51 protein-coding genes, 4 tRNA genes and 1 pseudogene (1 of these 56 running past the window's edge) are annotated in these 57324 nt (G+C 68.4%); 29 read left to right on the top strand and 27 right to left on the bottom strand.

What is annotated here, in order from left to right; genetic code table 11:
* A protein-coding gene (locus tag OHA40_RS27280) for a bifunctional SulP family inorganic anion transporter/carbonic anhydrase (RefSeq protein ID WP_330229702.1) crosses the window boundary here: on the bottom strand, positions 1–2237 show its 5' portion. Its footprint begins 13 nt before the window's first position; 2237 of the gene's 2250 nt are visible here — the first part of the coding sequence; the start codon lies at positions 2235–2237; its stop codon lies beyond the left edge, outside the window.
* Between the two features lie 1322 nt (positions 2238–3559).
* On the opposite strand from OHA40_RS27280, the gene OHA40_RS27275 reads away from it, so the two are divergent.
* From OHA40_RS27275 to OHA40_RS27240, 8 genes are all read left to right on the top strand, one after another.
* On the top strand, positions 3560–3793 hold the full coding sequence (locus tag OHA40_RS27275) for a hypothetical protein (RefSeq protein WP_330229701.1): 234 nt from the start codon (positions 3560–3562) through the stop codon (positions 3791–3793).
* The gene (locus OHA40_RS27270) at positions 3790–4545 is read left to right on the top strand and encodes an ABC transporter ATP-binding protein (protein WP_330229700.1); all 756 of its coding nucleotides are present in this window, start codon (positions 3790–3792) and stop codon (positions 4543–4545) included. The genes OHA40_RS27275 and OHA40_RS27270 overlap by 4 nt, the downstream gene beginning before the upstream one ends.
* On the top strand, positions 4526–5260 hold the full coding sequence (locus tag OHA40_RS27265; protein WP_330229699.1) for an ABC transporter ATP-binding protein: 735 nt from the start codon (positions 4526–4528) through the stop codon (positions 5258–5260). Before OHA40_RS27270 ends, OHA40_RS27265 begins: the two co-directional genes overlap by 20 nt.
* Entirely contained in the window at positions 5257–6132 is an 876-nt protein-coding gene (locus OHA40_RS27260) for a branched-chain amino acid ABC transporter permease (protein WP_330229698.1), read from the top strand. Before OHA40_RS27265 ends, OHA40_RS27260 begins: the two co-directional genes overlap by 4 nt.
* Positions 6132–7199 carry a branched-chain amino acid ABC transporter permease gene (locus OHA40_RS27255; RefSeq protein ID WP_330229697.1) on the top strand — a complete coding sequence of 356 codons (1068 nt, stop codon included), beginning with the start codon at positions 6132–6134 and terminating at the stop codon, positions 7197–7199. The genes OHA40_RS27260 and OHA40_RS27255 overlap by 1 nt, the downstream gene beginning before the upstream one ends.
* Before the next feature lie 81 nt (positions 7200–7280).
* Positions 7281–8636: a glutamine synthetase family protein gene (locus OHA40_RS27250; protein ID WP_330229696.1), complete on the top strand. Its 1356-nt coding sequence runs from the start codon at positions 7281–7283 to the stop codon at positions 8634–8636.
* A gap of 43 nt (positions 8637–8679) precedes the next feature.
* Entirely contained in the window at positions 8680–9807 is a 1128-nt protein-coding gene (locus OHA40_RS27245) for an amidohydrolase family protein (RefSeq protein ID WP_330229695.1), read from the top strand.
* A 54-nt stretch (positions 9808–9861) separates the two neighbouring features.
* Positions 9862–11073: a M20 metallopeptidase family protein gene (locus tag OHA40_RS27240; RefSeq protein ID WP_330229694.1), complete on the top strand. Its 1212-nt coding sequence runs from the start codon at positions 9862–9864 to the stop codon at positions 11071–11073.
* A gap of 82 nt (positions 11074–11155) precedes the next feature.
* Here OHA40_RS27240 and OHA40_RS27235 read toward each other — a convergent pair.
* The 5 genes and pseudogenes from OHA40_RS27235 to OHA40_RS27215 form a co-directional block, all read right to left on the bottom strand.
* A pseudogene (locus tag OHA40_RS27235) lies at positions 11156–11272 on the bottom strand (helix-turn-helix domain-containing protein); the annotation flags it as partial.
* A gap of 361 nt (positions 11273–11633) precedes the next feature.
* Entirely contained in the window at positions 11634–12755 is a 1122-nt protein-coding gene (locus OHA40_RS27230; RefSeq protein WP_330229693.1) for a site-specific integrase, read from the bottom strand.
* On the bottom strand, positions 12755–12973 hold the full coding sequence (locus OHA40_RS27225; RefSeq protein ID WP_330229692.1) for a helix-turn-helix domain-containing protein: 219 nt from the start codon (positions 12971–12973) through the stop codon (positions 12755–12757). The genes OHA40_RS27230 and OHA40_RS27225 overlap by 1 nt, the downstream gene beginning before the upstream one ends.
* 13 nt (positions 12974–12986) lie before the next feature.
* Positions 12987–14696, bottom strand: a complete 1710-nt coding sequence (locus OHA40_RS27220) for a replication initiator (protein ID WP_330229691.1) — start codon at positions 14694–14696, stop codon at positions 12987–12989.
* Positions 14693–15061 (bottom strand): hypothetical protein, encoded by a 369-nt coding sequence (locus OHA40_RS27215; protein ID WP_330229690.1) that lies wholly within the window; start codon positions 15059–15061, stop codon positions 14693–14695. The genes OHA40_RS27220 and OHA40_RS27215 overlap by 4 nt, the downstream gene beginning before the upstream one ends.
* 428 nt (positions 15062–15489) lie before the next feature.
* Here OHA40_RS27215 and OHA40_RS27210 point away from each other — a divergent pair, with 428 nt between their 5' ends.
* Positions 15490–16227 (top strand): GntR family transcriptional regulator, encoded by a 738-nt coding sequence (locus OHA40_RS27210; RefSeq protein WP_330229689.1) that lies wholly within the window; start codon positions 15490–15492, stop codon positions 16225–16227.
* Between the two features lie 785 nt (positions 16228–17012).
* On the opposite strand, the gene OHA40_RS27205 is transcribed toward OHA40_RS27210, so the two are convergent.
* Positions 17013–17084: transfer RNA gene (locus OHA40_RS27205), tRNA-Val, on the bottom strand.
* A 430-nt stretch (positions 17085–17514) separates the two neighbouring features.
* Here OHA40_RS27205 and OHA40_RS27200 point away from each other — a divergent pair.
* The 4 genes from OHA40_RS27200 to OHA40_RS27185 all read left to right on the top strand — a co-directional run bounded on the left by OHA40_RS27200 (position 17515) and on the right by OHA40_RS27185 (position 19195).
* Positions 17515–17587: transfer RNA gene (locus OHA40_RS27200), tRNA-Gly, on the top strand.
* Between the two features lie 47 nt (positions 17588–17634).
* Positions 17635–17705 (top strand) — tRNA-Cys (locus tag OHA40_RS27195).
* 1 nt (position 17706) lies between these two features.
* Positions 17707–17781 (top strand) — tRNA-Val (locus OHA40_RS27190).
* A 190-nt stretch (positions 17782–17971) separates the two neighbouring features.
* Complete coding sequence (locus OHA40_RS27185; protein ID WP_330229688.1) at positions 17972–19195, top strand: sigma factor-like helix-turn-helix DNA-binding protein; 1224 nt, start codon at positions 17972–17974, stop codon at positions 19193–19195.
* On the opposite strand, the gene OHA40_RS27180 is transcribed toward OHA40_RS27185, so the two are convergent.
* The gene (locus OHA40_RS27180) at positions 19158–20102 is read right to left on the bottom strand and encodes a hypothetical protein (protein WP_330229687.1); all 945 of its coding nucleotides are present in this window, start codon (positions 20100–20102) and stop codon (positions 19158–19160) included. The two genes, OHA40_RS27185 and OHA40_RS27180, sit on opposite strands and share 38 nt — an antisense overlap.
* A 477-nt stretch (positions 20103–20579) precedes the next feature.
* On the opposite strand from OHA40_RS27180, the gene OHA40_RS27175 reads away from it, so the two are divergent.
* Positions 20580–21644, top strand: coding sequence for a hypothetical protein (locus OHA40_RS27175; protein ID WP_330229686.1), 1065 nt, complete (start codon positions 20580–20582; stop codon positions 21642–21644).
* On the opposite strand, the gene OHA40_RS27170 is transcribed toward OHA40_RS27175, so the two are convergent.
* The 3 genes from OHA40_RS27170 to OHA40_RS27160 all read right to left on the bottom strand — a co-directional run bounded on the left by OHA40_RS27170 (position 21611) and on the right by OHA40_RS27160 (position 25714).
* Positions 21611–22582: a LysR family transcriptional regulator gene (locus tag OHA40_RS27170; protein WP_330229685.1), complete on the bottom strand. Its 972-nt coding sequence runs from the start codon at positions 22580–22582 to the stop codon at positions 21611–21613. The two genes, OHA40_RS27175 and OHA40_RS27170, sit on opposite strands and share 34 nt — an antisense overlap.
* Before the next feature lie 278 nt (positions 22583–22860).
* Entirely contained in the window at positions 22861–24420 is a 1560-nt protein-coding gene (locus OHA40_RS27165; protein WP_330229684.1) for a flavin-containing monooxygenase, read from the bottom strand.
* Positions 24421–24478: 58 nt separating this feature from the next.
* Positions 24479–25714: a cytochrome P450 family protein gene (locus OHA40_RS27160; RefSeq protein ID WP_330229683.1), complete on the bottom strand. Its 1236-nt coding sequence runs from the start codon at positions 25712–25714 to the stop codon at positions 24479–24481.
* Positions 25715–25867: 153 nt separating this feature from the next.
* Between OHA40_RS27160 and OHA40_RS27155 the strand changes: the two genes are divergently transcribed.
* Complete coding sequence (locus OHA40_RS27155; protein ID WP_330229682.1) at positions 25868–26407, top strand: GNAT family N-acetyltransferase; 540 nt, start codon at positions 25868–25870, stop codon at positions 26405–26407.
* Between the two features lie 7 nt (positions 26408–26414).
* Here OHA40_RS27155 and OHA40_RS27150 read toward each other — a convergent pair whose 3' ends face one another.
* From OHA40_RS27150 to zapE, 3 genes are all read right to left on the bottom strand, one after another.
* Entirely contained in the window at positions 26415–27167 is a 753-nt protein-coding gene (locus tag OHA40_RS27150; RefSeq protein ID WP_330229681.1) for an alpha/beta fold hydrolase, read from the bottom strand.
* Positions 27168–27242: 75 nt separating this feature from the next.
* Positions 27243–28031, bottom strand: coding sequence for a tyrosine-protein phosphatase (locus OHA40_RS27145; RefSeq protein ID WP_330229680.1), 789 nt, complete (start codon positions 28029–28031; stop codon positions 27243–27245).
* Positions 28032–28090: 59 nt separating this feature from the next.
* Complete coding sequence (zapE, locus tag OHA40_RS27140) at positions 28091–29113, bottom strand: cell division protein ZapE (RefSeq protein ID WP_330229679.1); 1023 nt, start codon at positions 29111–29113, stop codon at positions 28091–28093.
* 35 nt (positions 29114–29148) lie between these two features.
* On the opposite strand from zapE, the gene OHA40_RS27135 reads away from it, so the two are divergent.
* The 4 genes from OHA40_RS27135 to msrB all read left to right on the top strand — a co-directional run bounded on the left by OHA40_RS27135 (position 29149) and on the right by msrB (position 33365).
* Positions 29149–29910, top strand: coding sequence for a pyrimidine reductase family protein (locus tag OHA40_RS27135; RefSeq protein WP_330229678.1), 762 nt, complete (start codon positions 29149–29151; stop codon positions 29908–29910).
* 31 nt (positions 29911–29941) lie between these two features.
* The gene (locus OHA40_RS27130; protein WP_330229677.1) at positions 29942–31498 is read left to right on the top strand and encodes an alpha/beta hydrolase; all 1557 of its coding nucleotides are present in this window, start codon (positions 29942–29944) and stop codon (positions 31496–31498) included.
* Positions 31499–31581: 83 nt separating this feature from the next.
* Positions 31582–32925, top strand: a complete 1344-nt coding sequence (locus OHA40_RS27125) for a glycosyltransferase family 87 protein (RefSeq protein WP_330229676.1) — start codon at positions 31582–31584, stop codon at positions 32923–32925.
* On the top strand, positions 32922–33365 hold the full coding sequence (gene msrB / locus OHA40_RS27120) for a peptide-methionine (R)-S-oxide reductase MsrB (protein ID WP_330229675.1): 444 nt from the start codon (positions 32922–32924) through the stop codon (positions 33363–33365). The genes OHA40_RS27125 and msrB overlap by 4 nt, the downstream gene beginning before the upstream one ends.
* A gap of 212 nt (positions 33366–33577) precedes the next feature.
* Here the strand turns inward: msrB and hemQ are convergent, their stop codons facing one another.
* The 3 genes from hemQ to hemE form a co-directional block, all read right to left on the bottom strand.
* On the bottom strand, positions 33578–34273 hold the full coding sequence (gene hemQ, locus OHA40_RS27115) for a hydrogen peroxide-dependent heme synthase (protein WP_330229674.1): 696 nt from the start codon (positions 34271–34273) through the stop codon (positions 33578–33580).
* A gap of 149 nt (positions 34274–34422) precedes the next feature.
* Positions 34423–35784: a protoporphyrinogen oxidase gene (locus OHA40_RS27110; RefSeq protein ID WP_330229673.1), complete on the bottom strand. Its 1362-nt coding sequence runs from the start codon at positions 35782–35784 to the stop codon at positions 34423–34425.
* Between the two features lie 382 nt (positions 35785–36166).
* Entirely contained in the window at positions 36167–37222 is a 1056-nt protein-coding gene (hemE, locus tag OHA40_RS27105; protein ID WP_442943824.1) for a uroporphyrinogen decarboxylase, read from the bottom strand.
* Positions 37223–37548: 326 nt separating this feature from the next.
* On the opposite strand from hemE, the gene OHA40_RS27100 reads away from it, so the two are divergent.
* Together OHA40_RS27100 and OHA40_RS27095 are read left to right on the top strand one after the other, a co-directional pair.
* Entirely contained in the window at positions 37549–38100 is a 552-nt protein-coding gene (locus tag OHA40_RS27100) for a DUF3000 domain-containing protein (protein WP_330234402.1), read from the top strand.
* A 137-nt stretch (positions 38101–38237) separates the two neighbouring features.
* Positions 38238–39575, top strand: a complete 1338-nt coding sequence (locus tag OHA40_RS27095) for a ribonuclease D (RefSeq protein WP_330229672.1) — start codon at positions 38238–38240, stop codon at positions 39573–39575.
* On the opposite strand, the gene dxs is transcribed toward OHA40_RS27095, so the two are convergent.
* On the bottom strand, positions 39516–41414 hold the full coding sequence (dxs, locus tag OHA40_RS27090; RefSeq protein ID WP_330229671.1) for a 1-deoxy-D-xylulose-5-phosphate synthase: 1899 nt from the start codon (positions 41412–41414) through the stop codon (positions 39516–39518). The two genes, OHA40_RS27095 and dxs, sit on opposite strands and share 60 nt — an antisense overlap.
* Positions 41415–41786: 372 nt before the next feature.
* Between dxs and OHA40_RS27085 the strand changes: the two genes are divergently transcribed.
* Positions 41787–42482 carry an SIMPL domain-containing protein gene (locus OHA40_RS27085; protein ID WP_330229670.1) on the top strand — a complete coding sequence of 232 codons (696 nt, stop codon included), beginning with the start codon at positions 41787–41789 and terminating at the stop codon, positions 42480–42482.
* On the opposite strand, the gene OHA40_RS27080 is transcribed toward OHA40_RS27085, so the two are convergent.
* On the bottom strand, positions 42458–43912 hold the full coding sequence (locus OHA40_RS27080; protein ID WP_330229669.1) for a class I SAM-dependent RNA methyltransferase: 1455 nt from the start codon (positions 43910–43912) through the stop codon (positions 42458–42460). The two genes, OHA40_RS27085 and OHA40_RS27080, sit on opposite strands and share 25 nt — an antisense overlap.
* A 19-nt stretch (positions 43913–43931) precedes the next feature.
* The gene (locus tag OHA40_RS27075; RefSeq protein ID WP_330229668.1) at positions 43932–45917 is read right to left on the bottom strand and encodes an APC family permease; all 1986 of its coding nucleotides are present in this window, start codon (positions 45915–45917) and stop codon (positions 43932–43934) included.
* A gap of 161 nt (positions 45918–46078) precedes the next feature.
* On the opposite strand from OHA40_RS27075, the gene OHA40_RS27070 reads away from it, so the two are divergent.
* Both OHA40_RS27070 and OHA40_RS27065 read left to right on the top strand, forming a co-directional pair.
* Positions 46079–46744, top strand: a complete 666-nt coding sequence (locus OHA40_RS27070) for a potassium channel family protein (RefSeq protein ID WP_330229667.1) — start codon at positions 46079–46081, stop codon at positions 46742–46744.
* Positions 46745–46746: 2 nt separating this feature from the next.
* Positions 46747–47418 carry a potassium channel family protein gene (locus tag OHA40_RS27065; RefSeq protein ID WP_330229666.1) on the top strand — a complete coding sequence of 224 codons (672 nt, stop codon included), beginning with the start codon at positions 46747–46749 and terminating at the stop codon, positions 47416–47418.
* 46 nt (positions 47419–47464) lie between these two features.
* Here OHA40_RS27065 and OHA40_RS27060 read toward each other — a convergent pair whose 3' ends face one another.
* From OHA40_RS27060 to OHA40_RS27050, 3 genes are all read right to left on the bottom strand, one after another.
* A complete protein-coding gene (locus OHA40_RS27060; protein ID WP_330229665.1) occupies positions 47465–48091 on the bottom strand; it encodes a sigma-70 family RNA polymerase sigma factor in 627 nt (208 codons plus the stop codon).
* A gap of 495 nt (positions 48092–48586) precedes the next feature.
* Positions 48587–49285, bottom strand: a complete 699-nt coding sequence (locus OHA40_RS27055; RefSeq protein WP_330229664.1) for a DUF3159 domain-containing protein — start codon at positions 49283–49285, stop codon at positions 48587–48589.
* A gap of 3 nt (positions 49286–49288) precedes the next feature.
* Positions 49289–49666: an OB-fold nucleic acid binding domain-containing protein gene (locus OHA40_RS27050; RefSeq protein WP_330229663.1), complete on the bottom strand. Its 378-nt coding sequence runs from the start codon at positions 49664–49666 to the stop codon at positions 49289–49291.
* A gap of 131 nt (positions 49667–49797) precedes the next feature.
* Here OHA40_RS27050 and OHA40_RS27045 point away from each other — a divergent pair, with 131 nt between their 5' ends.
* On the top strand, positions 49798–50493 hold the full coding sequence (locus OHA40_RS27045) for an alpha/beta hydrolase (protein ID WP_330229662.1): 696 nt from the start codon (positions 49798–49800) through the stop codon (positions 50491–50493).
* Between the two features lie 23 nt (positions 50494–50516).
* Here OHA40_RS27045 and OHA40_RS27040 read toward each other — a convergent pair whose 3' ends face one another.
* Both OHA40_RS27040 and dut read right to left on the bottom strand, forming a co-directional pair.
* Entirely contained in the window at positions 50517–51407 is an 891-nt protein-coding gene (locus OHA40_RS27040) for a DUF3710 domain-containing protein (RefSeq protein WP_330229661.1), read from the bottom strand.
* Positions 51408–51412: 5 nt separating this feature from the next.
* Positions 51413–51913: a dUTP diphosphatase gene (gene dut / locus OHA40_RS27035; RefSeq protein WP_330229660.1), complete on the bottom strand. Its 501-nt coding sequence runs from the start codon at positions 51911–51913 to the stop codon at positions 51413–51415.
* Positions 51914–51992: 79 nt separating this feature from the next.
* Here dut and OHA40_RS27030 point away from each other — a divergent pair, with 79 nt between their 5' ends.
* The gene (locus tag OHA40_RS27030) at positions 51993–52478 is read left to right on the top strand and encodes a DUF3093 domain-containing protein (RefSeq protein WP_330234401.1); all 486 of its coding nucleotides are present in this window, start codon (positions 51993–51995) and stop codon (positions 52476–52478) included.
* Between the two features lie 23 nt (positions 52479–52501).
* Here OHA40_RS27030 and OHA40_RS27025 read toward each other — a convergent pair whose 3' ends face one another.
* The gene (locus tag OHA40_RS27025) at positions 52502–52804 is read right to left on the bottom strand and encodes a DUF4193 domain-containing protein (protein ID WP_039799153.1); all 303 of its coding nucleotides are present in this window, start codon (positions 52802–52804) and stop codon (positions 52502–52504) included.
* A gap of 376 nt (positions 52805–53180) precedes the next feature.
* On the opposite strand from OHA40_RS27025, the gene cei reads away from it, so the two are divergent.
* On the top strand, positions 53181–53858 hold the full coding sequence (gene cei / locus OHA40_RS27020; RefSeq protein WP_330229659.1) for an envelope integrity protein Cei: 678 nt from the start codon (positions 53181–53183) through the stop codon (positions 53856–53858).
* Here the strand turns inward: cei and OHA40_RS27015 are convergent, their stop codons facing one another.
* Entirely contained in the window at positions 53859–54791 is a 933-nt protein-coding gene (locus OHA40_RS27015) for an inositol monophosphatase family protein (protein ID WP_442943823.1), read from the bottom strand. It lies immediately after the preceding gene.
* 170 nt (positions 54792–54961) lie between these two features.
* Between OHA40_RS27015 and ppgK the strand changes: the two genes are divergently transcribed.
* Together ppgK and OHA40_RS27005 are read left to right on the top strand one after the other, a co-directional pair.
* Entirely contained in the window at positions 54962–55720 is a 759-nt protein-coding gene (gene ppgK, locus OHA40_RS27010) for a polyphosphate--glucose phosphotransferase (protein WP_330229657.1), read from the top strand.
* A 195-nt stretch (positions 55721–55915) separates the two neighbouring features.
* A complete protein-coding gene (locus OHA40_RS27005; RefSeq protein WP_330229656.1) occupies positions 55916–57289 on the top strand; it encodes an RNA polymerase sigma factor in 1374 nt (457 codons plus the stop codon).
* The last annotated feature ends 35 nt before the right edge of the window (positions 57290–57324 follow it).

Genomic DNA, 57324 nt, shown 5'->3' with positions numbered 1-57324 from the left:
GCGGTGGGGTGGCGGTCCGCATCATCGATATGCGCGATCCCGTTCACGGTCACCTCGATGACCCGGGCACTGGCGATGTCGAAGAACAGACCCGACACCGTGACGCCGCGCTCGGCGACCGCCTTGCGCACCGCGGGATGACGCTGCAGCGTCTCCAGCTGCATCGCGACATTCACCATGCCGAGCTGGTCGACCGCACCGAATCCGGCCTCCTGCGCCGCGACCGCCACCGGATGACCCGCGCGGAACTGCTCCAGGCTCGACTGGGCATGCGTGAGCCAAGCGTCCACGCCGGGCACCTCGGCCCCGGAATGCAGCGCCCCCATGGCCCCGCATGAGGAGTGCCCGCACACGACGACCGATCGTACGTTCAGCTCCGCCAAGGCGAACAAGAGTGCCGCCTCGACCGAGGCGTCACCCTCGGCGGGCACCAGATTGCCCACGTTGCGGACGGTGAACAGGTCGCCGGGCCCGCTGTTGGTGATGATGTTCGGCACGATTCGCGAATCGGAGCAGGTCAGGAAGAACGAATCCGGGTCCTGCTTGTCGCGCAGCTCGTCCAGGTGCGGCCGGACGACGTGCGCGTGGCTGCGGTGATAGGCCGCGACGCCCGCCGCGACCGGGTTCTCATGCGCTTGGTCGCGGCTCCACGGGCCGAGGATGTCGTTCCAGACCGATCGGCCGAAACTCCGCGCGGGTGGCTTCGCCGTCGCATGGGCCATCCTGGAGCCGCCGATCTCCACGAAGTCGACGCTGCCGCCGTTGTTCACCTGCTGGCGCGCGAACTCCTCGATGGCTTCGAAGGCCGCGTGATCGAGGAAGTCGACCGTCATCTCCACCGTGACGTCGGCTCCCGCGGGGATCTTCGCGAACTGCGTCGAAAGCTTCGGCAGCGCGAGGAAGGTGGCCGAGCCGTCGATGGCGACCAACCAGCGCCGCGTGCCAGGGACTTGTTCGGCGCTGATCGCGACCCGGACCACCCGCCACAGCAGCAGGCCGAAGGCCAGGCCCAGACCGATCAGCACGCCCTCGAGCAGATTCAGGAACACCACGCCGAGGACGGTGACGGCGTACACCAGCAGATCACCGGTGCGCCGGGCCAGCTTGATGTGGGCCAGCTTGACCAGTTGGCTGCCGATCACGATGAGCAGACCGGCCAGCGCGGCCTTCGGGATCTGCTCCACTACGGAGACCAGGGCTACCGAGAACACCAGAATCCAGATGCCGTGCAGCACCGCGGAGGCCCGGCTGTGCGCGCCCGCCTGCACGTTCGTGGCGCTGCGCACGATCACTCCGGTCACCGGCAGGCCGCCCAGCAGGCCGGAGACCACGTTGGCCGAGCCCTGGCCGATCAGCTCGCGGTCGAAGTTGGTGCGCTTGCGCGTGTGCATCTTGTCCACGGCCACCGCGGACAGCAGACTCTCCACGCTCGCGATCAGCGCGATGGTGAGGATGGCGAGCACCAGGGCCGACCAGTCGCCGCTGGGCAGCGCGGGGAGGCCGATCGCGTCGAACAGCGAGCCGTGCAGCACGAGGCGCTCGGCGTCGGTCGGCAACGCCAGAGAGAGCAAGGTGCCCGCGAGGACCGCGACCAGCGGACCCGGAACCAGGCGGACTTTGGCGGGCATGTACTTCCAGCCGACCATGATCGCGATCACGACCGCGCCGATGAACGCGCCGCCGCCGTGTAGCGAGGCCAGCTGCCCGGGCAGCTCGATGATGTTCCGCCAGGCCGAGCTGTGCGACGAACCACCCAGCAGCACGTGGATCTGCTGCAGCGCGATGGTGATGCCGATACCGGCGAGCATCGCGTGCACCACCACCGGCGCCACCGCCAAGGCCGCCCTGGCAACGCGACTGAGCCCGAACAGGATCTGCAGCACACCGGCGGCGCAGACGATGAAACACGTTGTCCGCCAACCGAATTGGTTGATCGTCTCGGCTACCACCACGGTGAGGCCCGCGGCGGGGCCGCTCACCTGGAGGATCGAACCACCGAGTAGTCCGGCGAGGATGCCGCCGACCACGGCGGCGATCAGCCCCGCGGCGACCGGCGCCCCGGAGGCGAGGGCGATGCCGAGCGAAAGCGGCAGCGCGACAAGGAAAACCACGATCGAGGCGGGCAGATCGTGGCGCAGGATGTCTCTGACGCGGTCGGACAGAAGTCCGGGACCGGGGTCGGGGCCCGTCGCTGCGGGCGGTGACAGTGGTGGGGCCAAATCCTGATCGATAGCCATGACTCTCCTTCGCCGACTCGGCTGATTCGCCGAGGTCGGTTGACGATCAACATGTCCAGTTGGGCACAAGACCGCGAACCGGCATCTCGCGGTGAAGCAGTCCCGACACAGCGATGAGTCGAGATGTAAATGCGGACAAGTGTATTGGTAAAGACTTAGCAAAGGCTGAGAAAGTGAGCACATTGTGTGCCGCTCCCCACTGCCCGTTCGTTGTTATGACAGTGATCTACCGCACACCGGCCCCTCCACTCCGCTCCGGAGTCCGATAGTCGCTGCACCCCAGGCGATTCCGTAAAACCATGATCTCGATCACGCGCGCCACGGCGAGAACGAAAACCGACGCGGCACCGCGACGCGCACTCCCGAACTCCGCGAGCACACGTCCGGATGCGCGCGGGGCGCCTCCGGTGGGACCCGACGTTCGCCATGCCCAGGGCGATGCATCACACCGAACCGGGCGACGACCACTGGTTGTCGCGGAAGATGGACCGATCGTCGGCCCGCTGTTGCCGATGGTCGGGCACACCATGAGGCGCTGTGCGCGCGGATAGCGAAACAGGTTGCCTCCCAGCGGAAGCGGTGCGCACCTCGCGCCGACGACCACGATGAGGCTCGCTGACGACGCGCAGACCGGGACCGCGGAGCCTCCCGGCAGTCCGGCGACCACGTGACCGGCAAACCCCATGCAAGCCACCGCGACGCAACGCGAAAGAGGAAGGGCGACAAGGAAAATCGCGAGGCTGCAGATCCGGGACGATCGATCATATCTGCGTACGGCGACGTCCGTGTTACTGGATCGGTGTCGGTGGACATATTCTCTCCTTCGCCGGGTCCGAACCCGGTTCATCGGTCAAACATGTTCTTGGCATCGAAATCGAGCAGCGGGGGCGAAGTCGGGAGGCCCCTCGGTTCAGGAGACGCGACCCGTGACGCAGAGCTCGCACTGATAGTAAAGACTTCGCAAAGCATCCGGAAAGGTTTTCGGTCGATCTGATTGCAACCGCTATCAAACTGTGATCCAAGTCACAGTGGAGCAGAAAGAAGCGCCGACCGCAACTGTCGACTACCGGCCCCAGCGATGGCCCGTTCGCTACCGACCCGGAGACAGTGCTGGATCGAAATCATCGCAGTCGAGCAGCGCGCGCACTGCGTCGGCGAGCCAGTTGACCGGATGCAAGGCAGTCGCGTTCCGCGGCGCGAAGGTGCCGCAGCGGTGTACGACTTACTCCGCGTCCATAGTGGACTCGATCAGCGACAGACGCTGTATTCCTGGTTCACCGATCTTCTCCGCGACTGCGGCCACGACGCTTTCACTCAGCGCCATGGCAGCCCTGTCGGGTGCCGACGTGCGCCGCGCGTTGACCGATTCCCGGCCGGTGGACACCCCGGTCGGTGCGATCACCTACTTCTCCCGGACATGCCACAAAATCGTCGACTACCCGATGGCGATTGTGGAGGTGAGCGGCGGATCCATGCGGTCGGCCGGCACCAAGCGAGTCGACCGAGTTCCCGATATCGGCGACGGAAACTCCTGCGCGGCAGGAGCGGGCCAGTGACCGAGACCCGCCCGGGTGCACTGCGTCTGGACTGCGCGAGCATCCATTTCGATGGTGTCAAAGCTGTCGACGGTGTTTCGCTCACCGTCGCCAGCGGCGAGGTGGTCGGCCTGATCGGCCCGAACGGATCGGGCAAGACCACCACCTTGAACCTGCTCAGCGGCATGCTGAAACCCACGTCCGGCCGTATCTACCTGGACGAGCGCGATCTGACGCGAACAACCATGAGTAGACGCGCCCGGCTCGGCATTGTGCGCACCTATCAGAGCGGCCGCGTCTTCGCCCGGCTCAGCGTCGCTGAGAATATCGAGGCCGCCGCGCTCGGCGGCGGACTGCGCCGCGGTGCGGCCCGCGCCCTCCGCGACGAGATCATCGACGAGATGCGGCTCGACGATGTAGCACACCTGCCGGGTTCCGGCCTGACCGCCGGCCGCATCCGGACCACCGCCATCGCCCGAGCCCTGGCACTGCGGCCCGCATTCCTGCTGCTGGACGAACCGGCGGCGGGACAGAACGAATCCGAGGCCGTCGAACTCGTCGAGACCATCCGGCGGCTCGCGCGCGAGCGACGGATCGGCATCGTCCTGGTCGAGCACGATATGGCCGTGGTGACCGAAACGTGCGACCGCCTGCACGTCCTCGACAGCGGCCGAACCGTGGTGGAGGGCGACCCGCACACCGTGCGAAAGGACCCGAAAGTCATCGAGATCTACTTCGGGAAGAAGGTGCCGGATGTTGCTCGAAGCCAGTGATGTCTATGTGCAGTACAACTCCTCGGTCATGGCGGTGCAGGGCGCTTCGCTCACGGTGCGCCAGGGCGAACTCGTCTCCCTGATCGGCCATAACGGCGCGGGAAAATCCACGCTGGTCAAGGCCGTGATGGGACTGGTTCCCCTACATTCGGGCACCATCACCGTCGACGGGCAGCCGGTCTCGGACAAATCGTTATCCCCCGTCGCGGCCCGGATCTCCTACGTACCGGAGGACCGCGGTGTCTTCGCCAGCCTGACAGTCGGCGAGAACCTCCGGCTCGGCGGGGTGAGCCGCACGGACAAGCGCGGGCTCGCCGACGATATCGAACGCCAACTCGAGCGCTTCCCCATCCTGCGCAAGCACTGGAAACGCGGGGCGAGCCTGCTCTCCGGCGGCGAACAGCAGCAACTGGCCATCGCGCGAGCTCTCCTACTGCGGCCGCGGTTACTGCTGCTCGACGAGCCGACCCTGGGACTCGCGCCGATCGTGGTGGATCTGATCTTCGATGTCATCGCCGGACTCCGCGCGGAGGGCATGACGATTCTGCTGGTCGAGCAGAATGCGATGCGCGCCATCGAGATCTCCGATCGCGTCTATGTCCTGCAGGCCCCGGGCAAAGTGGTCGGTTCGGGTTCCGCCGCGGAACTGGGCGCAAATGCGGCCGTCATCAATTACCTGGGATTTTCCCCTGTCGAGGCAGGAAGCAGAGCATGATCGTCGAGTTCCTGATAGGCGCGGCCGGCCTCGGCGCGCTGTATGCCCTACTGACCATCGGGGTATCGCTGCTGTTCGGGATTCTGGGCCTGATGAACTTCGCCTACGGCGAGATCATCATGGCAGCCGGATTCGCGCTGTACCTGTTCCGCGACCAGCCCTGGCTGCTCGCCGCGGGGATGGCGATCCTGTTCGGATGCGCCGTCTCGGTGCTCAGCGAACGCCTGGCGTTCCACTCGCTGCGCAATGCCGATCCGGTGACGCTCATGATCGCCTCGTTCGCCGTCAGCCTGGCCTTGCAGAGCCTGGCCCGAATGTCGGTGCTGCCGAAGGCCCAGGGAGTTCCGCCGCAGAACTGGCTCACCCGCCAGCTGAGCGTGTTCGGCGTCGAGGTGAGCATCCTGAACCTGGTCATGCTCGTACTGTGCGGAGCCACGCTCACCGGCGTCGCGCTGCTGATCGGCCGGACAACACTGGGGATCCAGTTGCGTGCCGCGGCGGAGAACTTCCAGATGGCCGAGAACCTGGGGGTCAAGGGTAACCGGGCCGTCGCGGCAGCCTTCGGAATCGTCGGTGTGCTGGCCGGTATCGGTGCCGTCGTCCTGGTAGCTCGCCAGGGCGCGGTATCGGCTGAAATGGGCCTGCAACCGATGCTGATCGGCATCATCGGCGCTGTCCTGGGCGGTATGAGCAGCCTGCGTGGCGCGGCCCTGGGTGGTTTCCTGCTCGGCGCCACCACCTCCCTGCTGGAGACGGTGCTACCGAGCGACCTCATCACCTTCCGGGACGCCATCCTGTTCACCCTTTTGATCGGCGTCCTCGTCATCAGGCCGCAGGGCCTGCTCTCCGGATCGAAAGTGCGGGTGTCGTGATGTGGTTCAAGAGAGCCGGCGTGCTGCAGACCCCGATCCTGTTGTCCGGCATTGTCGCGATCGTCGCCCTCATCGGCGCATTCGGCAGCCCGACCGTCAGCAGGGTCGCCACCCTCGCGCTGATCGCGGTGATCTTCGTCTGCGGCCTGTCGACCTTTTCGGGCAACTCCGGGGTCATGTCGTTCGGGCATGTGGCGTTCATGGCGATCGGCGCCTATACCGCGGCGTACCTGACCATCCCGGTCAAACTGAAGGCGGCGCTGTTCCCCGATATGCCCGACGCCCTGTCGTTCCTCGTGCGGATCCACGCGCCACTACCGGTCGCGGTGTTCATCGGTGGGCTCATGGCGATCGTTTTCTCCGTGCTCACCGCACCGGTCGTGGCCCGGTTGAGCGGGCTGCAGTCCGGAATAGCCACGCTGGCACTGCTGCTGATCGTCTACAATGTGCTCGGGAGCTGGACCGCGGTGACCCGAGGCTCGTCGAGCATGGTGGGCATTCCGCAACGTACTACCGCGTGGAACGCGCTGGCCTTCGCCATCGCGGCGGTGGCGATCGCGTGGCTCTACCGGCGCTCTCGCAGTGGTCTGCAGTTGCAGGCCTCCCGCGAGGACTACTGGGCGGCGGTCGCCGCGGGCATCGAAGTCGGTCGCCACCGCGCCTATGCCTGGATGCTCGGGGCCGGACTCTGCGGTGCCGCGGGCGCGCTGTACGCGGGCCTGCTCACCTCGTTCAATATCAATGGGTTTTTCCTGTCGGCGACATTCGCCTTCGTGGTGATGATCGTCGCCGGCGGTTATCTGTCGCTGAGCGGCGCGGTCCTCGGAGCTGTGCTGATCAGTGCCCTGCAGGAAGTACTTCGCCGGTTCCAGGACGGCCAGTTCACCGGTGGTAGCCCGCTGCCCGCCGGTGTCGCGGACCTGGTCCTGGCGCTGATTCTGCTGATTATCCTGATAAAGGCACCGCAGGGTCTGATGGGTGTCCGAGAGCTGCGAATCCCGTCACCGCGGGCCGTAACTCTGCCGCGCCGCCCCTCGAAGCCGTCCCCAGCGCCCGCGACGCCCTAGCGTTTCCCAGCGCAGAAAATGAAATGCCTATTTCACGATTCGGTGATTGCTGCCCCGCATCGATTGCCAATGGAGGATCTGATGCCCGTCACATACCCCCTGCCGTTGCTCGACACCGCCGCACAGCGCGATCACGAGTCCCAGCTCGCGGCCAGCGGTACGACCCTCCTCGTCGGTTCCGTGGTCGACATGGGCGGCGTCGCCCGTGCCAAAGCCATCCCGGTAGCGCGCGCACTCTCGTTCCACCGCACCGGAATCGGCGCCTCCCCGTCGTGGAACGCATTCTGTGTCGACAACGCCATCGCGCTCACCGACAAGATCGGCGTGGTCGGCGATATGCGCCTGCGAGCCGATCTCACCGCGGCCAAACGAGTCGACGAGTCGATCACCTGGGCGCCGTGCGAAATGTTCGACCAGCACGGCAACCCCCTCGAGGGCTGCTCGCGCGGCCGGCTGCGCGAGCTGCAGGCGAGCGCGGAGGCACACGATATCGACGTGCTTGTCGGCATCGAACTGGAATTCGTGCTCACGCCCGAATCCGGCGAGATGGACCCGGCCGCCTGGCAGGGCTACGGGCTGCGCGCGCTGCTCGACAACGAAGACTTCGTCATCGATCTCGAGCGCTCCCTGCGTGCGGCGGGATTGGATGCCGAGCAGATCCACGCCGAATACGGCGTCGGCCAGTTCGAGATCTCGTTCCCACCTGCCGATCCCCTGACCGCGGCCGATAACGGGGTACTGGCCCGCCTCGTCCTGGGCCGGGTGGCGCGCAGGCACGGGCTGCGGGTCTCCTTTTCCCCGTTGCCCGCGCCTGCGGGGGCGGGCAACGGAGCCCACCTGCACATGTCGTTCACCCGCAAGGGGCAACCGCTGCTGTCGGGTGGCCCGCAGGTACACGGACTGCGTCCCGACGGCGCCGCGGCGCTCGGCGGCATCGTGCGCGGGCTGCCCGATCTCATGGCGATTTTCGCGGGATCGGTCCTGTCGAGCTACCGGCTGCAGCCCGGTTTGTGGTCGGGTGCGCACGCCTGCTGGGGACTGGAGAACCGGGAGGCCGCGGTCCGGCTGTGCGCCGCCACACCCGCCAATCCGCACGGAGCCAATATCGAGCTCAAATGCGTCGATACCTCCGCCAACCCCTATCTCGCGGTCGCCGGCATGCTCGGATTGGCGCTCGAGGGCATCCAGACGACAGCGGAGCTGCCCGTGGAGGTGCCCGACGACCCCGCGTTATTGCCCGCCGGAACAGTGGCCACGCTGTCGGACAGCCAGCCCGAGAAGCTGGATCGGTTCGAACACTCCAAACTCGCCCGCGCCATCCTCGGTGATTCGATCGTGGAGGCCACCGTCGCCGTCCGCCGGCACGAGACCGACGCACTGGGCGACCTCGATCTGCACGAGCTCACCGACCGCCTGCGGTTCAGCTGGTCGTTCTGAGGCCCGGACCGGCACAACACCGAACAGACAGAAAGCTCCCGCCATGGCCGACACGGCAGACCTTCCGCTCATCGACCACCACTGTCACGGTCTGATGCTGTCCGATCTGACCGATGACGAATTCCGCTCCCTGGCAACCGAATCCGAATGGCCGGCGCCCGACGGTATCGATGCGCTCGATTCCCCGTTCGGTCTCGCGGTCCGCGCGATCTGCGCGCCGTTGCTCGATATCGAACGCAACGCCCCCATCGATACCTATCTCGACCGGCGTCGCGCACTCGGTGTGGACGAGGTGAACCGGCGGCTCCTCGACGCGGCGGGAACAGCCCGCTACCTCGTCGATACCGGTTTCACCGCGTCCCCGGTCGCGGGGCCCGCGCAGATGCGGGCCATGACCGGCGCACCCGCCGATGAGATCCTGCGCCTGGAGCGGGTGGCCGAGGAGATAGCGCCCGGCACGACCGCGGAGAACTTCGCGGCCCGCTTCGGCGAAGCACTATACGCGCGGTCCCACGGAACAGTCGGACTGAAATCGATCATCGCCTACCGCTACGGATTCGATATCGCCGCGCAGCGCCCGTCGCAGACCGAGGTCCGCGCCGCCGCGGGCAACTGGCTGCGCCGCGGCGAACAGAGCCGAACCTACCGGCTCGACGACCCCGTCCTGCTGCAGCACGTCCTCTGGGAGGGTGTCGGGCTGGGACTGCCCATCCAGTTGCACGTCGGATACGGCGACGGCGATGTGCAGCTGTTCCGGGCCGATCCGTCGCGGCTGACGAAGTTCCTCACCGCCACCCGCACCTCGGGCGCACAGTTCATGCTGCTGCACTGCTATCCCTTCGTCCGCGAAGCGGCGATCCTCACGCAGGTGTTCCCGCACGTGTACTGCGATGTCGGCCTCGTCTCGCACTACCTGGGGCCGAGCAGCGGCGTCGCAATCCGCCAGGCCCTGGAGATGGCGCCCTTCGGCAAGGTTCTCTACTCCTCCGACGCCTACGGCCTCGCCGAGCACTACGCGGTCAGCGCCCTGCAGTGGCGCCGGGAACTCGGCAAGCTGCTCGACGAATGGGTCGCCGATCAGTGGCTGAGCCCGGCCGACGCCGAGCGTTACGCGGGCATGATCGCGGCCGGGAACGCCGCCCGGGTCTATTGCTTGCACACCGACGACTGATCGTCCGCGTTCGGGCTTCATCGACGCAACTCGAAGGATTGGTGCATACGAGTCATGCTGGACAAGTTTCGCGACCACGCAACCGCCGACGCGAGCTTCTCATGGGGACATGTCTTCGCCCGGCTCGCCGCCGAAATGCCTGCCGCGCAGGCACTTCGGACCGAGCTGCATCGCCACCCCGACCTGTCGGGCGCGGAAGCACGGACGCTGGATACCCTGCTGGCACATCTGCCGGAGGCCGCGGATCGCACCCGGCTGCCCGGACACGCCGGACTGATCAGGATCGGGCCACCCGGGCCCGCGGTCGCGATCCGCGCCGAGATGGACGCCCTGCCGATCGTGGAGAACACCGGTGTCGAATGGGCATCGACCAACGGCGCCATGCACGCCTGCGGACACGATGTCCACATGGCGGCGTTCGTCGCGGTCGCCCGGGCGATCGACTCGCTCCCCGAACCGCCGGTGCCGCTGGTCGGCCTGCTGCAACCCAGGGAGGAGACCTCGCCCTCGGGTGCACTGGAATTCGTGAACAGTACGGTTCTGCACGATCACCGGATCGCCGCGATTATCGGCGCCCATGTGCAGCCGGCCCTGAAATCCACCGCCGTCGCGTGCAGCTCCGGCGTCGTCAACGCGGCCTCGGACGAATTCTTCGTGACCATACACGGCTCGCCCGCGCACGGCGCCTACCCGCACAATTCCCGCGACCCGCTGCTGGCCGCCAGCAACTTCGTCGTGACCTGCCAGCAGATCGTGTCCCGCAACTCCGACCCGATAGACTCAGCGGTGGTCAGTATCGGGAGTATCCGTGCCGGAACAGCACCCAACGCCATCCCCGACGAGGCGACTGTCAGCGGGATGGTCCGCACCATGTCGGCCGGCCAGCGCACCATGATCCAGAAGCGGATCCGCGAGGTGGCCGACGGTATCGCGCTCGCGCACGGATGCACCGCCGAGGTCACGATCTACCCGGGCGAACCTCCGCTGCAGAACAATACGGCACTGGCCCGTGCCGCCGCCCGGATCCTGCAGGACACCGGAAACGAGATCACCGAGTTCCGTTCCTACGGCGCAGACGATTTCGCGTTCTACGCGGAGGTCGCGCCCAGCCTGATGATCTTCGTCGGAACTCCGGAATCCCGCGGTCACGGACTGCACGCCAGTGGTTACCTGCCCGACGACGGCGCGCTGTGGCGGGTCGCGTGCAGCATGCTGGCCGGATATCTCGCCGCGGCGCAGTCGCTGACGGATACCGAGACGGTTTGAGACCGAGCATCGCTGTGGCGGGCTGCCGCCGAGTCCATCGGCCGGATGGTCGAGCCCAACCGGGACCGTCACCCTCTCCCGGCCGCCGGATCACCGCCAGCTGCAGTTCCAGCAACAACCGGTCGGCGGCTTGTCTCACATCGATTCCGCAGACCTCCTCCACCCGCCGGATTCGGTAACGCAGCGTGTTGGGACGCACCCACGTGTCATCAATGCATCGCGCGCCCGCTCGGCGCTTGAAACCAGATCCGGCGCAGGCAGCCCTTGACCATGGATTTCGTCCGGCTACGGAACTGAACCATTGCTGTGAACAGCCTGGATGCAGCTTCGAGTACATCGCGCAGTAAAGCCAGCCGCTCGGCTCGCGGGTCCTTCGCTACTTGCGCCTGTGGTGCGAGCTTGAACTGTACGGAAAATCCCCTCAACCACAGGTTATGGCGAGGGGATTCTGTGGTCCCAGCTGGGATCGAACCAGCGACCTTCCGCGTGTGAGTCAGGCGCACCGTTGCAGGTCAGGACACTAGCACACGGCCCCGTGTCCCCCACGTGCCCCGAATCCCTCAGTGCCTCACGATGATCGTGCGCGGCAGCTCGACCGCGTTCCCCCTGGCCGCCAACTTGCTCAGCTCAGCGGCGACCTCCTTGTCCCGCCCGTCGACAGCATGCAGGTACCGCAACGCGGCAGCCGTCGAGGCATGCCCGAGCCGCTTCTTGAGATCAGCGAGCGTGGCCCCGGTCGCCGCGGCCAACGTCTGTCCGGTGTGCCTGAGGTCATGGAACGTCACCGCGACCCCAACACGGTCCCGAGCCCGGACGAATGCCTGGTAGATCGCGTTGCCGCGCATCCGCTGACCATCCTGACCAACGAACAGCCAGGTAGTCCCGGACCACTTCTTTAGGTGCTCGACGAGGAAGGGCCGCAGATGCGGCGGGATGGACACCGGCCGCTTGCCCGCGTCGGTCTTCGGGTCCTTGTCGAACGCTTCGCCGGACTCCAGCAGCTCGACTCGGTTGCGCCGGACCCAGACCTCATCGGCCACCAGGTCCAGGTCCACGACCGCCAGGCCGATGATCTCGCCGCGCCGGAGACCGCACCACGCTGCCAGCAGGACCGCCGCCCGATACCGCGGAGTGATCTTCTCCACCAGTTCGGCTACCTGGGCCGGAGTCGCGACGGTGCGTTCCTTCGCCCTGTCCGAACCAGCGCCCTTGATCGTGCAGGGGTTTGCCGAAATCGCGCCGTCCCGCTTGGCCTGGTTCATGACGGTGCGCAGGAACCGGTAGGACTGCGCGATGGAGGTCTTGCCGCCAGTGCCAGCGAGCGCCTTCGCGTGCCAGCTACGCACCACGGGAGGCGTGATCGCGATCAGCGGCTTGTCCAGGAGCTCTGTCATGTGCAGGCGCATGTTCCGCCTGCACGTCTCTTCCCACCGCGGACCGACGTCCGGATTGTCGCGCAGGTACGCGGAGGCGTAGTCCTCAAACAACTGGCGCCCGATTCGCTCATCGAGCCAGGCACCCCGGCTGATATCGGCCTCGACGTTGACCAACCACCGGTCGGCGTCGGTCTTGGTGCGGAACGTCTGTGGTGCGTTCTGCCGCTTGCCGTTCGGGCCGATGAACGAAGCCTGATACTTGCCGGAAGGCAGCTTGCGGACTTTGCCGAACCGCCGTCGTGCCATCAGGCCACCGCCTTGCCGCCGCTCCAGCGGACCTCGATCGGTTCGACCTTGCCCGCCTGCGCGTACGCCTCCAGGTCTGACACCTTGAACCGCACATGACCGCCGACCTTGTAGAACACCACCCGCCGTTCCGCGACCAACCGACGAATGAACCTGACGCCGGTACCGAGGTACGCCGCGGCGCCCTCCACGTCCACGTATCTGGACTCGATTGCCATCTCAGACCCTCCCCTACGCCGCCGTGTTGTCGGCTGAATACTGTTGTGCTGCAATACTTTCCGTTTCACGTGGAACACGTTCCCCCGGTGGTTCGGCCAGCAGGGCACGGGTGTACTCCGCTTGCTGGGTGATCTTCTGAGCGACCATTTGCATGATCAGGTGCTCTCGTGGCGGCGCATTGGGGTCGCCCGGTTCGGCCGGGGTGATCTGAAGTCGGGAGATGACCTCGCGGGAGATACCGGCCTCAGCGAGGCGTTGCCGAACGAACTCCGCACGATCGGCTTTGTGGTCGGCCAGGTCCTTGCCGGTCCACTTCCGCGACACCAGCACCCGACGCCCGCGCATCCCGAGCGTGTCCCGCCGATGCGCCTTGCCCTTGCACAACCCGGGCACGGTCTTGGCGTTGGCGCCCTTGGGGACGACGCCGTAGCGGAACCACAGCCCGCACGTCGGTGAGCACGGTGTCATGGCCAGTTCGGCGTGCAACCGGTCGTAGTGGTCGGCCGCGCGCTGGGACTGCGGTTCGATCACGTCTCCGATGGACTTGGTGAGGTACTTGGTCAGGTAGCCGATATGCCGACTGGCTTCCTCCGTGCCCCCGAGGATGCCCTTCACATCCACTTGCTGGCCGAATCGCACCACGTGCGCCGGTTCCAGCTCATCCACCGAGTCCATGTGGTCGAGGACCTCGCGCCAGGTCGGGACCGGTTCGTGGGTGTCGGGGTCGACGAAGGCGTTGTGTTCGGTGAAGTCCCAGTAGGGCATCCGGCCGCCGCTGTAGACCTCCTGGTCGAAGTGCGGCCACCACACTTGGTGGTAGGTCGCCGCCGCCAACTGGCGGATCAGTTCCTTCGGGTCGGTACCGCGGATGCCGATGTGGATGTGCGGGGCCCCGCGTTTCTGCGGCTCCACGGTGGCGAAGTACTGCACGTCACGGCCGGACGCGCGCCGGTAGTTCTGCATGAACCGGTCGAACAACGCCGAGAAGTGGATGATGTCCCGGGCGGCCTGCCGGTAGTCGTAGGTGTCCGGGTTCACCGGTGCCCCGTCCGGACCGACACGGCCGTAGGACGGCAGGGTGAGTGTGACGAACAGCGAGGGCCGGTACTTGCCCGCGTACTGGCGTCCGATGGTGGTCTTGGCGACCTTCTTGCGCGGCAGATCAGGCTGTTCCTGCCGCCGCCGGGTCGACCGCTTCCGCGCCTTCTTCGGCTCCGGGTCCAGTGCGGGCAGCTTGCCGCGGATACCCGTCTCCCGGAGTTCCGCATCCAGGTCGGCCACGACTTCCCGGATACCGTCCATGGCGTCGGTGTCACCGTCCTCGCGCGCCAGGTCGTACTCCTGCATCAGCCGCGCCCGCGCGGTCAGCAACTCGGTTTGCTGCTCGGTCGGTGGGTTCTTCTCCGTCACTGGTTCCTCCTGCATGTGCCAGCCCTCATAAGCTTGTTGCTGACGCAGCCGCAACGCCCGCTCCGCGCACGCCGGACACACGCACGCGAGAGTCGATTTGCACGGCGCGCCAATGTATTTCGACCCGTGCGTGTCCAAGTCGGTGGCCAGCATCACCAACGGGCGACGGCACACCTTGTGCTGCTCGGCCAGCCCGTAGGCCAACTCCACGACGTTCAACCGGGCACGCCGATCAGCTGCCGTCTCACGGGCCGCAGCCCCATCACCATCCGTGACAGGGCTGGGCAATTCCGTGACGTTCGCCGCCGTCATGCCACCTCCACCGCGTCGAGGTAGACGACGTTGCCCAGGTCAATCGGCGGCAGCGCACTCGTGTCGGTGGTCAACAGCACCCACTCCACCGGGTCCAGGCGCAACACCAGCTCCGCCAAATCGGTGGCCTGCCACAGAGTCGCGTCGTGCTCCTCGCTGTAGGCCAGGGTCAGCAGCTCACACTCACGCCACCGCGCGCACATCTCCCTGAACGCCCGCGAGCCCACCGGCCCCAGCCCCGCCGTCTCCTCGAACGCGATCGACATTCGGTTCGGCCGCGCCACCAGCCAGCCCAGCAACCAACGCTCCTGAACCGACAACGCCTCCGCACCCAACAGCAGCAACCGTGCGTACTCCTCGCTCATCACGCCACCACCGCAACCGGCTCCGGCCCCACCAGATCGACATCCAGCAACCCGCCCCAGCAGTAGCACCGCGCATGCGCCGTCTCTGGGTCGACATGCCCCCGCACATAACCTGTACCGCCACAGTCGGGGCACACCACCCATTCCGACCGTTCGTGCTGCTCCACACACCGCGCCGACACACAGTCCCGCGACAGGCAGTAGATACAGCAACCCGCGAAATTCAGTCGCGACGGACGCAACGCCACCCCGATTTCTGTCAGCCCATGAACCTGCATCTCGACCTCCCGTTGACCGCTATTGACCGCGTATTCGTATACTAGCACGCGAACTCACTCGCGTACTAGTACGCACTTGCCAAGGGGGCTGAATGCCCAGTTGATAGAATGGGTTCGCCAACTAGTACGCGATCACCAGGAGGTAATTCCATGTCGCCGACAGTGGACCGGTCCGCGCCCGCCTACATCCAGATTGCGGAGCATTTCCGAGCCCTGATCAAGAACGGCGAGCTGACCGAAGGATCAAAGCTGCCGTCCGTCCTCGAGATCGCCCAGGGATGGCAAGTCGCATCAGCAACGGCGGCCAAGGCCGTGTCCCAGCTCCGCGCCGAGGGCTACGTACAGAGCAACAACCAGGGAACCTTCGTCTCGATTGCCCACAAGCAAACGACAGGCCCCGACCGCTTGCAGATGTTCCGAGCAACCGGCAACGGATACCGCTCTGGTGAGACCGCCGAAATCATCAGCTCAAAACTGACCGAACCGAATCCCTCAGTCACCGAGGCGCTTTCGCTTCCCGCCAGTTCATCCGCGATCGCTCGTCGGCGCGTGTACCGCGACAATCGCGGCGTCGTGACCGTTTCCACGTCGTGGCTTCCAGGCGAATTCGCCGATGCCGCCCCGGAACTGCTTTCGACAGACCCGCTACCCAAGATGACATTCGGCCTGGTCGAGGAGCGCACCGGACGCCGAGCCGTACGCCGACGCGATGTGATCGCTCTCCAGCCAGCGCCCGCAGACATCGCCGAGTTGCTCGGTGTCGATACCGGCTCAGCTTGCCTCACAATGACGAACCTCTATTGGGACCAGGACGGCAACCCGACCGAATACGCGGTTGACTTCCTGGGCCGTGACCGCGAACTCAGCGCCGAATACCCGCTCGACTGACCCTCCTGCACCCCCCGAAGCGGCTGTGACTGCCCCGGTTCGTTCTCTTGGACGGCCAGGATGTGACAGCCGCTTTCGTTTGGCCATCGCGCCCTGTCTGCGAGTTGTTGCCGAATTTGGCTATATAGGATCAAGGGCGGCGCTGGCGCGCCGCCTACGCGGCGCACCGCGCCGCGACGCGCAACCGCCCGGCCTCCGCAAGCTGCGGCAGGCGGGCGCGTCGGTGCGTTGCCCCGCGTTTGGCGACGTGGCAGAACGTGCCCTATTCCTGTCTGGCCGCTTTCTCAACGTCCTCGCAGTGCTGGGCACGACCAGAGCCGTACCCGACTAACCTCCCGCAGCCGAGCACGATCCGCCCGGCATCCAGCCCGGTCAACCGGCTGTGGTCCCGTGGAATTCCGGACGAGTTCACGAGCAGGGCCACTTTTCCCGGTATCCAGGAACGATTCTGAGCGTCCTTCGGCCGCTTGGCCCTGCTGTGTGGTGGCCTGCATTGTGTTCACGCGCCCCTCCAGCGTCAAGAGCGCCTACGGCGTCACTCCGTGATGGCTGTCGCCACTCTTGACCCCGGAGCCTCTACGCGCGAAGGGCAGGCCGATATGGGGCAGGCGCAGCCAGCCCGCCCATGGGTGCAACCCACCACACAGCAGGGCCAACCCCCGTGCCCCCAGCATGCCTCAACGCCCGGATTACAGCGGGCAACCGGGGACAGTTTTGGCCACATGCGCCCGGGGGCTGTGAAACGGAAAATTCCCCCGACCAGGCGATATGTCGGGGGAATCGAGTGGTCCCAGCTGGGATCGAACCAGCGACCTTCCGCGTGTGAGGCGGACGCTCTCCCGCTGAGCTATGAGACCAGACCACTTCCGGCGGCGCGGGGATACCCTCCGGACGAGACGAAACATTAGCACGCGCCACCGGCGGTTCACCAAATCGCCACCCGGACAGGAGCGGTTCCTGCGCGCGGACGGACAGCCAGGGCCTTTGCCAGCGCTCCGCGCCGAAAAGACAATCCTGCCGATCGAGTTGCCGGGTTCCGGCGGCTCGGAGAGCGCCCGTTTCCCACACCTCGCGTCTTCGCGACGCACCTGAGAAGGGGGGACCGGACCGACGGCCGGACACCAGGAGCATCCATTCCCCCACCAACCACATGCGCCACGGCCGTCACAGCACGCAACGTTCTGGATTTCCCTCGTTCTACCAGCGGATTTGTACCTTTCACCAGGCGTCCGCTAATGTTCTGTCTCGCACCACGGAGGACGGAAACGAGCCACCGAGATGCAAAATGCGGATGTAGCGCAGCTGGTAGCGCATCACCTTGCCAAGGTGAGGGTCGCGGGTTCGAATCCCGTCATCCGCTCGAGAGGTAGGGCCAGGCACATTTTGATACGCCTTCCCCCTTTGCGCGGTGGAGTGGCCGAGTGGTGAGGCAACGGCCTGCAAAGCCGTGCACACGGGTTCGATTCCCGTCTCCACCTCGCGCGATTAGCTCAGCGGGAGAGCGCTTCCCTGACACGGAAGAGGTCACTGGTTCAATCCCAGTATCGCGCACCACCGTATCACCAGGTCAGCCCCGGTTTTCGCCGGGGTTTTCTTGTTTCGCGCACCCTATGTGCAATACGAATGTGTAGAACCCTTACAGCTCCGTTTTGGTTTTGCCGCCCGGCGGCGGTGCGGGTCCGCTGTCGGTCGGTGGCGCTACGCTGTGCCGCACAGTGCCGGAGCCGAGTCAGGGGGTTGTCGCGTGACGATCAGCGTAGAGGTCACGCCGGATGACGACGCTGATCCCGAACTGCTCGACCTGCGCGACGACATCTCCTTCGAACTCGAAGAGGTCAACGAGGTGCTCGCCGAGTTGATCGCGATGCAGGCCGATCGCAGGGCCAAGGACGGCGAACTGCTGACGGCTCGGCTCGGGATCGGCGGCGAGCGGCCCGAAACCCTGGCCCGCATCGGCGCCCGCCACGACCTGTCCCGCGACCGCGTACGGCAGCTGCACACCAGAGCGGTCGGCCAGATGATCCGGATGGCCCAGCAGTCCGGGCACCGCGCTGCCGCGGTGCTGGGAGCGCGCTATCCGCTCGACGCCCGCGACCGGCAGCTGGTACGCGCGCTGCTGGTGGAGACGTACGCGACCGACACCGACATCGCCGCCACCGAGCTGTCGTACGTGAAGCTGCGGCTGGCCGGGCACGCGGCCGAGGACGCGAAGCGGATCGCCGGATTCGTCACCCAGCGCATCGCGGCCTGGCAGAAGAAGACCAACCGGCGCCTGGCCAAGTTGCACGATGCGCAGCCACGCGCGACCAGTCAGCTGAATCCCTGGTTGGGGCAGGTCGATTGGCCCGGCCCCGGTTCCGCGGCCGCGATCCCCACCGCATCCGCGCGCACGGTGGACAGCGACGACGACGGACGTGGGCGCTACTACTTGGACAAGGTCGGCCGCGACGTGCCGTTCGACTCCGGCCTGGAGGCCAGGTTGCTGTGGATCCTCAACGCGAGCGACCTGGTCGAGACGTTCCAGGAACATCCGGCGGCCGTCACCTACGACCTCGATGGCGCCGAGCGATCGCACTATCCGAGCATCGCCGCCCGGCTGACCGACGGCCGGGTGATCCTCGTCGATGTCGAGCCGCTCGGCCACCTCGGATTCCACGTCAATCGGGTGAAGGCGGCCGCGAGCCGGGCGCACGCGCACGCCAACGGCTGGGGTTGGCTGGTCTGGACGGGCAGCCGCATCGGCGTCCCGGAGCTGCGCGCGCGGCCGGTCGCGGCGGCGCGCGAGCGGATGCTGCGCGACCTGGTCGAGCACAGCCCGGTGCACTGGGCCGCGCTGCACGAGGTGCGCGCCCAGACCGGCCTCGACCTGCTGGACTTCCTCGCGCTGGTGCTGCGGAACGAATGGCGGTGGGACCGAGCGCCCTTCCGGCTCAGCGCACCACCATCGCCGCCGCCAGGAAGGTGGTGATCAGCAGCATCGCGCAGATCGTGATCAGCTGCCAGCGCTCGATCGACTGCTCGAGCTTGGCGATGGTGTTGCGCAGAGCTTTGTCCAGCCGGTGATGGTCGGCGATCCTGCGCTGGGCGACGGCCAAGGCGTCGGCCTGATCCTGCGCCGCGATCTCCGCGCGTTCCAGTCGCGTGGTGAGCTTCACCACGTGCTTCTGCTTGTCCCGCAACGACTTCCGGGTCACCGCCAGCGCGGTGCGCTGATTGACCAGCTCTTGGCGCTGCCGGGCGATAACCGTGGCCTGCGTCTTCGTGTGGTGTTCCCAGTCGCTCACGGTGGCCCAGCCTCCTGTCCTCTCGTCCCGATGGCCCCAGACGAACTCGCCGCGCATCCAGCCCGCGATGAACTCACGCAACTCGACCGGCTCGCGCCGTGGCGCCGCCATCGCGTGTTCGGTGTCCAGCACGCCGGTGACCGCGCGGTAATCGCAGGCGGCAGGCGCGAAGTCCGCGATGCCCAGCGCGTGCAGATAGGGCACCCAGTACCCGGGCGGGCACACCCAGAGCACGTCGGTGCAGCCCGCGGCGCGCAGCCGTGCGGTGTGCTCCTGAGCGAGTCCGCGCTCCAACGGCCCGCTGCGGACCTCGATCGCGTAGACCCGATCGCCCTTGCGCCAGTAGACGTCCACAGGCAGTGTTCCGATGCGCCGGTCCACTTCGGCCTCGTCGGCTCCGTAGTCCAGCAGCCTGCCGCACAACCAGTACTTCAACCGCTGCATATCCCATTGGGCGGCGGAACAGTCCGGACACTCGCAGGCGTAGCCGTTCGACGACCCGCGCACCCGCCCGGAGCCGTCCCCGATACCCAACTCGGCGAGAAGCGCTCGGCGCCCGCAGGCGATCTCCGCCCGCTGCTTCGTTCTCACGCGACCACTCCCCTGCACAAACCACCGCAGGCCTGCCGACCCACGCCATAGATCAAGAGTGCGCCAGACTTGCTTACCTTGCCAGTCCCGTGTACCCCGCGCTCGGGTGCGCCACACGTGTGGCGGATCGACGGATCGGCGTTGGATTGTGCGGCACAAGGGTTTTCCGTATAGCCCGAGCCCGACCGGCCCACTCGGCGATCGATGAATTGATAGTTGCCGCCATCCCGCGACACGTCCGCCCCGGTCGGTGTGACGTGCTGCCGCAGTCCTCGCGATGGGGTGAGGGCGCTTCCGGACAAACCGGATCGGCGCGCACTCCGCGTGTGTGGACGTAATCCCGTGGGCATACGCTGCTTCGATCAGGTCAATGGATCGGAGCACCGCCGATTCTTCGCGAGCCGCGGATGTCCAACTGGGCGGATAGAATCGTCCGGCCGAGTGCGAGCTGGGCCGATACGGGGAAGTGGGTACTGCATGGAGCACGGTCAGCAGACCGGCGAGTCGATCGGCGCGATGTTGTCGAGCATCGCGTCGACTCTCCGAGAGGTCAGCGAGAAGCTGGACGCGGTGGCGGCCCGGATGGACGGCACGCACACCGCAGCGGACGAACAGACCGTCGAAAGTCGGTTGGCCAAGCTGGAGGCATGGGCTTTCCAAGCCGGACGGGATATTTCGGGCATCACCGGACGGGTGGAACGCTTGGAGTCCGGCGCCCCTTCACCGAATGACCGGCAGGAAGCGGCCGACCACTCGGCGGCACCGCTTCCCCGGGGAGCCGCGGGACGGCCCTACGCGCGCCAGCCGGAGCACGACACCACGGAACCGGCGCACGCTTCGCGCGAGGACGACTCCCGCGAACCCGCCGGTTTACGCAACGGCGCGCGACCGCAGGACACACCCCGCGAGCCGGTGCACGCGGCGCCCGAGCCGAATTCCACTGTGCAGCCGAATTCCACTGTGCAGCCGGGCTTCACCCCGCCCCGCGAACCCGCCATGACCACCCGGGAACCGAAGGCCGCCGCCGGGCAGAACTTCACCGCTCCCGCCGCGCGCGAACTCGCGTCACCCTTCACCACGCCGACACCCCGTGCACCCGCGTCGCCTTTCACCGCGGGGCCGACCCCGCGCGAGCAGAGCCCACAGCAGGAAACATTCACGGCGGCGAGCGAACCCGCCGCGTCGCAGGCTTCGTACTCGCCGCACGAGAACGGCGCGTACGAGAGCGTCGCGTCCGCCGGTACCGAACCGGGCGCGAACCACGTCCGCGGCGAGAACGGGGCCATTCCCCCCGGCACCGGGCTCACCGGCGCGCACCGGGCTACCGAGGAAGACCGCACACCGGTCGAGAACACCCACGTCGACAAGCTGCAAGCCATGCTCGACGAACTCAAGCGGACCGCGGCGGCTCCACTCGGCCGCTCCGACGTCTTCGGTCCGCCCCCGGGCGACGCGGCACCGAACGGATACCAGTCCGAGCGCACCGACGCGCAGCGCAGGCCGAACGACTACCGGCTGTCCAGCCCGCCCCCGGTTTCCTGATCGACGTCGCCGCGCCGGCGCTTCGGGGGACCGGCCGCGGCCGCCGAGCGCAGCAGGATCTCTTGGACCAGATCGCGCAGCCAACGATGACCCCGGTCGGCGGTGTTGCGCGGGTGCCATGCCAGCCCGATGGCGATCTCCGGCAGCGGCAGCGGGATCTCGAACGCGCCCAACCCGATCGCGGGCAGCGTGGCGGCGCTCAGCAAGGCGGGCGCCGAGCAGACCAGGTCGCCGCCACGCACCGCGAACAGTGCGCTGGTCAGTGTCGGCGCGGTAGCCACCACGCGCCGGGTACGGCCGTGCAGGGCGAGGCGGTCATCGATCGGGCCGTGCGCACGTCCATCGCGAGAAATGTTCAGATGCCGCGCCGCGGCGTAGGCGGCGACGGTGACGCGGTCGGTGACCAAGGGGTGGTCGGCGGTGGCCACCCCGATCACACGGTCGGCCAGCACCCTGCGCACCGTGGTCTCCGGGTCGGTGTGATCGATCACGCCGACCTCGAGATCGACACGACCGTCACGCAGCGCGGCAGTGCCCTCGAGCGTGTCGGGCACGAAGCGCAGCGTCACGCCGGGCGCCTGTGCCCGCGCCGCGGCCAGCAACGGCGCGGCGAGTTCGGTGACCACCAGGTCGCCTGCCTGTATCGCGAAGGTCCGCCGCAGCGCCGCTGGATCCAGGTCGTCGCGCGGGGTCAGCAACGCGCGTCCCTGCTCGACCAGAGTGCTGACTTCGTATCGCAATTCCAGCGCGCGTGGTGTCGGCACCAGAGTGCGGCCCGCCCGCACGAGCAACGGATCATCGAGCACCACGCGCAGCCGAGCCAGCGTCCGGCTCATCGCGGGCGGCGAGGTGTGTAGGCGCTGGGCGGCAAGCGTGACACTGCTGGTGTCCAGCAGCGCGTCGAGGGCGACGAGCAGGTTCATGTCCAGCGTTTCCACCCCTGGATTATCGCCAAGGCAACGGCCGATTCTCGGCATTGCGTGGCGGGGCAATCCATGGCGCGTCTCGCCCGCAACCGCGGCGTCCTGCTTGTCCTCGATGTCGAGGTTGCCCGGCCACGGACCGTGCGTCGCTACGGCTGCCGGGCCGTTCTTGCACCGCGTGCAGGAACAGTTACGAGATCATCCTCGCCGAGAACGACCGTCCGACGTCGGAGCCGGTTCATCGGTGCTGGAGGTTGTCCGGGCCCGACGGACACGGCTCGGCCCGACACGGTCTAGTGGCTTACCCGTCCGGTGTCGCCCTCGTACGGAAGCAGTTCCGCATCGATCGGGGCTGCCGGCGGCAGCGTGGGCCTGGCGCCGGGCTTTCGCCGGGTGGCGAGTCCGCGGTAGGACTCCGGCTTGATCCGGCGGAACCATTGCGCCGCGCGAGTACGCAGCGGCAAGCGGAACCTCAGGTCGGCGAGCATCTCATCGATGTTCTGGATGGAGAACGGGATGACCGCGGTTCCGTGCGCGTGATGGCCGCGCGTGCGTTCCTCCATCCAGCGCAGACGGGCGTCGATCTGCTCCTCGAGCGTTTCGGCGGGTGCCAGGTTCAGCCTGCCGGTGAGCAGCGCCGCGGTCCAGTGTGCGGTGACTTCGGCGCTGACGGTGCTGATCACCGACGAGTTGTAGCCGGCGAAGGTGAGATTCGGGACCTCCAACGGCAGGATCTGCCGGTGCAGGCGGAAGTTGCCGTGCTCGTCGGTCAACCTGCGCTGCACGTACGGTGTCAGGAACGGGACGCGCTGATGGAAACCGGTGGCGCATATGACGACGTCGGCCTGGAGCACCTGCCCCGTGGACAGTCGCACCGCGGACGTCGACTTGGGGCCCCCACCCATCTCGGTGATCGTCGTGTCGCGGTGCATCACGATGCGACCGTTCGCGACTTGCTCGGAGAAACCCTCGGTGGCGAGGCTGATGGTGCTCTCGGCGATCTCCTCGAATCGACCGCTGGGCACCAGACCGAGTTCGCGCAGGCGCAGGCGCTTGGTGGCCAGTTCCTGGATCAGATCGAAGTTGCTGATCCGCACCGATTCGCCCGGCCCATCCAGGAACCGGTCCGTCCAGCCGGGTCGAAGATAGTGGAAGTGCGCCTCGCCGAACCTGGTCAGCATCAGCCGTTCGTAGTCGATCACCCGGGGCAAGGTGCGCGGCATCTTCCAGAGCAACCGCCGGGCCACCACCGAGGTGGATGCGGCGACCTCGCTCACGGCGGTGGCGATGTCGCAGGCGGACTTGCCGTAGCCCACCACGACGACCGATTTGCCTCGCACCGATTCCAGGTCCAGGAACTCCGAAGAGTGGCACAGTCGCCCGCCCGCCGCGCGGAACCAGTCGGCGCCACGGTAGTCCGGCATCGCGGGTTCGCTGAACACGCCGTTCGCGATCACCAGGTGATCGCATGAACTCCGGTGCACACCACTTTCATCGCGAATTTCCAGCAACCATCCGCTGTCCACCGGATCGGCGGCGACGACCTCGGTCCGCAACCGCAGTTGCTCGGTCAGCCCGAAGTGCTCTGCGTAAGCGGCGAGGTACGCCTGCATCTGCTGGCCGTCGAGGACGCGCGGATAGTCCGCGGGCATCGGGAAGTCGGAGAAGTGATACGTGTCCTTGGAGTTCTGCGCCCGCAGCCCCGGGTACCGCCGGGTCGCGCTCCACACGCCACCGACATCGGGTGCGCGGTCGAAAACCTCGACCGGAAAACCCTCCTGTTTCAGCACTTTCGCGCAGGCAAGACCTGCGATACCCGCACCAACAATCCCGATGCGGTTTCCGCTTGTCATGCGCAGGAGACTACGTCGCCAGCGCCGCGCAGCAAAGTCGGCCGGCCGAAACGGCTCCTCAGCGTACTCCCGGCGCACTCGCCGGGACCACGGGAAGCTCGAGCAGACCGCGGATCAGAATGCTCTCCCGCCACCGCAGGTCCGCATCGCCGGTGGCCAGCCTCAGCAGCGGGTACCTGCGCACCAGCCTGGTCAGCGCGACGCGGGTCTCCAGCCTGGCCAGTCCCGCCCCGAGGCAGTAGTGGATGCCGTGACCGAAGGCCAGATGACCGTTCGCCGAGCGGTCCGGATCGAACGTCGCAGGTGCGGTGAAGTGCCGTTCGTCGCGGTTGGCCGAGGCGACCGCGACGAGCACCAACTCCCCTTCGGGGATCACGCTGCCGCCGAGCTGGACCGGTGCGGTGGTGTAGCGCAAGGTCACCACGTTGACCGGCCCGTTGTAGCGCAACATCTCCTCCACCAGCGGCGCGACGCCGGCCGGGTCGTCGTGCAGGGCGCGGTACCGGGCTGGATCGGTCAGCAGTTCGAGCACGGTGTTACCGATCAGGTTCACCGTGGTCTCATGGCCCGCGACCAGGATGAGGAACGCCATGGAGATCAGCTCGTCATGGCTCAGGCGATCTCCTTCGTCGCTGGCCAGCAGCAACTGCGAGATCAGATCCTCGCCCAGCCCCTCGGCGCGGCGGCGGGCGACCAGGCCGTCGAAGTAGTCGACGATGGCGTCGGTGGCGGTGCGCATCCCCTCCGGGGTGGACATCGGGGTGTCCACCACGGCCGCCGACCACCCCCGGAACCGTGCGCGGTCCTCGACGGGAACGCCGAGCAGTTCGCAGATCACCGTGACCGGCAGCGGAAACGCGTACTCCGCCAGCAAGTCCACCTGCCCGGCGGCGCCCGCGGTCCGATCGATGGAATCGAGCAAATCGTCCGCGATCGCCGCGATCCGAGGCGCGAGAGCCTCCATCCGCGCGGGCGCGAAGGCCGGGGTGACCAGCTTGCGCAGCCGCGAATGCCGCGGCGGGTCGGCGTTCAGCAGATGGTGGCTCAGGCGCTGGTTGGCCGCGGTGACGCCGCTCCTGCCCGCCGCCGCCTGCCGCGCGTGGGCGCCCGCTGGGGTATGCGGGTCCTTGCGCACGTCGGGATGGCGCAGCACGTCCTTGGCGGCGTCGTAGTCGACCACGAGCCAGGCGCGCACCCCGGTGCGCAACCGGATCTGGTGCACCGGGCCATCGGCACGCAACTGCTCGTAGAAGGCATACGGCGTGCGAAAGAAATCCGCTGGCAGCTCTCTCATCCGGTCGGTTCCCCTGCGTTCGCGAGTGTCGTTGCGGTCCTCCGATAGTGACACCTGCCACCGATCGCGGCCAGTCCCCGCGCGGCGGGCCATCCGTTCGATCGCCGTTGCCGATCGCCGCCGCACCCGCGGAATGTGTGCTCTGATGAAGGGATGAGCAACCCCCCAGTCATCGTCGACCGGGCCGGGCTGTGGGACGCCGAGGCCCTCAGTGATGTTGCGGCCGCGACCTTTCCGCTCGCGTGTCCCCCCGGTGCGACGCCCGATGACATCGAGATCTTCGTCACCGACGTGCTATCGGGCGAACGCTTCGGCGAGTACCTGAGCGATCCGGCGCGGATCGTGCTCAAGGCCCTCGCCGACGACGACATCGTGGGCTACGCGATGCTGGTGGCAGGCGATCCGGCCGATCCCGCGGTGGCCGCAGCGGTCGCCCTGCATCCGGTGGTCGAGATCAGCAAGATGTACGTACTACCGGGCCATCACGGCACCGGGGTGTCCACCGCCCTCATGCTGGCGGCCCTGGAGTGGGCGCGGACGGAGGGCTACCCCGGGGTATGGCTGGGCGTCAACCAGGAAAACGTCCGCGCTCAGCGCTTCTACGCCAAGCATGGTTTCAGCGGGGTCGGTGCCAGGACGTTCACGGTCGGCAACCAGGTGTACCAGGACTACGTGATGCGTCTGGTCCTGTAGGCCTCGCTCACCGCAGGAAGCCGACGAGCGCAGTGTGGAACACGGGGGCCAGCACCGCCATCAAGTGATCGCCGGGCACCACCGTGAGCGTGCCGTTCGGCAGGGCCTCGGCAAGTCGCTCGGGTTCGGCGGCGAACGGGTCGTGGTCGCCCGCCAGCACCAGCGCGGGCACGGTGACATCCGACAAGCTCTCGATCGGGCGGTCGTCCAGGCCGGTCGCCAGCGCGTGGATCGCGTCCAGATCGGCATGCACGGCGTCGGCGAGCACCCGGAACATCATCGCCGTCCGCGAGGCGCCCGCCCCATCGCCGCGCATCGCGGCCTGCAGGTCGGGCAGGTCGATCACGCGGCGGTCGACGCCGCCGCAGTCGAGCACGCCGGAGCCGATACCGCCGACCGCCAGGCGCCGGACCCGCTCGTCGGCCGCCGCGACCAGCAGCGAGATCACACCACCCATCGAATACCCGACCTGAATCACTTCGTCGAAGCCGAGCTCGTCGTAGAGCGCGCGCACGTCGCGCGCCATCCCGTGCCAGGAGTAACGCTCCGGCTCGTGGGGCTTGTCCGAACGACCGTGTCCGCGCGCGTCCAGGGACACCACGGTGTGTCCGGCGGACCGCAGTGCGCCGACCACGCCGGTGCTCATCCAGTTCGCATTGGTGTCCGCGACGACGCCGTGTTGCAGCACGACGGGGACGCCCTCCCCCTCCCACACCCGGTACTCGAGTTCCAGGCCGTCCCACGTCTCGAACTTCGTCATGCCGGGATCGTAGTGTGCAATACGGTCGCGAACAGCCGGAGCGGACGTTTGTCCGGGACGTGAAACGCGGAGCGCTCAGGCCAGCAGTTCGGCCTTCAGCGCGGCGATTTCCGCTTCGGTGATCTTCAGTCCCTCCCGGACATAGCCGTCGAAACTGCCGTAGGTCTGGTTCGCCTGGTCGAAGGCGGCGTCGAGCCAGGATCGCTGCACGCCATTGAGCGGATCGTCGCCGCGCGCGTTGCGGTACCGGTTCGACAGCAGATAGTCCTCGGTCACCGTGTCACGATCGACGCCGAGCAAGGTGAGCAGCACTGCCGCTGCCCAACCGGTGCGATCTTTGCCCGCGGTGCAGTGGAACAGCAGCGCCCCGTCGGTGTCGATGACGGCCCGCAGCACCGACGAGAACGCCTCGTTCGCGCCCGGCGCCGTGATGAACGCGCGGTAGAGCCCGTCGCCTCCGGTGACCGTGGTGGCGATGACCTCCGGCGGAGCTTGGCCGATGACATCCGCCCAGTTCGCCGTGGCGCCCGCCGGGACGCGGTCCGGGCCGAGCGCGCGCTCGAAGACCGTGCGCAGGTCGTAGACCGAGCGGACCCGGCGATCGGTCAGCGCGGCCAGATCCTCCGCGGTGGCGTTGTTCAGCTGCCCGGTCCGGTACACCAGGCCGGCGCGCACGGTCCGGCCGTCGGCCGTGCGGTATCCGCCGACATCGCGGGCGTTCTGCACGCCGTGCAGAGGCAGAGAGCGATCGACCGAGACCGCGGTGACCGCGGGCGGATCGGCGAGTGCGGTGCCGGTTACCGGCCCGAATGCGACCGCCAGGCCGGCCGCCATGGCGACCGGGGTACGAAAACGATGGGCCATTCGATTGCTCCAAGGGGCTATGCGCGGTGGGTCGATCCTGCCGAACCTCGCGGTGGAACTCAGCGCTGGGCCGCGACCTCGAAGCGCGACAGCGCGAGCAGGCGCGAGATCGCGCGCAGGTACTTCTTGCGGTAGCCGCCCTCGAGCATCTCCGCGGAGAAGATCTCGTCGAGCTTGGCGCCCGACACCGTGACCGGGACGCTCGCGTCGTAGAGCCGGTCGGCCAGCACCACGATGCGCAAGGCGACGGCCTGATCGACGACCGGATGCACGTTCGAGATGAAGACCGACGACACCCCGGAGATCAACGCGCGGTACTTCGACGGGTGCAGCGTGCTCAAGTGCTTCAGCAGTGCGTCGAACTCGTCGAGCGTGGCACCCGGTGTGCTCGCGGCGCGTTCGGCCAGCACCTCCGGCGACGTGGGTTCCGGTGCGGGCGGCAGATCGCGGTGGCGGTAATCCGGCCCGTCGACACGCACCGCCTCGAAGATCGACCCCAGTTTCTTGATCTCGCGCAGGAAATCCTGTGCGGCGAAACGTCCTTCGCCCAGCTGGCCCGGCAGCGTGTTGGACGTGGCGGCGATCGAGACCCCGGCGGCGGACAGTTCGGTCAGCAGGCGGGAGACCAGCATGGTGTCGCCCGGGTCGTCGAGCTCGAACTCGTCGATGCACAGCACGCTGTTGCCCGACAGCCGCTCCAGCGCGTTGGCGAAGCCCAGCGCACCCACCAGGTTGGTCAGCTCGCCGAACGTGCCGAAGGACTTGGGCGCGGGCGAGCTGTGGAAGATAGAGGCCAGCAGGTGGGTCTTGCCCACGCCGAATCCGCCGTCCAGATACAGACCGGCGCCGCTGACCTGCTTCTTCTTGCCGAACAGGCTTTTCTTCCGCGCGGCCTTGCCGATCTCGGCGACCTTGCCGGCGAACTTCTCGGCCTGCTGGACCGCGGCCGCCTGGCTCGGTTCCTTCGGGTCGGGGATGTAGGAGGCGAAACTCACCTCGTCGAACATGGGCGGAGGCACCATCTGGGCGACGAGCTGATCGGCCGGAACCTCCGGGTGGCGATCGACGAGGCGTTCTTGCATGGACGAAGCCTAAAGACGTGGTGTGATCTACTTTCATGCAGCGTAGCCACAATGCGATCCAGCTCACAGGACTGAGTCCGGACGACCTCGCGCAGTTGTACGCCTTCCCCGCCCGGCTCGACGCGCCTTGGGTCCGCGCCAATTTCGTCTCCAGCATCGACGGTGCCGCCACCAGCGGGAACCTGTCCGAGGGGCTGGGCACCCCGGCCGACAAGACGGTGTTCATGCTGCTGCGCGAGCTGGCCGACGTGATCGTGGTCGGCGCGGGCACCGCGCGCGCGGAGAACTACGGCGGAGCACGCACCGACCCGCGCCGCCGCCGCGCCTTCCATGAGCGTGGCATCGGCGGACATCCCGACGGGGCACCACCGCCGATCGCGGTGGTCACCGCGAGCGCGGTGCTCGAACCGGGTGCCCGGCTGCTCACCGATACCCAGGTGCCGCCGTTGATCATCACGACGGCCACGGCACCCGCCGACCGCAAGCGGCGACTGACCGACGCCGGCGCCGAGGTGATCGAGGCGGGCGACATCGCGGTGACACCGCACGGCCTGCTGCGCGCACTCGGCGCGCGCGGCCTGCTGCGTGTGCTGACCGAGGGCGGCCCGCAATTGTTCGGTGAACTGCTCGCGGCCGACGTGGTCGACGAGCTCTGCCTGACCACCGCGCCGCTGCTGGTCGGCGGCACGGCGCGGCGAATCTCGCTGTCGGCGCACGAGTTCCGTACCCGCATGACTCCCGCGCACGTGCTACTCGACGACGATGGCACGATACTCACCCGGTGGGCCCGTCGATGAAACAGGCGCCGGAACCTGGCAGGCTGTAGCAATGCGCTGGACTCGGGCCGCCGTGCTTGCCGCCACCCTCTCGATCGTCACCGCCGGTTGCGGCGCGGGACCGTCGGATCGTCCCGGTGTCGCGGTACAGCGCCCGCCCGTCGCGGGCACTGCCGCGACTTCCGCCGCGGCGCCCGCGCCACCGAACGCGGAGCTGCCCAAGACCGACCTCAGCTGGCGCGAGTGCACCCAGCCGACCCTGGACCTGCTCGGGCTCGGCCCCGCGCCCGCCGGACTGGTGCTCGACTGCGCCGAATTCTCGACTCCCATCGACGCGGCGGGCGCGGTGCTCGGCAACTTCCGTGCCGGTGCGATGCGCGCCCGTCTGGCACAGACTCCGGCCGATGTGCCGCCCCTGGTGCTCACCTCGGGCACAGACCGCTCCTCGACCGCCACCCTCGCCGGACTCGCCGCGGGTCCGGCCGCCGCGCTGCTGGCCGCCCGCCCGATCGTCGCGGTGGACCGGCGCGGTCTCGGCAGCTCGCAGCCGATCGACTGCCTGCCGCCGGAGATCCGCAGCGGGCTGGCCGACAACGCCCAGTTCGGTCCCGGCGCCGGCGATCCGGTGCCGCGGATGACCACCCTGAGCCAGGAAGGCACCATCGCCTGCCGCGACTTCTTGCAGCCTTACGAGGGCACGTTCGACGCACCGCACGCCGCCGACGACATCGAGCAGTTGCGCAGGCAGTGGCAGGTCGAGCACATCACGCTGCTCGGCACCGGCAATGGTGCGAAGGTCGCGCTCAGCTACGCCCGCAAGTACGGCGACCACCTCGCCCGGCTGGTGCTCGACTCCCCCGAGCCGGTCGGCACGGACGCCGTCACCCGGGCGGAGCAGGCTGTGCAGGGCGCCGAGGCCGCGCTGACCGCGTTCGCGCAGCGCTGCGTCGGCGTCGGCTGCTCGCTGGGCGCCGACCCGCGCGCGGCGATCACCGATCTGGTGAACCGGGCCGGGTCCGGCGGGCTCGGCGACATCTCGGCGAACGCGGTGCTCACCGCGCTGTCGGGATTCCTGGGCAGCCCGCGCGCCGACCAGGTCAACCGGATCGGTGAGCTGGCGGATGCGCTCGCCGCGGCCGGACGCGGCGACCGGGGCCCGCTGAGCAATCTGATCGTGCGCGAGTCCGCCGCCACCGAGAGCGACGGGCAGTTCGTCAACCGGTGCAGCGACACCCAGCAGCCGCCGACGCCGGGCAAGGCCACCGAACTCGCGGGCGCCTGGGGCGGCAAGTACCCGGTCTTCGGCAAAGCGGCGGCCATCGCGCTGATGGAATGCGCGGCATGGCCGGTCTCGACCGCGCCGCCGATGCCGGAGAAGCTCGGCATCCCGGTGCTGGTGCTCGGCGGAGTCGCGGATCCGGTGGTCGGCAACGGCGGTCAGTCGTCGGTGACCGGCGCGTTGGGTGCGGCGGGCGCCCGGCATGCGGCGCTCGCCTGGCAAGGCTTCGGCCATCCGGTGTCGACCCACTCCAGCTGCGCGCAGCGGGCGCTGCTCGACTACCTGAAGGATGGCAAACTCCCCGCCGACGGCACCGCCTGCCCGGCCTGACACCCGGGTTCCCTGGGCCGCTCGAGCGCGCGTCGGACAGGTCCCGGCAACCACCGGTAATCGATCCGGTGTACCGTGCCCCAGTGTTCCTTCGACAGCTCGAGCCCCGGACCGCTCGTACCACCGCCGAGGTGATCAAGTTCGCGCTCTGGCCCCTGGCGGTCATGACCGTGCTGAACCGGGTGTTCATCAAGGCTGTCAACGGCTTCATCACCGATGACTACAAGCCGGTCTACCAGGCATCTCTCGATTTCCTGAACGGCAGGCCGGTCTACACCGCGAACTTCGACTCGGTCGATCCGCACTACCTCTACCCGCCGAGCGGCACCCTGCTCATCGCGCCGATCGCCGCCATCGACTACGAGAAATCGCGCTGGCTGTTCATCGCGCTGAACGCGATCGCGATCCTCATCGCGTGGTACCTGCTGCTGCGGCTGTTCCGGTACACGCTGAACTCGGTTGCCGCTCCGGCGCTGTTGCTGGCGATGTTCACGTCCGAGACCGTGATCAACACGTTGGTGTTCACCAATGTCAACGGTTGCGTGCTGCTGGCGGAGCTGATCTTCATCTGTCTGCTGTTGCAACGACGAGACCTCTGGGCGGGCGCCGCGCTCGGATTGAGTATCGCGGTGAAACCGACGCTGGCCCCCCTGCTCTTGATCGCGCTGGTGCGCGGGCAGTGGAAGGTGTTCATCACCGCGCTCGGCGTGCCGGTGGCGCTGACCGCGATCGCCTGGCCGCTGTCCAAGGACCCGGAGAAGTTCTTCACCCGCACCGGGCCCTACATCTTCGAATCCCGCGACTACTTCAACAGCGCGATCGTCGGCAACGGCGAGTACTACGGCCTGCCGCCGTTGCTGACCTGGGGCATGCGCGTGGTGCTCGGCGTGCTCGTGCTGCTGTCGCTGTGGCTGTTGTACCGCTACTACCGCGATGACGAGTTGTTCTTCGTGTGCACCACCTCGGGCGTGTTGCTGACGGCGTCGTTCCTGCTCAGCTCGCTCGGGCAGATGTACTACTCGATGATGCTGTTCCCGTTCCTGATGACGGTGGTGCTGCGCAATTCGGTGCTGCGCAACTGGCCGGCCTGGCTGGCGATCTTCGGCTTCATGAGCTACGACAAGTGGCTGTCGGATCGCTGGCAGCATGTCGGCCGCAACGTGGAGTACCTGCGTATCACCTTCGGCTGGGGTCTGCTGCTGATCGTGGTGTTCTGTGTGCTGGGCGAGCGCTACCTGGCGGCGCGGCGAGAAGGGCGGCTGCCGTTCGGGCTCGATCCCGCGTGGATGCGTTCCGCGCCGGATCCGCGCGGCGACGCGCCACAGCAGCCCACCCCGGCGCCCAGCGCCGCCCTCGCGACGGAAACCTCCCGGTCACAGAACGGTGCGGCGCCCGCGGAACAGAATCGTATTAGCGTGGAGCCATGAGCTCCGACGCCGACACATCCCTGCCCGCGCCGCGGATCCAGCTCTCCCCGCAGGAATGGCGGTTGAAGCTGAATCCGGAGGAGTACGCGGTGCTGCGCGAGGCCGCCACCGAGCGCCCGTTCATTGGCGAGTACACCGACACCAAGACCGAAGGCGTCTACGTCTGCCGGGCCTGCGGCACGGAACTGTTCCGCAGCACCGAGAAGTTCGACTCGCACTGTGGCTGGCCGTCCTTCTTCGATCCAGCGGGCTCCGACGCGGTGATTCTGCGATCGGACGACTCACTCGGCATGCACCGGGTCGAAGTGCTGTGCGCGAACTGCCACAGCCACCTCGGCCACGTGTTCGAGGGCGAGGGGTACAACACGCCCACCGACAAGCGCTACTGCATCAACTCCATCGCCCTGCGACTGCACCCCTCGGACAGCGCAGCGGAGTAACAGCCCGACGCCGACGGCAAGAGTACGGATCAGACCACCACCGCGCATGCCCCGAGATTTTGGGGCATGCGCACCGTCTGCGCTCTCCGCTACCCGCCAGTGTTCGGGAATACCGCCGCGGCATAGAGTTTCGGCTTGATCTCCCGATCCTCGCGTACCGCTGCGGGCGAGACGACCTCCAACGCAATTTCCGAGTCACGCCGGTGGCGGCGTCAGGGCAGGGCGGCGATCAGTTTCTCGATCTCCACGCGAGGCCCGGTGAAGAACGGGATCTCCTCGCGCACATGCCGCCTGGCGTCGGTGGCCCGCAGATCGCGCATCAAGTCGACGATGCGGTGCAGTTCGGGCGCCTCGAAAGCGAGAATCCACTCGTAATCGCCCAGCGCGAACGAGCTGACCGTGTTGGCCCGCACGTCCGGGTAACCGCGCGCGGCCTTCCCGTGGTCGGCCAGCATCCGGCGGCGCTCGTCGTCGGGCAGCAGATACCACTCGTAGGAGCGGACGAACGGGTACACGCAGATGTAGGCACCCGGCTCCTCCCCGGCCAGGAACGCCGGGATATGGCTCTTGTTGAACTCGGCGGGCCGGTGCAGCGCCACATTGCTCCACACCGGCGCGCTGGCGCGGCCCAGTTCGGTGGTGCGCCGGAAGTCCGCGTATGCGGCTTGCAGGTCCTCGAGGCGTTCGGCGTGCGTCCAGATCATGAAGTCGGCGTCGGCGCGCATCCCGGCCACGTCGTAGATGCCGCGCACCACGACATCGCGATCGGCGAGACCGTCGAAGAACGCCCTGGCCTCCTTGGTCGCGGCGTCCCGATCCTCGCCCAGCACTCCGGGCTGCACCTGGAAGACCGAGAACATCAGGTAGCGGATGGTGGAGTTGAGAGCCTGATAGTCGAGTCGCGCCATAGCCCTATCGTGCCACTCGCTGGGAAGCGCCCGCGTCGCCGGGCGTGAACTGCTCGATGTGGACCCGGGCGTCCGGGACGCGCGCGGCGCGAAGCTGGCGAATATCGCTGGGGATTACCGCGAGGCTTCCGCGGCCGGGCAGCGTGTCGTCAGTGTGCGGTGTCTACGCCGACCTGAGCAGCGATTCGGTGCGCCGCGGCGACGCCCGAGGCGACGCATGCGGGTACGCCGACGCCGTGCAGATACGCACCGGCCACGGCGAGACCGTCGAGTGCCGCGACCTCGGCTTCGACGGCCGCGATGCGGGCGGGGTGGCCGGGCGCGTACTGGGCGAGACCGCCGGGCCAGCGCTGGACCACCGCCGCGGTCGGTTCGATGGCGACGCCGGTGACGGCGGCCAGATCTTCGGTGGCGGCGGTGACGAGTTCGGCGTCCGGCCACGCGAGCGGAGCGTCGTCCCCGAATTTGCCGAAAGAGGCTCGGACGAGGGCGCTTTCGCGTTGTGCGAGATGGGTCCACTTGCGGCTGGAGAGGGTGAACGCCTTGGCGCGCAACGGTTCTCCGGTGGCTACCAGAATGCCCGAGTTCTGCGGCAGCGCGGTCTCGCGCGGCAACGCAAGGGCGACCACCACCGAAGAGGACAGTTCGACGCCCGCCAATTCCGCTGCGGCGCCAGGGGCGACGGCTGCGAGGAGGCGCGCGGTCACCGGCGCCGGGGTGGCGAGCACCACCGCGTCGACGGCGCCGATCGGGTCGACCACCCAGCCGCGCAGGCCCCTGGCCAGGCGGGTGCCCGGCGTCGCCGTGACGAGGCTCGCGCCCGAGCGTGCGGCCAGCGCGTCGAGCAGTACCCGGTAGCCGTCGCGGATTCCACCGAAGACCGGTGCGTTCGAGGGCGGCGGCAGGGCGGCGCCGACGGCCGCGGTGAGGCTGGGCGCGCCGTCGTCCAGGGCCGCGGCCAGCGTGGGCAGCGCGGCGCGGACGCCGATGGAGCGCGAACTGCCCGCGTAGACGCCGCCGAGCAGCGGATCCACGCTACGTTCGGCGACCTGCGCGCCGAATCGGTCGGCGACCAGGCCGTAGACATCGGTATCCGAGCCCGGTACCCAGGTCAGCGGCCGGTCGGGTTCCGCGGCGATCCGGGCCAGCGTCGCGGCGTCGACCAGCCCGCGCATCGACTCGGCGTTCGCCGGAATACCCATCAGAGTGCCCTCCGGCAACCGGTGCGCGGCACCTCCCGACCACACCAGCGGCCGCAGCCCGGCAGGGGTCACGAGCTGCGACTCGAGTTCGAGTTCACGCAGCAGTTCGGGCACCTCCGGCCGCCGTCCGACGAACGCCTCGGCTCCGAGATCCAGCGGCTCCCCGGCTAATTCACCGGTGTACAGGATGCCGCCGACTCGCTCGGCCCGATCGAGCACGAGCAGGTCGGCGCCCGACCCGAGCAGCGTCCGCAGCCGATACGCGGCCACCAGCCCGCTGATCCCACCGCCGACCACCGCGATACGCATACCCCGACCGTATCGCGCCCGCGACCGTGCCCGTCGAACGGTTGACGCTCTGTGCTTCGGCCCACATCCACGAGGCACGCTGGATGCGCCGCCGACGGTGTCCGGATTCGACCGTCATAGCCGGGACATGGGCCGAGCGTGACCGCCCATCGTCAACACGGGCGGTTCTCCATCGCGAGTGGCCTTACGGAACCGGTTCTCATGGAACGGCACCGGGCCAGGATCGGCGCCCGAGCCCGCCGAGCATGCGCTGCCGAGGAACCGATTCCTACACCGGTACCGTCACCGACGGGGTCCGGTGCCGCAGAATCGCGACGGCGGTCACGAGGATCCACAGGATGGTCAGTCCGCCGGTAGTCGCGGTGGTGCCCCGCTCGGGTCCTCACAGTTCGTGGACGAGCTCCACCAAGGCGGTCAGCACGCCCGGGTCGGTGTCCGGGAGCACCCCGTGACCGAGGTTGAAGATGTGCCCCGAGGCGCCCATCGTGATCGCCTCGTCCGCTTCGCGCACTATCCGGCGGGTCTGCTCCTCGATTGCCGCGAGTCCGGCGAACAGCACGGCGGGATCGAGGTTGCCCTGCAACGCTTTTCCGGATCCGATGCGGCGGACCGCATCGGTCAGCGGCACCCGCCAGTCGACGCCGACCACGTCGGCGCCCGCCTCGCCCATGGCGCCGAGCAGTTCGCCGGTGCCGACGCCGAAGTGGATGCGCGGCACGCCCGCGCCGGCGATCTCGGCGAACACCCGCTCCGAGTGCGGCAGCACGAAGGTTCGGTAGTCGGCCAGCGACAGCGCGCCGGCCCAGGAATCGAACAGCTGCACCGCGTCCACACCCGCCGACAGCTGCGCCTGCAGGAACGCGATGGTGATGTCGGTGAGCACACCGAGCAGCGTGTGCCAGGTCCGCGGGTCGGCGTACATCATCGCCTTGGTGCGCTCGTGATTCTTGCTCGGCCCGCCCTCGACCAGGTAGGAAGCGAGGGTGAACGGCGCGCCCGCGAACCCGATCAGCGGCGTCTCGCCCAACTCATCGACCAGCAGACGTACGCCGTCGGTGACCGCGCCGACCTCCTCGGGGCGCAGCCGGGGCAGCGCGCGCACGTCGTCGACCGTCCGCACCGGTGCCGCGACCACCGGCCCCACTCCGGGCACGATATCGAGATCGATCCCCGCCGCTTTGAGCGGAACGACGATGTCGGAGAACAGGATCGCCGCGTCGACCTGGTGCCTGCGGATCGGCTGCAGGGTGATCGCACACACCAATTCCGGATCGAAGCACGACTCGAGCATCCCGACGCCCGCCCGCACCTCGCGGTATTCGGGCAGCGAGCGTCCGGCCTGGCGCATGAACCACACCGGACGCCTGCTGGGCGTCGCGCCGGTAGCGGCGGCCAGGAACGGGGCATCGGTCAACCGGCGGCGGGTATGAGTGCTCATCACCGCTATCGTAAGCGGGCCCGCCGGGAGCGCCGGACCCGGAGGCGCAGCATGCCCCACCGCGACGGAGCCCGCGGACGCCGCATCGAACGCAGCAGGAGCAAGCACCGGAGGCGGCTGCGCCACGCCGTCGTCATCACCGACGAGGTGGTGGCCGCGCTGGCTCGGATGGCTCCCGCGTCACCTACAGCGGCGCGCCTCCGACCGCGCCGTGTGCACAAGGTCTACCGTCAGCATTCGTGACACCGCTCGACTTCCGCGACGGCGCCGCACCGACCGAGGGACCCCAGGGCGAGCCCGCTCTATTTCGCGCCGCGGTCGATGCGATGGGCACCGCTACCGTGCATCCCCGGATCGAGCTCGCGCCCATCCGGCCGCCGCAACGACTAGCGCCGTACTCCTACGCCATCGGCGCCGAGGTCAAACACCCGGACGCCGCCATGGTCCCGATCGACTCCGAGGGCGACGCGTTCGGCAGATTGATCCTGCTGCACGACCCGGACGGCGACGACACGTGGCACGGCACCCTACGTCTGGTCGCCTACATCCAGGCCGATATCGATGCCGCGCTGGCCACCGACCCGCTGCTACCCGAGGTGGCGTGGAGCTGGCTGGTGGACGCGCTGGAGTCGCGGACCGAACCGTTCACCGCGCTCGGCGGGACGGTGACCTCGACCAGCTCGGTGCGTTACGGCGATATCGTCGGCCCGCCGCGCGCCCACCAGCTGGAGATACGCGCCTCCTGGACGCCGGTCACCACCGATATGCGGCCGCATCTGGAGGCATTCTGCGAGGTGCTGGCCTATGCGGCCGGTCTGCCGCCCGCGGGGGTGACCCAGCTACAGATGCGGCAGGGCTTGTCCGGCGATCAACGCTGAGCACGGCGTGCCGAAGGGTGTGACCTGCGCGGGAACCAGCGCATAGGATGACCGGGTGCGTCACGGCCGCTCGATCGACACACTGATGCGCCGATAGGACGGCGGCGCCTTCGAGTCGGCACGTAAAGTTCAACACCATGTCCGTACCAGAAGAATCCCAACCCTCGGTCGCGACGCCCTTGCTCGCGCCTGCGGAGGGCGTACCACCGGTACTGGACACCGCCGCGCAGATCAGCGCCGCCGCCGCCCGGATCCTCGCGGGCACCGGACCGCTGGCCGTGGACGCCGAACGGGCGTCCGGCTTCCGCTACTCGGCCCGTGCCTATCTGATCCAATTGCGCCGTGCCGGCGCGGGCACGTTCCTCATCGATCCGATTCCGCTCGTGGACGACCTCGCCCCACTGGCCGAGGCGATCAACGAACTGGAGTGGGTCCTGCATTCCGCGGACCAGGACTTGCCCGGTCTGGCCGAGCTCGGTTTGCGTCCGGCCAGACTGTTCGACACCGAGCTGGGCGGACGGCTGGCCGGTTTCGAACGCGTCGGGCTCGCCGCGATGGTGGAGCGTCTGCTGGGCCGGGCGCTGCGTAAGGGCCACGGTGCGGCCGACTGGTCTACCCGGCCACTGCCGGACGAGTGGCTGAACTACGCCGCGCTCGATGTGGAATTGCTGCTGGAGCTGCGCGACGAGGTGGCCGCCGCCCTCCATACGCAGGGCAAAACAGATTGGGCGGCACAGGAATTCGAGCACATTCGCACGCTGGATCCGCCCGCGCCGAAGGCCGAGCGCTGGCGGCGTACCTCGGGCATACATACGCTGCGCCGGACCAGGCAGCTGGCGGTGGTGCGCGAACTGTGGACCGCGAGGGACGTGCTGGCCCGCGCCCGCGATGTGGCGCCGGCCCGCATTCTCCCGGATGCCGCGATCATCGCCGCGGCCGCCGCAGAGCCGAAGTCGATCGCGCAATTGCGCACGCTACCGGTGTTCGGTGGCCCGCGGCAGCGCCGGTATTCCCGCGAATGGCTCGCCGCCATCGAGCATGGTCGCAGCCTGCCGGACAGTGAGCTGCCGCCACTGACCCAGCCGTTCGACGGTCCGCCACCGGTCAACCGATGGGAGCGGCGCGACCCGGCCGCGGCCGCGCGTCTGACCAGGGCACGGGCTGCGATGGGCGAGCTGTCGGCCGAGCACGCGATACCGGTGGAGAATCTGCTCGCGCCGGATCTGGTTCGCCGGCTGTGCTGGGACGGGTTACCCGACTACGACGTGGCCGAGCTGTCCGCCGCGGTCGACGGATTCCTGAAGTCCAGCGGCGCCCGGCCCTGGCAGCGGGAGCTGGCGGCGCCGCGGCTGACGGCTGCGTTGCTGCCGTCGGATCGGCTCGTGTACCCCGCGGGTTCGCCCGAGCCCGCGACATCAGCGAGCGGCCAGCCACCTACCGATCCGCTGGGCGATGTCGGGGGCGGTCAACCCTAGGTCCGCATGTACCTCGCCGCGCGAGGCGTGGTCCAGGAACTGTTGCGGCACACCGAGATCGCGGGTCGGGATGTCCAGGCCGGAGTTACGCAGGCGGGCCGACACCGTCGAGCCGATGCCGCCGTGCAGCCCGCCGTCCTCCAGCGTGACCACGAGCCGGTAGTTCTCGGCGAGCTTCAGTAGCGTGTCGGATACTGGCAACACCCAGCGCGGATCGATGACGGTGACCGAAACTCCTTCGGCCTCGAGCAGATTCGCCGCCTCCAGGGCGACCCCCGCGAACGAGCCGACTGCGATGAGCAGGACATCGCCGTGCACCGCCTGCACCGAGCCGCCCTCCGGCTCGGCCATCCGCAGCACGTCCACCCCGTCGAGCCGCTCGACCGCCGAGATATCGTCGGCCACACTGCCTTTCGGGAATCGCACTGCGGTCGGACCGTCGTTGACGGCCAGCGCCTCGGCCAGTTCCTCGCGCAACGTCGCGGCGTCGCGCGGCGCGGCGACCCGGATGCCGGGAATGATGCCGAGCACCGATAGATCCCACATGCCGTTGTGGCTGGCGCCGTCGGAGCCGGTGATGCCCGCGCGGTCCAGCACCACCGTCACCGGCTGCTTCAGCAGGGCCACGTCCATCAGCAGCTGGTCGAAGGCGCGATTGAGGAACGTCGAGTAGATCGCGACGACCGGATGCATGCCGCCGAGCGCCAGACCCGCCGCCGAGGCCATGGCGTGCTGTTCGGCGATGCCGACGTCGAACATCCGCTCCGGGAACCGCTCCCCGAACGCCGCCAGCCCGGTCGGACCCGGCATCGCGGCGGTGATGGCCACGATGTCGGCGCGCCGCTCGGCGTGCGCGATCAGTTCCTCGGAGAACACCGACGTCCAGCCCAGCGCCTTGGGGCCGCCGACCGGAGCGCCGGTCAGCGGGTCGATCGGATCGCAGGCGTGCATCTGGTCGGCGACGTGATTCTCGGCGGGCGCGTAGCCGCGACCCTTCTGCGTCACGGCGTGCACGACTACCGGTCCGCCGAAGTCCTTGGCCCGGCGCAGCGCCGCCTCCAACGCGGCGACGTCGTGGCCGTCCACCGGCCCGACGTACTTCAGGCCGAGGTCGCTGAACAGCTCCTGTGGGCTGACCGCGTCCTTGATGCCGGCTTTCACCGCATGCACCATCGAGTACGCCGATTCACCCACCCGGGGAATGCTCTTCAGGATGCGTTTGCCCGCGTCCAGCGCGTGCTCGTAGGCGGGTTGGGTGCGCAGCGCGGTCAACCGGTCGGCCAGCCCGCCGATGGTGGGCGCATAGGAGCGGCCGTTGTCGTTGACCACGACGACCACCGGACGGTCCGGAGCGGCGGCGATGTTGTTCAGCGCCTCCCAGCACATGCCGCCGGTGAGTGCGCCGTCGCCGACCACCGCGACCACGTGCCGGTCCTGCCCGCTGAGGGCGAACGCCTTCGCCAGTCCGTCCGCGTAGGACAGTGCCGCCGACGCGTGCGAGGACTCCACCCAGTCGTGCGCGCTTTCGGCCCGGCTCGGATAGCCGGACAGGCCGCCCTGCTTACGCAGCGAATCGAACTGGTCCTTGCGACCGGTCAGGATCTTGTGCACGTAGGCCTGGTGCCCGGTGTCGAAGATCAACGGGTCGGCCGGCGAGTCGAAGATCCGGTGCAGGGCGATGGTGAGCTCGACCACACCGAGGTTGGGGCCGAGGTGCCCGCCGGTGGCGGCGACCTTGCGCACCAGGAACTCGCGGATCTCTTCCGCCAGCTCGCGCAACTGCGGCACCGTCAGCCGGCGCAAATCTTCGGGCGAGTCGACCCGGGAAAGCACTCCCACCTGAACTAGCTCCCTCCGGATAGCGCATCTGATCCGATCAGTCTACGGAGCGGCGGATAGTGCGCCCGCACGAGAACGGTCACACCGACCGATATCGCGTCGGAATGTGAGCTGGGCCGCACCGCCCGGACATACGGTACCCGGCTTAGAGTGGCAGGGTGGTCCAGCCCGGGCAAGTGGTCTCGCGGACAATCGAACCCGGCGCCGTGGCGTGGGCCATCGACGATGTCCACCAGCGGTGTCGTGGCGAATATCGCGGAGCACCGGCCGACCACATCCCCGAACTGGCTGCGGTGCAACCCGATTCGTTCGGCGTGTGGGTGACGGCGCGACCGCAAGTCCGGACCGACACCGATCACCCAGGAGAATTCCGTGAGCAAGAAGTCCGATTCGCGGGCAGGCACCGTCACGACCTTCGGGCACGGCACGGCCCGCGCCACCCCGGACCTGATGCGGGTGACGATCTCCGTCGAATCCCGGGCGAGCAAGGTCGCGCTCGCCTACCGCCAGGCCGGCGAGCGGGTGGCCGCGCTCACGCGATCGCTGCGATCCGACCGCGTCGAGGGCGCCGACATCGCCACCAGCGGTCTGTCGGTGCAGACCGAGACGGTGTGGACCGAGGGCCAGGGCAACCGCATCACCGGATACCTCGCCACCACGTCGCTGACCGTGGCATTGCGCGATATCGGCGAGACCTCCGATCCCGGACCCGCCACGATCATCGCCAACTGTGTCGAGGTGGGCGGCGACGACGTCCGCCTCGGTGGCCTGACCCTCACCTTCGCCGACCAGGAGTCCTTGCTCGCCCGGGCTCGCGACGCCGCGTGGGAGAACGCCCTGGCCAAGGCCGAGCAGTACGCGGAGCGCGCGCAGCGCCCGCTCGGCAAGGTCCTGGAGATCACCGAGAACGCCGCCTCCGCGCCACCGGTCCCGCGTGTGCAGAGCATGTCCGCCCCGATGGAGGCCTACCGCGGTCCCGGTCGAACTGGGCGAGAGCGAGATCGCCGCGGGCATTCGCATCACGTGGCAGCTGGATTGATCCGTCACGCCGGTCGAACTCCGAGGTGACGCTGATCGGGGACTCGACGCTCCAGCAGTGCAAGGCATTCGACGTGGTGGGTCGCGGGAAACGCGTCGAAGGCGCGCAGGTCGGCGAGCCGGTAGCCCGCCGCCTGGTACAGCCCGAGATCCCGGGCGAACGCCGCCGGGTCGCATCCGACGTGGACGATCCGCGTCGGCCCGCTCGCCGTGACCGCGCCGACCACTTCCTTGCCCGCGCCCGCGCGCGGCGGATCGAGCACCACCACATCCGGCGCCGCCGAGCCGACGTGCTCCACCACCCAGCGCTCCACCCGCTGGGTGCGCAGCTCCACCCAGGGCAGATCACGCAGCGCGGCGGCGCCGTCCGCGACCGCCGGCCGCGCGGAGTCCACCCCTAGCACCACACCGGTCCGGCCGACCTGCTCGGCCATACGCGCGGCGAAGACACCCGCCCCGCTGTAGAGATCCCAGGCGCGACCGCCTGCGCCGAGTCCGGACCACTCCGCTACCAGGTCCGAATAACGTTGCGCCGCACCGCGATGCGCCTGCCAGAAGCCGGTCGCCGCGACCTCCCACCGCCGCCCCGCCACGTACTCGACCGCGCGCCCGCTGCCCGCGAACACCCATTCGTCACGTGCCGCGTGCGCGGCGGCCCGCCGCGCGGACGCGTCGCGCCGTTCGTCTCGCCGGGTGGGCGCAGCAGGGGCTACCTCGCTGCTCCACGGATCGGAACCGCGCCGTCCCCCGCGGCGATCGCGACCGTGCGGGCGGTCGCGGCGCCTGGAGTTGTCCCGCCGGTCGCTCCCACCCGGGCCGCGCCGGTCGCCGCCGCGGCTGCCGGGTCCGGTCTCCGCGGCGGGCGCCAACTCGACGATGTGCCGGATGCCGTCGCCGTCCACCGCGATCACCAGGTCGGCGCCCGGCGTCCAGTGCCGATCCGCGATACCCTCCAGCGCCCCCGCGACCGGCTGTGGGCAGCGCAGATCCGCGATCACGTCGGTGCTGCGAAATCGGTGCACGCCGGCGCGTCCTCGTTCGTCCACCGCGAGCCGCACGCGGGTGCGCCACCCGCCGATGGTTTCGCCGGACTCGATCGGCTCCACCAGCACGTCACGCTCGATCCCGGCCACCCGGCGCAGCTGCTCGGCCACCACCGTGGCCTTCAGCGCGCGCTGCGCCGCCGGCGTGGCGAAGGAGAAATCGCAGCACCCGGCGCCGCCGGGGCCGGACACCGGGCAAGTGGGGGGCACTCGGTCCGGTGCCGCCTCGAGCACCTCGACGGCGTCGGCACGGCAGTACGAGCCGCCGCGATCCTCGGTGACCCTGGCCAGCACCAGCTCGCCGGGCAACCCGTGCCGGACGAACATCACACGTCCCTCGTGCCGTGCGACACAGAAGCCGCCGTGCCCAGGCGGCCCCAGCCGCACTTCGAACGTGCTCGTCCGCCAATCACTCATCCCGAATACTCCGTGGATGTCATGTCCGGTCCTCGTACCCCCGCCGCACCGCGCCGGGGGCGTTCACCACGCCGGGTACCCTCGCCCGTGCGGACGAACTCAGCTGCCACGGCACGCTGGTCACCATTACACCCGGCTCGAACAGCAACCTTCCCTTCAGCCGCAGCGCGCTCTGGTTGTGCAGCACCTGCTCCCACCAGTGGCCGACCACGTACTCGGGAATGAACACCGTCACCACGTCGCGCGGTGCGTCTTTGCGTACCCGCTTCACGTAGTCGAGGACCGGCTTGGTGATCTCCCGGTACGGCGATTCGATCACCTTCAGCAGCACCGGGATGTCGCTGTTCTCCCATTCCCGCACCAGCGCCCTGGTGTCGGCCTCGTCCACGTTCACCGTCACCGCCTCCAATGTGTCGGGGCGGGAGGCGCGGGCGTAGGCGAGTGCGCGGCGGGTCGGCAGGTGCAGCCGGGAGACCAGCACGATGGAGTGCGAGCGGCTGGGCAGAACGCCGTCCCACTCGTGCTCGTCCAGCTCGCGCGCGACCGAATCGTAATGCCGCCGAATCATCTTCATCACCACGAAGATTGCGACCATGGTGAAGATCGCGATGTACGCGCCGGCGAAGAACTTGGTGATCAGCACGATAACCAGCACGGCGCCGGTCGCGCTGAGGCCGACCGCGTTGATCACCCGCGACCGCTTCATCCGCGCGCGCTGCCCCGGATCGGTCTCGGTGCGCAGCAGACGCGTCCAGTGCCGCAGCATGCCGGTCTGGCTGAGCACGAACGAGACGAACACACCGACGATGTACAGCTGGATCAGCTTGGTCACCTCGGCGCCGAACAGCACCACGAACGCGATGGCCGCGCCGGAGAGGAACAGGATGCCGTTGCTGAACGCCAGCCGGTCGCCTCTGGTGTGCAACTGACGCGGCAGGTAGCGATCCTGCGCCAGGATCGAGCCGAGCACGGGGAACCCGTTGAACGCGGTGTTCGCGGCGAGCACGAGGATCAGGGCGGTCACCGTCGTGATGAAGAAGAAGCCGACGGGAAAACCCTGGAACACGGTGTCGGCGAGCTGGGCGATGAGCGTTTTCTGCTGGTAGTCGTCCGGGGCACCGGTCAGGTCGGAGACGTTGTGCGCGTAGACGATTCCGATCTTCTGGGCCAGGATGATCATGCCCATGAACAGCACGATCGCGATGATCCCCAGCATCAGCAGCGTGCTCGCAGCGTTGCGCGACTTCGGTTTGCGGAATGCGGGCACGCCGTTGCTGATCGCCTCCACACCGGTGAGCGCGGCGCAGCCAGAGGAGAACGCGCGCGCGATGAGGAAGGCGAACGCCAAGCCGTAGAGGTGTTCATGCTCGGCCAACCCGAAACCGGCCGATTCGGCCCGCAACTCCTCGCCGAGCACGAAGATCCGGAACAGGCCCCAGCCGAGCATGACGATCATGCCGAAGATGAACGCGTAGGTCGGAATGGCAAACGCGGTGCCCGACTCGCGGACGCCCCGCAGGTTCATCGCGGCGAGCGCGGCGATGGCCACGACGGCGAACAGCACCTTGTGGGTGGCGACGAACGGAATGGCCGAGCCGATATTGGACGCGGCCGAGGAGATCGACACGGCCACGGTGAGCACGTAGTCGACCAGCAGCGCGCTGCCCACGGTCAGGCCCGCGTTGGGGCCGAGGTTGGTCGTGGCGACTTCGTAGTCACCGCCGCCGGATGGGTAGGCGTGCACGTTCTGCCGGTAGCTGGCGACCACCACGGCCATCACGAAGGCGACCGCAAGACCGACCCAAGGTGCGTAAAGGTAAGCCGAGATCCCAGCGGCAGAGAGGACGAGGAAGATTTCTTCGGGGGCGTAGGCGACCGATGACATGGCATCGGAGGCGAACACCGGGAGCGCGATTCGCTTCGGCAGCAAGGTGTGACCGAGCGAGTCACTGCGGAAAGGCCTGCCCAGCAGCACTCGCTTCGCTGCTGTCGTCAACTTGGACACTGGAGCGAGCATAGGCCCCCGCACGGTGGATCGCGCGCGTGGCTCGCAGGTTTGCTCGGCGGCTGGAAGGGGAACGTGGCCGATGGAATCATTCGACGGGTAGCGTTCGACCGAACAGCAGAGCAGACCGAACACCATGGTTCCAGGAACGAGGTTGCACGGTGTACGTAGTGATCATGGGGTGCGGGCGAGTCGGCTCCTCGCTGGCCCATGCCCTGGTCCGCGTAGGTCACGACGTCACCGTGATCGACCGGGACTCCAGCGCCTTTCTGCGCCTCGGTTCCGACTTTCCCGGCCAGCGGGTGACCGGTGTCGGATTCGATCGAGATGTGCTGATCAGCGCGGGAATCGAGCGGGCGGACGCGTTCGCGGCCGTCTCCTCGGGCGACAACTCCAACATCATCTCCGCGCGGGTCGCCAGGGAGATGTTCGGCGTGCAGCGCGTGGTCGCCCGGATCTACGACGCCAAGCGCGCGGCCGTCTACGAGCGCCTCGGCATCCCGACCATCGCCACGGTGCCCTGGACCACGGACCGCTTCCTGCGCGCGCTCATCGGCGACCCCAGCACCACCACATGGCGTGATCCCACCGGGACAGTTGCTGTGACCCAGCTGACGCTGCACGAAGAGTGGTACGGCCGCACGGTGCGCGACTTGGAGCAGACCATCGCGGCCCGGGTCGCCTTCATCATCCGTTTCGGCCAGGGATTGCTCCCCGGCAGCAAGACCATCGTCCAAGCCGACGACATCGTCTACGTGGCCGCGACATCCGGCACCGTCGGCGAGGCGGTCGCCTTGGCCGCGAAGCCCCCAGCGAGCGAGGACTGAACATGAAAGTGGCCATCGCCGGAGCAGGCGCCGTCGGCCGATCGATCGCCAGGGAGCTCCTGCGCGGCGGGCACCGGGTGATGCTCCTGGAGCGTCACCTCGAGCACATTGATCCCGCGGCGATCCCGGACGCGGTCTGGGTGCACGCCGACGCGTGCGAACTGGCGCTGCTCGAGCAGGCCGGGCTGGAGACCTACGAGGTGGTCATCGCGGCCACGGGCGACGACAAGACGAACGTGGTGCACAGCCTGCTGGCCAAGACCGAGTTCGGGGTGCGCCGGGTGGTGGCGCGGGTGAACGATCCACGCAACGAATGGCTCTTCGACGCCTCATGGGGCGTGGACGTCGCGGTGTCCACGCCGCGCCTGCTTGCCTCGCTGGTCGAGGAGGCGGTGTCGGTCGGGGATCTTGTGCGCCTGATGACGCTGCGTCAGGGCCAGGCGAACCTGGTGGAGATGACGCTGCCCGCGGACACCGCGCTGGCGGGCAAGCCGGTGCGCACGCTCACCCTGCCGCGTGATGCCGCCCTCGTGACGATCCTGCGCGGCGGGCGGGTGATCGTGCCGCAGCCCGACGACCCGTTCGAGGGCGACGACGAACTGCTGTTCGTGACCTCGGTGGAAGCCGAGGAGGACCTGCGGCTGGAGCTGGCCAACCACGGCATCAGACCATAACTCCCCGGGTACGGCCGATGCGTCCTCGCCGGAGCACCGCCGGGGACTACGCGGCCAGTTTCAGCTCCGCGCGCAGCTTGTTCAGCGCGCGGTGCTGCATCACCCGGACCACGCCGGGGCTGGTCCCGATGGCGTCCGCGGTCTGCGCCGCCGACCAACCGAGCATGATGCGCATCACCAGCACCTCGCGGTGCCGAGGCGCCAGCACGTTCATGAGTTCTCTTGTGGCGGTGCGACGTTCGGAGGCCAGCGCCCATTCCTCGGGTCCGGCGGCGGAGGACGCGGCATCCGGGACGTCGGCCACCGGGTAGGCGGGGTGCTGCTGCGAGCGGCGGAACGCGTCGGCGACCTTGTTGGCCGCGATACCGTAGACGAATGCCAGGAACGACTTGCCCTGGTCACGGTAGCGCGGGATGGCGTTGACGGTGGCCAGAAGGATCTCCTGCACCACGTCGTCGGCGGTGACCTGCAAATGGGCCGTATTGCCCAGGCGCGCACCGCAGTAGCGGCGCACCAGCGGGTGCACGACCCGGATGATCTCGGTGACCGCCTGACGGTCGCCTGCGGCCGCCGGACCGATCAGCTTGTCCAGCTCGGCCGATATCCGGCGGCTCTCCGAGAGAGCGGGGTTGTGGTTCTTGGGCAGCGCCGCGGTGTTGTGCTCGGTAGCCACGTTCGAGTCCTTCCTTGCCGATCAGTGCGTGTTTTCGGTACGCATTGATCGTCTGCCGAACTCGGGGCGGCAACCAGGCACCCCAGGGTGGGTAACCGCCCACCTCGGCGGTGGGACTTACCCCACCCCTGTGGACTTCGCCGGGCAGCGGCGAAAAGTTAACGACCAGCGAAGGCAGGGGCAGAAGAGCACAGCCGTACGAAGTGCGCCCGCAGCCCGCGCCCCGAGTGAAGGCGAGGCAGCCGCAACCCGCGCCGGGCCGAGCGAAGGCGAGGCAGCCGCAACCCGCGCCGGGCCGAGCGAAGGCGAGGCAGCCGCAACCCGCGCCGGGCCGAGCGAAGGCGAGGCAGCCGCAACCCGCGCCGGGCCGAGCGAAGGCGAGGCAGCCGCAACCCGCGCCGGGCCGAGCGAAGGCGAGGCAGCCGCAACCCGCGCCGGGCCGAGCGAAGGCGAGGCAGCCGCCTACGCCGGGCCGAGCGAAGGCGAGGCAGCCGCCTACGCCGGTCCGGTCGCCGCCACGGTCTTGGTGGGCAGATGGCCCGCACGGCGTACCGCCCAGATGGTGACGCCCAGCGCCACGGCGGTCAGCGGCCAGCCCATCGCGATTCGGGCGAACGCGAGCCAGCCGGTTCGGTCGGTGTCGTAGAGCTGCGACTGCACCAGGTAACGGGCGCCGAACACGACGACCCACGTGGCGGTGGCCAGGTCGTACAGGCGCACCAGCCGGGGATCGGACCGCCAGTCGGAGCCGTGTCCGTTCAGTACGCCCCAGATCACGCCGACCAGTGGCCGGCGGACCAGGATGGAGCCGAGGAACACCCCGGCATAGACGAGGCTGGTGTAGATGCCGAAGAGGAAGAATCCCTTGGCCTCCCCCATCCGGTAGGCGATGAAGGCACAGACGCCGACGCCGAGGAAGCCGGAGATGGCGGGCTGGATGGGGTTGCGCCGCACCAGACGCCAGACCAGGACGGCGGCCGCCACACCGAGAGCCGCCCAGATCGCGACGGTCAGCCCGGCGACACTGTTCACGGGGACGAACACGACAACGGGAAGTGTCGAGTAGATCAGGCCGCTGAAGCCGCCCAGTTGTTCGAGGAGGGTCTGCTCGGCACGTTCCTCGTCACTGCCGTCGGGCAGGTCGAGCCCGGTGGTGCGATCGCCTGAGCCTGCGTTGTCGTCGCTGGATGGCATACGTCAGCTGTTCCCGCGCAATTCGTAGTAGGGGTTGTAGATCACTTTGCGGCCGTCGCGGTCACCCACTCGGCCGCGGACCAGGATGCGCCGCCCCGGCTCGATACCGGGAATGCGCCTGCGCCCGATCCAGACCAGGGTGATGGTGTCGGTGCCGTCGAAGAACTCCGCTTGCACAGCGGCGCCGGCGGACTTGGGACATGCTTCGACGCTCCGAAGCCTACCGAGCATGGTGGCCTCGTCACCGCGCCGACACTCCGACGCGCGGTGCGCTCCCGACGCCTCGGACGTCTCGGCCAGCTCCTCGGCATCCAGCTGATCGATGTCTTCGGTCAGCCTGCGAGTCAGCCGTCGAAAATAACCTGAGGCTGCGGATGACATTGTGCACGCTCTCCTGCATAGAGCAGATGGCGTGGGTCGCACACCATCGTGGGCATTCCAACCGCACGGCCTGCTGAGGCCGTACACCGCCACTGTAGATGGGCTCGGCCACCCCCGCTACGCTCGGACCGATGTTCGACTCCCCACATCCGGCTCGCGTCGTGGCCCTGCCCGGTACCGGATCCGACGCCGATTTCGCCCGGCGCGCCTTCGGGCCCGCCAGCGCGGCACGCGGTCTCGATTTCGTCGCGGTGGAACCGGATCCGCGCCGGGTCGTCGCGAGCTGCCGGGCCGGATTGGACGCGGCGGCGCGCTCGGGCCGGGTCCTCGCCGCAGGGATCTCACTCGGGGCCGCGATCGCGCTGGAGTGGGCGGCCGAGCATACGGATCTTGTGGTCGGGGTCGTCGCGGCGCTGCCCGCCTGGACCGGACCCGACACCGCCGCCTGTCCAGCGGCGCTCAGCGCCGCGGCGACCGCCGCCCAGCTGCGTACCGACGGTCTGGCGGTGGTGCTCGACCGGATGCGAGCCAGCAGCCCACGGTGGCTGGCGGACGCGCTGACCCAGTCGTGGCGGGCGCAGTGGCCCCACCTTCCCGCGGCGTTGGACGAGGCCGCCGACTACAAATGGCCGGATGCCGAGCGGCTGGCCGCCTTCGAGCTGCCGATCGCCGTGGTCACCGCGATCGACGACCCGGTGCATCCGGTGGCGGTGGCCGAAGAGTGGGCCGCGCTGGCCCCCCACGCGCGCCTGCACCGGATCACCCTGGACGAACTAGGCGCCGACCCCGCGATCCTCGGGCAGACCGGAATCGGCGCTTTCGGCTGAGTGAACGGCCGGTCTCGGCCTGCTCAGTTCAGGCCGAGCTGCTGCATGGCCGACCCGTCCGCGCCACGGCGCGGGCCCTCCGGCATGCGCGGCGGCTGCACCGGTTGCGGCCCGGTCTGCGGCGCGGCCACTTGCGCGGCCATCGCCTGCTGCTGGACTTCCACCTGCTGCTGGTGGGCCGCGGCCAGCTGCTCGGCCAACTGCTGCGGCAGCACCACCGGCAGCGGCTCACGCACCGGCAGCGGATCCTCACCGCGTCGCACCACCGTATCGCTGAGGATGGCGCGCGCCGCCTTGACCAGCGGGCTGCCGTCGTTCGCCGCCCCTGAGGGGCCCGCGGCGACCAGCCGCAGCATCCAGCGGTAGCCGTCCACGCCGATGAAGCGCAGGTCGGCGCCCTCGGTGAGGGCGAGCAACTCCCGGCCCCACGGCCCGTTCTCCACCGAGACCCTGGCGCCGTCCTTGCGGAGCGAGTCGGCGAGATCCGCGGCGACCAAACGCCACTGGCCCGAGGTTTTGGGCGCGGCGTAGGCCGCGACGGTGATCCGGCCGTGCTCGGTAGCCAGGTGCACCGCCTGCGGCTGGCCTTCCGGGGTCATCTCGACCTGCAACTGGCCGCCGGTCGGAACCGGCAGCAGCACCGACCCGAGGTCGAGCCGCTGCTCGGACACATCCTCCAGCCGTTCGGCGACCTCGTCGTAGTCGTAGGGGCCGGGCCGACCCTGCAGCGTGTCGGCGTCGAAGTCCACGCCCGCGTACGAGCGCTCGTCGGTGGGGGCGTCGTCGTAATATTCGTCGTCGTAGTCCGGCGCGTAGTCGGCGTCGTCGTAGTCGCCCGCCTCGTCGTAGTCGCCCGCCTCGGCGTACTGCTCGTCCGCGTACCGGTCCGACGACTTCTTTCTCTTTCCGAACATTCCCGTCATGCCTCCTTGCCGGTCGCCCGGCCCGCCCCGTTCGCCTGCGCGGTCAGACTCGCGTGACCCCCGCTGGAGCCGTAGCCACCCGCCCCACGGGTCGTCTCGTCGAGCGAGTCGACCTCCACGAAATCCACCAGCTCCACTCGCTGCACCAGCAATTGCGCGATCCGGTCGCCGCGACGCAATTCGATCGCCGTGCGCGGGTCGTGGTTGATGAGGCACACCTTGATCTCGCCCCGATACCCCGCGTCGACCGTGCCGGGGGTGTTCACCACCGACAGCCCGGCCTTGGCCGCCAGCCCCGAGCGCGGATGGATCAGGCCGACCGTACCCGCCGGCAGCGCGACGGCGACACCGGTGCCGACCAGCACCCGCTCCCCCGGCTCCAGGATGACGTCCTGGGTGGTGCACAGATCCACGCCCGCGTCGCCCGGATGGGCACGCGTGGGCACGGGGATGCCGGGGTCCAGCCGCAGCAAGGGTATGGGTGAAAGTGCGCTCACGTTGGACGAGCCTACGCGTACGCTGTTGGCCCTCGTGACTTAGTGTTGACTCGTGTCGGACCAGCCCAATCCCGTGACCATGGACGAGAAAAAGCAGCCCGCGCACCGCTACCGCGAGCGCTTGTGGGTGCCGCTGTGGTGGTGGCCGGTGGCCTTCGCCATCGCCGGATTGCTCGCCGCGGAGATCCACATGGGCGCACCGGGCTTACGTGCCTGGCTGCCTTACGTGCTGCTGTTCCCCGTCCCGGTCTGGGTGCTGCTGTGGCTGAGCCGCCACCGGATCGAAGTGGCGCCCGACGCGGCCGGTACGCCGGAGCTGCGCGCCGACCGGGCACATCTTCCGGTGAATTTCGTGGCCCGCGCGGCCACCGTCGCCCCCACCGCGAAAAGTGCGGCGCTGGGCCGCCAGCTCGACCCTGCCGCCTATGTTCAGCATCGCCCCTGGGTCGGGTCGATGGTCTTGCTCGTGCTCGACGACCCGGACGACCCGACGCCGTACTGGCTGGTCAGTACGCGACGGCCCGAACGGGTCCTTGCCGCGCTCGGTCTTCCGAGCGCGGGCTGACACTGTGTTCGATCTCCGCGAGATCAGGCGGCGCAATCCATGCAGATCATCTGGCCGCCCTTTTCGCTGGCCAGCCTGCTCCGGTGATGGACCAGGAAACAGCTGGAACAGGTGAACTCGTCGGCCTGCTTCGGGATCACCCGAACCGTCAGCACTTCCTCGGACAGGTCGGCGCCGGGAAGCTCGAACGACTCCGCGGTATCGGATTCGTCGATATCCACGACGGCGGACTGTGCCTCGTTACGACGAGCCTTCAGCTCCTCCAGCGAATCTTCCGACACATCGTCGGATTCGGTGCGCCTCGGTGCGTCATAGTCGGTTGCCATGTCGTCTTCCCCTCGTCCTAACTCCGTGTATCCCGGACCGGTCCGTTCACACCCGATTCCTGCCGGAATCGGAGCGATCGATACCGCCCCGCCGGTGGTGCACGTCACACGCACACCGGTCGCCTATCAGGGCGGATCGCACCGATCCACTCTGGATAGCGCTGGGTAAACGCAGGACATGCCCTTCTTGTTCCCGCGACCGACCACCGGTTTCGCCACTGGTGATTCGATCTGGGCCGCCAGACAATAGCGGACCCCGGAGCAAAAGTCGCAATCAAAACACAGCCGAGTCGAAACTGAGGGGCAATCGACACCATCGGTGGAACGCACCGAGACCTTGCACGGCGCCCGGGACACATTTTCGTAGAGTGTGTTGGTGGTTTCACTGATCACCGAAGGCACCGCGACGGATTCGCAAGGTCAGCCGTTCCTTCGGCGCCGCCCCCAGCCCTGGCTCGTCATGCTCGGAGTTCTCGCACTGATCTGCGGGATCGTCTGGATCAAGGCACTCACGACGCACGACACCGACAACACCGCGATGGCGTGCAACTCGCCGAGTCCCGCCACCGATCCCGGTGCTCCGCAGCCGCCTCCGCTCGGCCAGCGGGTCGGCGCCGGGCGGCTGCAGGACGTGGAACCCGCACCGCTGGCGGCCAGCAAGGTGCGCGTGCTGAACGCGAACAACCAGCGCGGCCAAGCCGCACATGTCGCCGCTAAGCTCGGCGATCTCGGCTTCGCGAGCGCGCCGGGGACGCAATACGGCAACGATTCGATATACGTCAACGGCGACCTGGAGTGCACCGGACAGATCCGCTTCGGCGTGAGCGGCCGTCCGGCCGCCGCCGCGGTGCAGTTGGTCGCGCCGTGCGCCGAGCTGATCGAGGATCAGCGCGGCGACGACACTGTCGATCTGGTCCTCGGTTCGCTGTTCCGGGATATCCGGCCCAGCAATGACGCCGAGGAGGTGCTGCGTTCGCTGAAGAATCCGGCGCCCGGCAACTCCACCTCGATCGATATCGAACTGCTCGACGCCGCGCGGCAGGCCCGCTGCTGATCAGCGATCGGGAATCGGCTCGGTCGCGCCGACCCGGGCCAACAGTGCCGCGAGTTCGTCGGCGATGCCGGGCGCGGCAGCCACCACCAGGTCGCCGTCGGTGCCCGGGGACGTCGCGGGAGGGAGGGTCAGCCGCGCACCCGCCTCGGCGGCGATCAGCGCGCCCGCACCCCAATCCCAGGCATTGAGGCCGTGCTCGTAATAGGCGTCCACCCGGCCCGCCGCCACGTGGCACAGATCCAGCGCCCCCGCGCCGAAGCGGCGGATGTCGCGCACGTGCGGCAACACCTGCGCGATCAGCTCGGCCTGCCTTGCCCTGCGCTGCCTGCCGTAGGCGAATCCGGTGGCCACCAACGACATCGAGACCGATTCGACGGCCGTGCAGCGCAGATGCTCCACCACCCCGTCCGCGCCGACGCTCAGCGCACCGAGCCCGAGCCCGGCGCTGTAGGTCGCCGCCCGCGCGACATCCACCACGGCGCCCGCCACCGGTCGCCCGCCGCGCAGCGCGGCCACCGAGACGGCGTAACCGGGGATGCCATAGAGGAAGTTGACCGTACCGTCGATCGGATCCACGACCCAGTGGACGGTGTCGGCGCTCGCGTCGTCGATGCTGCCGCCGCCCTCCTCACCGAGGATCGGGTCACCGGGGCGTTGTTCGGCGAGCAGCCTTCGGATCAGCTCTTCGGTTTCGGTGTCCACGATGGTCACCGGGTCGGTGGCGTGGCTCTTGGCCTGCACGGCGCCTTCGGCGTACGCGCCCGCAGGCCCGAACACCTCGGGACGGCGGGCGCGGACATGGGCGGCGGCGGTTTCCGCGAGATCGACCGCGACGCGGCGCAGATCGGCCTCGTCGCCGCGCGCGACGATCGAGAGGAACGAGTCGGGGGTGTAGTCGGACACTGACGATGAGGTTTCCGGCACGCCTTCCATCGCATCACAGATCCTCGGCGGACGCCCAGCCCCGGTGTCGCATTACTCTTGTCGTGCACGACACAGCGCCGTCGTCGGGCACCCATCGCATCGCCCCGTCCTGGCGTCGTGGGTCCGGGTGCGGCGACGCTGTCACCACACCGGCCAGCACAGGGAACAAGGGGTTAGTCATGTCCGCTCGGGGGCACGCATTCGGTATCGATATCGGCGGCAGCGGCGTCAAGGGCGCCGCGGTGGATCTGGCCACCGGCGAGTTGGTCCATGAACGGATCAAGATCGCGACGCCGCACCCCGCGACACCGCTGGCCGTGGCCGAGGCGGTGGCCGAACTGATCGCCAAGGCGCAGTGGAACGGCCCGGTCGGCCTCACCCTGCCCTCGGTGGTGATCGGCGGCGTGGCGCGCACCGCTGCCAATATCGACAAATCCTGGATCGGCACCGACGCGAGGGCGCTGTTCTCCGCCGCGCTCGGCGGCCGTCCGGTCACAGTCCTCAACGACGCGGACGCGGCGGGCATGGCCGAGGACCATTACGGTGCGGCAACGAATTTTGCGGGGCTGGTCGTGCTGCTGACCTTCGGCACCGGCATCGGCTCGGCGCTGCTCTACCACGGCACGCTGGTGCCCAACACCGAACTCGGCCACCTGGAGATCGGCGGCAGGGAGAGCGAGCACCGCGCGGCGGCCTCGGTGAAGGAGCGCGACGACCTGACCTACGAAGAGTGGGCCGCCGAAGTCAGCATTGTGCTGACCACCATGGAGAACCTCTTCTTCCCGGTCGTGTTCGTCGCGGGCGGGGGCATCAGCCGGGACGCCGAGAAGTGGATCCCCTTGCTCACCAACCGGACCCCGGTCATTCCAGCGCGCCTCCGGAACACCGCGGGCATCGTCGGCGCGGCTATGGCGATCGCCGGAGGCATCGCCCCCTGAGGCGCGCGGGCGCGGCCGGGATGCCGTTCCTGGCATCGCGCCATAGGTACCCTGGTTAGATCGTTACAATGGAACGTGCCCCCGGCTGAGCCGGAGAAACCCCGACCGGCCCTCCGCCGGTGAAACCCGACAGATCGCTCCGCCGGAACACTACTCTGGCGTGACGCCGCACGAGACCGTCACGAAAGGGCGTACGTGGTAGCCACGAATACCCGTCAGACCGCCGAATCGGCCGATGCCGACTCCGCAGATGTAACCGAAGCACGGCCGGTCCGTAAGGCTGCCGCGAAGAAGGCTCCGGCGAAGAAGGCCGCCGCCAAGAAGGCGCCTGCCAAGAAGGCCGCCGCCAAGGCGACCAAGGCTCCGGCGAAGAAGGCCACCACCAAGAAGGCGGGACCGGACGGCGAGCCCGGCGCCGAGGAGACCGTGGAGGACGAGTCGCTCGACCTCGACGATCTCGGCGATCTGGAAGTCTCCGACGAAGACCTCGCCGACGGTGACGAGCTGGTCGAGGTCGCCGGGGACACCGAGACCGAGGCCGAGGAGTCCGGCGAGCCGACCGCGGCGCAGAAGGCCTCCGGTGACTTCGTCTGGGACGAGGAGGAATCCGAGGCGCTACGGCAAGCCCGCAAGGACGCCGAACTCACCGCCTCGGCCGACTCGGTCCGCGCCTACCTCAAGCAGATCGGCAAGGTCGCGCTACTCAACGCCGAGGAGGAGGTCGAGCTCGCCAAGCGGATCGAGGCCGGTCTCTACGCGGCGGAGAAGGTGCGCGAGTTCACCGAGCAGGGCGAGAAGCTGCCGGTCGCGATGCGCCGCGACTTCAACTGGATCGTCCGCGACGGTAACCGGGCCAAGAACCACCTGCTCGAGGCCAACCTGCGCCTGGTCGTGTCGCTGGCCAAGCGCTACACCGGCCGCGGTATGGCGTTCCTGGACCTGATCCAGGAGGGCAACCTGGGTCTGATCCGCGCGGTGGAGAAGTTCGACTACACCAAGGGCTACAAGTTCTCCACGTACGCCACCTGGTGGATCCGGCAGGCCATCACTCGCGCCATGGCCGACCAGGCCCGCACCATCCGCATCCCGGTGCACATGGTCGAGGTCATCAACAAGCTCGGCCGCATCCAGCGCGAGCTGCTCCAGGACCTCGGCCGCGAGCCGACGCCGGAGGAGCTGGCCAAGGAAATGGACATCACGCCGGAGAAGGTGCTGGAGATCCAGCAGTACGCGCGTGAGCCCATCTCGCTGGACCAGACCATCGGCGACGAGGGCGACAGCCAGCTCGGCGACTTCATCGAGGACTCCGAGGCCGTCGTCGCGGTGGACGCGGTGAGCTTCACGCTGCTGCAGGACCAGCTGCAGTCCGTGCTGGAGACCCTCTCCGAGCGCGAGGCGGGCGTCGTCCGGCTGCGCTTCGGCCTCACCGACGGTCAGCCGCGCACCCTCGACGAGATCGGCCAGGTCTACGGGGTGACCCGCGAGCGCATCCGCCAGATCGAGTCCAAGACCATGAGCAAGCTGCGCCACCCCAGCCGCTCCCAGGTGCTGCGCGACTACCTGGACTAGGTCGCATCGCCTCGACGCCCGCATTCGTTGTGCCG

This window comes from Nocardia sp. NBC_00508 (genome assembly GCF_036346875.1).
Taxonomy (GTDB): Bacteria; Actinomycetota; Actinomycetes; order Mycobacteriales; family Mycobacteriaceae; genus Nocardia.
This window is presented reverse-complemented; position numbering and strand designations above follow the sequence as displayed.

Coding starts and splice junctions, on each gene's coding strand:
- OHA40_RS27275 (WP_330229701.1), top strand. CDS start 3,560: ATGGCAGCCCTGTCGGGTGCCGACGTGCGCCGCGCGTTGACCGATTCC.
- OHA40_RS27265 (WP_330229699.1), top strand. CDS start 4,526: ATGTTGCTCGAAGCCAGTGATGTCTATGTGCAGTACAACTCCTCGGTC.
- OHA40_RS27260 (WP_330229698.1), top strand. CDS start 5,257: ATGATCGTCGAGTTCCTGATAGGCGCGGCCGGCCTCGGCGCGCTGTAT.
- OHA40_RS27255 (WP_330229697.1), top strand. CDS start 6,132: ATGTGGTTCAAGAGAGCCGGCGTGCTGCAGACCCCGATCCTGTTGTCC.
- OHA40_RS27250 (WP_330229696.1), top strand. CDS start 7,281: ATGCCCGTCACATACCCCCTGCCGTTGCTCGACACCGCCGCACAGCGC.
- OHA40_RS27245 (WP_330229695.1), top strand. CDS start 8,680: ATGGCCGACACGGCAGACCTTCCGCTCATCGACCACCACTGTCACGGT.
- OHA40_RS27240 (WP_330229694.1), top strand. CDS start 9,862: ATGCTGGACAAGTTTCGCGACCACGCAACCGCCGACGCGAGCTTCTCA.
- OHA40_RS27230 (WP_330229693.1), bottom strand. CDS start 12,755: ATGGCACGACGGCGGTTCGGCAAAGTCCGCAAGCTGCCTTCCGGCAAG.
- OHA40_RS27225 (WP_330229692.1), bottom strand. CDS start 12,973: ATGGCAATCGAGTCCAGATACGTGGACGTGGAGGGCGCCGCGGCGTAC.
- OHA40_RS27220 (WP_330229691.1), bottom strand. CDS start 14,696: ATGACGGCGGCGAACGTCACGGAATTGCCCAGCCCTGTCACGGATGGT.
- OHA40_RS27215 (WP_330229690.1), bottom strand. CDS start 15,061: ATGAGCGAGGAGTACGCACGGTTGCTGCTGTTGGGTGCGGAGGCGTTG.
- OHA40_RS27210 (WP_330229689.1), top strand. CDS start 15,490: ATGTCGCCGACAGTGGACCGGTCCGCGCCCGCCTACATCCAGATTGCG.
- OHA40_RS27175 (WP_330229686.1), top strand. CDS start 20,580: ATGGAGCACGGTCAGCAGACCGGCGAGTCGATCGGCGCGATGTTGTCG.
- OHA40_RS27165 (WP_330229684.1), bottom strand. CDS start 24,420: ATGACAAGCGGAAACCGCATCGGGATTGTTGGTGCGGGTATCGCAGGT.
- OHA40_RS27160 (WP_330229683.1), bottom strand. CDS start 25,714: ATGAGAGAGCTGCCAGCGGATTTCTTTCGCACGCCGTATGCCTTCTAC.
- OHA40_RS27155 (WP_330229682.1), top strand. CDS start 25,868: ATGAGCAACCCCCCAGTCATCGTCGACCGGGCCGGGCTGTGGGACGCC.
- OHA40_RS27150 (WP_330229681.1), bottom strand. CDS start 27,167: ATGACGAAGTTCGAGACGTGGGACGGCCTGGAACTCGAGTACCGGGTG.
- OHA40_RS27145 (WP_330229680.1), bottom strand. CDS start 28,031: ATGGCCCATCGTTTTCGTACCCCGGTCGCCATGGCGGCCGGCCTGGCG.
- zapE (WP_330229679.1), bottom strand. CDS start 29,113: ATGCAAGAACGCCTCGTCGATCGCCACCCGGAGGTTCCGGCCGATCAG.
- OHA40_RS27135 (WP_330229678.1), top strand. CDS start 29,149: ATGCAGCGTAGCCACAATGCGATCCAGCTCACAGGACTGAGTCCGGAC.
- OHA40_RS27130 (WP_330229677.1), top strand. CDS start 29,942: ATGCGCTGGACTCGGGCCGCCGTGCTTGCCGCCACCCTCTCGATCGTC.
- msrB (WP_330229675.1), top strand. CDS start 32,922: ATGAGCTCCGACGCCGACACATCCCTGCCCGCGCCGCGGATCCAGCTC.
- hemQ (WP_330229674.1), bottom strand. CDS start 34,273: ATGGCGCGACTCGACTATCAGGCTCTCAACTCCACCATCCGCTACCTG.
- OHA40_RS27110 (WP_330229673.1), bottom strand. CDS start 35,784: ATGCGTATCGCGGTGGTCGGCGGTGGGATCAGCGGGCTGGTGGCCGCG.
- hemE (WP_442943824.1), bottom strand. CDS start 37,222: ATGAGCACTCATACCCGCCGCCGGTTGACCGATGCCCCGTTCCTGGCC.
- OHA40_RS27100 (WP_330234402.1), top strand. CDS start 37,549: ATGGGCACCGCTACCGTGCATCCCCGGATCGAGCTCGCGCCCATCCGG.
- OHA40_RS27095 (WP_330229672.1), top strand. CDS start 38,238: ATGTCCGTACCAGAAGAATCCCAACCCTCGGTCGCGACGCCCTTGCTC.
- OHA40_RS27080 (WP_330229669.1), bottom strand. CDS start 43,912: ATGAGTGATTGGCGGACGAGCACGTTCGAAGTGCGGCTGGGGCCGCCT.
- OHA40_RS27065 (WP_330229666.1), top strand. CDS start 46,747: ATGAAAGTGGCCATCGCCGGAGCAGGCGCCGTCGGCCGATCGATCGCC.
- OHA40_RS27055 (WP_330229664.1), bottom strand. CDS start 49,285: ATGCCATCCAGCGACGACAACGCAGGCTCAGGCGATCGCACCACCGGG.
- OHA40_RS27050 (WP_330229663.1), bottom strand. CDS start 49,666: ATGTCATCCGCAGCCTCAGGTTATTTTCGACGGCTGACTCGCAGGCTG.
- OHA40_RS27045 (WP_330229662.1), top strand. CDS start 49,798: ATGTTCGACTCCCCACATCCGGCTCGCGTCGTGGCCCTGCCCGGTACC.
- OHA40_RS27040 (WP_330229661.1), bottom strand. CDS start 51,407: ATGTTCGGAAAGAGAAAGAAGTCGTCGGACCGGTACGCGGACGAGCAG.
- OHA40_RS27030 (WP_330234401.1), top strand. CDS start 51,993: ATGGACGAGAAAAAGCAGCCCGCGCACCGCTACCGCGAGCGCTTGTGG.
- OHA40_RS27025 (WP_039799153.1), bottom strand. CDS start 52,804: ATGGCAACCGACTATGACGCACCGAGGCGCACCGAATCCGACGATGTG.
- OHA40_RS27015 (WP_442943823.1), bottom strand. CDS start 54,791: ATGGAAGGCGTGCCGGAAACCTCATCGTCAGTGTCCGACTACACCCCC.
- ppgK (WP_330229657.1), top strand. CDS start 54,962: ATGTCCGCTCGGGGGCACGCATTCGGTATCGATATCGGCGGCAGCGGC.